Raw genomic sequence first — 46,224 nt, forward strand, 5'->3', positions numbered from 1 at the left:
TGTGGCTGAAGCCGCGCACTCGCTCCAAGGCGACTGAAGTCGCTAATCGGCTAGACCCCAGCCTTAAAAGGACGGGGCTTGCGCCTCGTTTTTCGGTCAAGCTTAATGGGGATCGAAACTACCACGCCAACCACCCTATCGCCCAGCAAGCATACCGAATCGGATTGCAGTATCTTTTTCTCCCCTAATTTCACAGCGCTAGAGCCTAAACTCAAGCCTTTTTGCTTTCCAGGGCCCAGCGAGCTAGCTCTGTCCGGTTATGCAGACCTGTTTTGCCCAGCATATTGCTAACGTGGCTCTCTATAGTGCGCTGGCTGACATTCATCACGTCTGCGATCTGGCGGTTTGCCATACCCTGCGCTAGCAACTGTACCACCTTTAACTCAGTGGGAGTCAATTCGACATTGCGGCGCGCCTTAATTTTCGGGCCGCTCTCTATACCTGGATTTGAGTGACGAATCAAGCGGGATGCTGCTTTCAGAGAAGATTCTACTTGGGCTACCAGTTCTTCGGGCTCAAAAGGCTTAACTATATAAACATCAGCTCCAGTGCTCAAGCCTTTTACTCGATCGGAACTTTGACCTTTGGCGGACAAGAAAAGAACCGGAATCCAGCTCGTGCGCGGGTCTTCTCTGATGTGTTTGACTAAAGTGTACCCGTCCATTTCTGGCATCATCACATCACAGATGATCAAATCGGGGACTTCTTGTTCGAGTTTTTCTAGAGCGTGTCTGCCGTTTTCTGCTGTGATGACGTTGTAGCCCCGAAACTCTAAGTAATCCTTGACTAGCAAGATCAAGTTCGGGTCGTCGTCAACCAGCATCAGCCGTTTTTGCTCTCCTGAATTATTGTCCTTCATGTTTCTTCCCGCTAGAGTATCCCGCACAATTCCTTGTTTTTCACTCCTGTTTTTTCCGTCAGTCCAGTGTCAGCCCGGGAAAGTTGGGGGTTGAGGACGGCGGTGGGGTGAAGGGATGGCGGTGAGGGGAAAGCGGGGCGGGTATTACCGCTTCCTCTCCCAGTGTTCGATGCCCGTTTGTGAATGTCTTGCGACCTGGAACGGAGCCAAAACCTGTAATGGACGATCGCCTGTCACGATCGGCCTTGATTGATGGAAGACTCACGCTCCCTAGCCCAAGTTAAATATTTAATCTCGATCGGTTCAATTGCAAGTTGATGCCCCGGTTTTAAATGATACTTCTGATATAGAGAAATTTAAGCAGGCTCCCTACTTACGTATTTAACTATTTCTAGTGTAGTTTGGCAAACTGCCGGATGTCTGCTACTGAGAAACTTTTCGGCAAACTCTCGCCAGAGGGCGATCGAACTGCTTCGATACACCTCTTAAAAAAACACACAGCGACAAGCAAGACTACCAGAAACAGGTAGGAGAGTACAGTTGTTCGATCGATCCGCAGGTGCGATCGCCCAACGCGCTCACGCTCTCTACTTTACCGTCTTAAACCTAACACCTTACTTATCCTGCTGTGCTTTTTCACCGCGCTATAGTTAAATATCTGCTTTCGCCTCAGCAGGCTCCGGCAAAGGATGAGTCAAAAAAGCGTATTCTTCAACCACCTGTGAGCCGATCAGATGTTCCTGAATAATTCTCTCCATGACGAGGGGAGTAACATCGCGATACCACACTCCGTCTGGGTAGACTACCATAATCGGGCCAGACGCGCACACTTGCAGGCAGTTAGCTTTAGTCCGAAAAATGCAGGTTTGCCGATCGGCTTTTGGCTTGTCCAACCCCAATTCTTGCAAGCGTTTTTTTAAGTAATTCCAAGCCACCAGACTGCTTTCTCGATCGCAACACTTGGGCACGGTTTGGTCGGCACAGATAAAAATATGCCGTTCAATTCGCTCTATTCCCAGGCTTTGGACGCAAGCGCTCAAGCCTTGGCTGCAAGATTCATCGTTGTTATTTTCAGATATTTTATTCATTCGTTAATAATAATTAATTAGCGATCGAAACTCATCACCACTCTCCCACTCTCCCACTCTCCCACTCTCCCACTCTCCCACTCTCCCACTCTCCCACTCTCCCACTCTCCCATTCCCCCACTCATCCTCGGTTCGGGAACCCGTACAGACAGATAAGTTGCGATCGCCCCTTACTAAAGCTAAATTAGCACTCAGGAGTCGAGAGTGCTAATATGTCAGTGTAAGCAGTCAGCCGTTGCTTTCATCGCGACCACTGACGGCTAACTGACTAGGATCTGTAATCTGGAGATTTATTTATGGCAGCAGTATCACTGAGTGTTTCTACCGTTAAACCGCTAGGCGAGCGCGTGTTCGTGAAAGTAAGCGCTAGCGAAGAAAAAACCGCCGGCGGCATCCTTCTACCCGACACAGCTAAGGAAAAGCCCCAAGTAGGCGAAGTCGCGGCCGTGGGCCCCGGCAAGCGCAACGACGACGGCAAGCGCGTTGAAATGGAAGTCAAAGTCGGCGACAAAGTTCTCTACTCGAAGTATGCCGGTACCGACATCAAACTCGGCACTGACGAATACGTCTTGTTGGCCGAAAAAGATATTCTGGCGATCGTCAACTAATTAATCATTAGTCATCAGTCATCAGTCATCAGTCATTAGTCATTAGTTTAAAGCGAACGCCGCCAAAAAACTAATGACACAAGACAAATGACTCGCCATCCATCCCCAATCTAAAATCTCAAACCCTCTCATCCCCAAAAACTATGGCTAAGCGTATAATCTACAACGAAAATGCACGTCGCGCCCTCGAACGCGGTATGGACATTCTCGCCGAAGCAGTCGCCGTTACCCTCGGCCCCAAAGGTCGTAACGTCGTTCTCGAAAAGAAATTCGGAGCTCCTCAAATCGTCAATGACGGCGTAACCATCGCCAAAGAAATCGAACTCGAAGACCACGTAGAAAATACAGGCGTTGCCTTGATCCGTCAAGCTGCTTCCAAAACCAACGACGCAGCAGGCGACGGCACCACAACTGCTACCGTTCTGGCTCACGCAATGGTCAAAGAAGGTCTGCGTAACGTAGCTGCTGGTGCAAATGCGATCGCCCTCAAGCGCGGTGTTGACAAAGCAACCGGCTTCTTGGTCGAAAAGATTGCCGAACACGCCAAACAAGTAGAAGATTCCAAATCCATCGCTCAAGTCGGCTCAATCTCTGCTGGTAACGACGATGAAGTCGGCCAAATGATTGCCAATGCAATGGACAAAGTGGGCAAGGAAGGCGTAATTTCCCTGGAAGAAGGGAAGTCTATGACCACCGAACTCGAAATCACCGAAGGGATGCGCTTCGACAAAGGCTACATTTCTCCCTACTTCGTCACCGACACCGAACGGATGGAAGCGATTCTAGAAGAACCCTTCATCTTGCTGACAGACAAGAAAATCGGCTTGGTACAAGACTTAGTACCAGTGCTCGAACAAGTAGCTCGTTCCGGCCGCCCGCTGTTGATCATTGCAGAAGACATTGAGAAAGAAGCTTTAGCTACTCTCGTTGTCAACAAACTGCGCGGTGTGTTGAATGTAACTGCTGTTAAAGCACCTGGTTTTGGCGATCGACGCAAAGCCATGTTAGAAGATATCGCCGTATTGACCGGCGGTCAACTAATCACCGAAGACGCCGGTTTGAAACTGGAAAACACCAAGCTGGACATGATCGGCAAAGCCCGCCGCATCACCATCACCAAAGACAGCACGACAATTGTTGCCGAAGGTAACGAAGTCGCAGTCAAATCTCGCTGCGAACAAATTCGCCGTCAAATGGACGAAACCGAATCTTCCTACGACAAAGAAAAGCTGCAAGAACGTTTGGCTAAATTGGCCGGCGGCGTCGCAGTCATCAAAGTCGGCGCTGCGACTGAAACCGAAATGAAGGATCGCAAACTGCGTCTTGAAGATGCGATCAACGCAACCAAAGCTGCTGTCGAAGAAGGCATCGTTCCTGGTGGCGGTACAACTTTGGCTCACCTAACTCCTCAATTGGAAGAGTGGGCGAATGCCAATCTGAAGGGCGAAGAGTTAACCGGTGCTTTGATTGTGGCACGGGCTCTGGCTGCTCCCCTGAAGCGGATTGCTGAAAATGCTGGTTTGAATGGCGCTGTCATCGCTGAGCGCGTCAAAGAAAAGCCGTTTAACGTTGGTTTCAATGCAGCGACAAATGAGTTTGTCGATATGTTTGAAGCTGGTATCGTTGACCCTGCGAAGGTAACTCGTTCTGCTCTGCAAAATGCCGCATCTATTGCCGGCATGGTGCTGACAACCGAGTGCATCGTCGTTGACAAGCCTGAACCCAAAGAAGGCGCTGCTTCTGGCGGCGGCGGCGGCATGGGCGGCGGCGACTTCGATTATTAATCGATAGTTTGAGAGGGCGGGCTTTCGGGTCCGCCTTTTTCATAGAAATAGCTGTCGCTCCCAGGGGACAGCTAAATTTTTGTATGGCCTGACTGATATACTAAGAATGATTGAGTATCCGTAAAGCGATCGCATCGCAAGAGGTCAGGCCAATGTCAGCCACTATTACAATTAGCCCCAGCGAAATTCGGCAGATATTTCAGCCGCGCACATCCAGCGCTTCAAGGTTTTGGGAACTGGCTCAAAAAGCAAACAATTTAGCTGTCATAATTGACGCTCGTTGGGAGCAGATTCCCCCTGAGACTAGAGAATTACTCAAAATTTTTGCCTATGCCTTAATTGAACCCCCTCAAGGAATTAAGGGAGTTTTTAGTGAATTTTTAGGGCGTTTTTATTTGGCTTTTTCTTTATTTTCAATTGCAATCAAAGGTGAGCAAGACGCTTTTATAGCTTACGGTGCAGCATTTCAACGTCTTCTTAATGCGATCTTGAGTGGAGTAGAACGGGAAGATATTGCTTATCAAAAAGCACTATCTGAAGCCCTGGAACAGACTTTTGAAGAGTTAGAAACTATCGAGGCGATGACAGCGGAGGAGGCCTGTGAACGAATCAGAGCAATTTCATATCAAGCTCTCGAAGAACTTTGATAAAACTCAGCAAAAACTAATCCGCGATCACTATCGTAAAAATCAGGTAGGATTAGTGAAATTTGTCGAATTAATCCAAAAATTCCTCAGAATTTTGAGTGTTGACCCCCGTCCCCGTCCACCGTTGGGACATTTAGAACCTTGGCCCAAAGGCTGTAGCCGTGAGGGGTTGGAATTTTGGAAGCTTGAGTTTAAAATGCCTCAGCTTCGGGGAGCCGCTGAACAGGGGCGACTTATCTATTTGTTAGATATTACAAAAAAAGAAGTTGTGTTAATTTGGATTTACACACACGCAGAATTTGAGAAACGACCACCGGATAAGAATTTAAAGCATTTATTGCTTGAAATTATGGATAATTATGAAGTTTCAGATGAAAGTAACAATTTAGCCGATAGTGGAGACGGTGAAACGGTCGAGGATAAACTTGGAGAAAATAAATCAAATGACAGCTAAGCAATATGAATTTATCATTTAAAGATTTAAGGTTTATTATAGAAGCGATCGAACATCAAATCAATGCCTATCAAGAACGTTTGCAGGTAATTGAAGATATAGAAGAGGATGAGGCTGCGGATCTAGGGAACGATATTAAATTTTTAGAGCTTCTACTCGCAGATATGAAGAAAAGTTTAGAGCATAATACTTCAGTCAAGCCTTTAAGTTCTGATGAGGTTTTTTCGCCAGATCGGAATGATAATTCTTCCGAATATGCAAAAGAAGAATTATCTTTTCAAGAATTAATGAAATTAACGCTTAATTTGTCACTTAGCGAGCGATTATTTCTAGTAGAGGCGATTACCTCGTCTGTGCGCCAGGAAGTCACTATCAATCAATAATCAGCCCATCAAGAGTGTGAGAACATTCTTAATTGCCCAAATCCTTGTCTTCAGAGACTGCCAAATTTTTAGTCATCAGAAAACGGTTATGACTTTGATAACCTACTCTGTGATAAAGACGCTGTGCATCGGGATTTTCAAAATCTACTTCCAGATGAAGAGCTTGGACTCCCAAAACTCGGCAGGTATCCTCTGCAAATGCTAAAGTCTGAGTTCCAATGCCTTGTCCGCGATAGTTGGGTCGGATATAAAACTCGTCAATAAAGGCATCCCTGCCTCGGTATTCTAAACTGTAACCCAGCGTCAAAATAATATAGCCGATCGCCTCATCTTCTTGCTGAATCAGCCACACTTGTCCCAAAGACGCATCAGCCAAAAGATTTGCTAAAACATCACGATCGACTTTTTCGTCGAATTCCAATTGTTCTTTTTTATGAAACTCTTTAACAAGTTCTAAAAGAAGCGTAATATCAGCGATCGCTGCAACTCGGTAGTTAACGGTCATAATACAGCCTCGAAACTTGACAAGCGATCAACCGCTGTGTGCTGTACCAGTTTAGCAGCGTAAGTTATCAAATGCTATCCAAGCTCGATCGCACTACAGGTAATGATGTCCGATTGTGCCAGAAGTACGATCGCCCCCTGTGCGTGTAAAATTGACTAAAATCTAAATATTTTCAGTAGCCCGATCGGCAACTCAATCCTCAAAAGCTGACTCTCTCAACAAACAGGCACAAAATTTATGAAACTTTACCATACTCCCATTTCCACCAACTCCAGCCGCGTGTGGGTTGCCCTCATCGAAAAAAACCTCGACTTTGAATTAATAACAATCTACTTGGACGGCGATCATTTAGAGCCTGAATTTGTCGCAATGAATCCTTTTCATCGCGTCCCTGTTTTGGTCGATGATGGTTTCACCGTCGTCGAGTCTCTGGCAATTCTTGACTATCTAGAAGCGAAGTATCCCGAACCGGCCATGCTACCCAAAGATGCGAAAGATTTGGCAATTGTGAAAATGGTACAATTGGTCACGATTAACGAACTTGGGCCGGCACTTTACCCCCTCAGCAGTGAAAAAATGGGCTGGGGAATTCCTGAAGCGCAGGTAATCGCAAAGGCTAAGGAAAAAGTCGATACTGTGCTGACATTTTTTGAAGGTTTGTTGGACGATCGCCCTTTTTTCGGTAGCAACACCTTAACATATGCTGAATGCGTTGCTGGTACGGTCGTCCCTCTGCTATCTTGGGTTGATGTATCCACAGACGGATATCCCAAAATTCAAGCTTGGTGCGATCGGCTAATGTCTCGTCCCTCATGGCAAAAAACCCGATTCACCGAGGCAGATTTGGCAGTTTACGCCTCTCGGAGACAAAAATTTCTCGAACAATCTCAAGCCTGATGAACCAATTCATTATCAAGGAATCGCTATTTGTTGAGGCTCAAGTTCAACTAGAAGTGAAGCAGGAGGTAGAAATTGGGTAGTGCTGCTTTCTTGAATGATGCAATTGATACAAGCCTTTCTCCATAACGATTGAGCGTGCGAAAAGCAGGCGCTTATGCACCACTACCCATACTTAGTTGATGAGAGGGAAATCTGCTTGCGTAAAAATAGCCGGCGCGGCTGGCCGAATAGCCAATAAGTCCAATGCCAATCCACTTGTTGCAAGCGGTAGCCTGCTTGATAGTACAATTGTCGCGCCCCGTGATTGTTTTCCAAAACGTGGAGGTAAATCTCCGAAAATCCCCATTCTCGGGCTGTATTCTCGCAGTTGTCGAGCAGTTGTTGAGCAATTCCCTGCCGCCGATACTCCGGGTGAACTGCTAAATTTGACAAGTAAGGATAGTCGGAATTCGGTATTTGCCAAGGGAATCGAGAACGCAGAGCCATTTCTATTGTTCCTGCTATAGACTGAGTTTGGTGCGATCGATAATTCTGCATTCCTGACTCCCGCGAGACTAGCTCAGCAACGAGACAAATATAGTGTTCTGCTTTAGAACGGAGTCGATTTTTTAAATCTTCGTAAATGCCTAAACGCAACACTGGATACACCCATTCTACAAACCCCTCGCGGGAGTGAAAGCTCATGGCCAAAATATCCGCTAGTTGCGTCAAGTCATTTGATGCAGCCACCCGGATCGAAAAGCCAGAAAGTCCGGGAGTTTGTTGTTGGTGAGAAGCTGAGGAAAAAAAGGAAGGATTCACAATTCCAGGTCACTATATTAATTTTTCTACGCGGGTTACCGATCTGCCCATCTGAGAAATTTCACTTCTGGTGATAATGTAATATCACTTTTAAAAAAAGAATGTAACTTTAGACCAACTCCCAATCATAATATTTGTCATCGAGAATCTTAAATTTAAGAGATTAAATTGTATGACTTATACTCAGAGTTTATGAATGCGATTCAGTCACATTCTTTTTGTACTTTCCTCTAACTATTATCTGATGTAAATTGGAGATATTCAGTATTTTAGACTAAATTTATTTCCAATGAAAACCCATCCCTTAATACTAGATTTGTGGGTAGCGGGAAAGTTATTAAAAACAATCAAAAAGGTTTTAACGTCTGGTTCCCGGAAGCGTACCGCTCTCTGCTTGCAGAAATACCCGATCGAATATAATTTATCCGTCTAGCGGTAATTGACAATATCAAGTATCTACTAGACTAATACCGGGCGCGATCGCAAGTCGGATGTTGGCTGCCTGTCCCAGAACCCGACAACCCAGCTTTCAGCAGTGCTGGGCAATCAGGAAGCCCGTCCCCTCGCGAACAGGCCTTACCTGTTGCGCCGGAGGGCTAGATATTGTCCAGCGATATTGTGCTGCGATACTGTGCTGCGGGCGATCGAGAGCTTCAAAACTTCGATCGAGCGGCTCGATCGGTTTCCACAGAGTACATCCCTAGCTAAGATTAACAGATGGATGCTCAAGATAGCGGTGTTTCGCCGCAGTAATTGCCTTGGGCGTTGGTCTGGACGAGGCATAAAAAATGCCGCGCTCTGCCCAAAAAGTGCCAGTCTCACTAAAATGGTACAGCAATTGCGTCACTCGCACTTCCCCGCCTGTGTTGTCTGTCTGTCTCCCCCCCCGAATATCAGTCAGGGACACAGGGGCCGGAGAGGAAAGCCATATCCTTGGCAGAATGTGAAAGTTGCTGTCACCTAGGCAGCAAAAACACAGGGGAAGATGTTGGTTGTCTATTGTATCCTGCTACAGACAGTTTTTACACACCAAATAAAACAGGAAGATGAGCGATAATAACACATAAAGAAAGGCAAATCCACTCACAATCAGGACGATTATTCCTATGTATTATGAGATATCCAGAGGGCAGTTAAAAGTTGCGGATTCCTATTTTCACGCTCAACATAGAGGTGAGGGGTTAAGGACACTTCCCGCAAGACGAGATTTTTGTGAATATCATTAAATAATAAAATTGGGGTGCACTACAGGCAACTGTGGCGATCGAAGAATTCGGAATTGAAAACCCATAAATTAAAAATCAAGGTTGATTCTTGCCTCGACCCACTCACAACAACTTCAGATTCACGAATTTGTGTGACACCAGTTTCAAAAAATAATGCAACTGCCGGCAAACTCCAAACCCTTATGTCATCAGTCATCAGTCATCAGTCATCAGTCATCAGTCATCAGTCATCAGTCATTAGTAGTAGGTAACAACTGTCAACTGTCAACTGTCAACTGTCAACTGTCGTATGACTCGTGCAATTGAAACCTGCGAATTCTTTTTTTCAACAGACTTATTAAATCGAACTGCCCCGGGGCACAGGAGAACGGTGCATGAATTCCCAATCAAATCCTAAGCTCAAACTTCTAATCGTCGATGACGAACCGGATAACCTCGATTTGCTTTACCGCACCTTCCATCGAGACTATAAAGTGCTCAGAGCCGAATCTGGCCCCGCCGCCCTCGAAATTTTGGCAAAAGAGGGAGAAGTTGCTGTGATTATTTCCGATCAGCGAATGCCAAAAATGAGCGGTACAGAGTTTCTCAGCCTGACTGCGGCTCAATATCCCGATGTGATCCGAATTATTTTAACTGGCTATACGGATGTTGAAGATTTAGTTGAAGCTATTAATGCTGGCAAAGTATTCAAATTCGTTACCAAGCCTTGGGATGCTGAAGAACTCAGAGCTCTTGTCAGTCAAGCTGTTGATACTCACAATGTCCTGAAAGCCCGCACGAATGAACTGCGTAGGGCTCTCTCGCAAGAATCGCTGCTTTATGCCGTTACCAATACTATTCGATCGGCTCCCAATTACCAGCAAATGCTGCAAAGAATTGTGGAAACTGTCGGGCAGATGTTTGAGGTGAGTTGCTGTTTGCTGCGGCCGTTCCAAGACGGCCGGGTGGCTGATGAGTGGTTCGTTTACCAGAAGGCCGAAAGTAAAGGGTTGCGGGGCGATTCTGAAGCTAGACGAGATGCTTCTAGCGCCCGACTTTCGCCGGATTTGCTGCCGGATTTGGTTTGGGAAACTCTGGATGTGGAGGTGATTCAAGATGCTCAAACTGACGATCGAGTTTTAAGCTGGGACAATGAGCAGCGATTGCAGGCTTACCAAGCTGCGAATATTCGATCGAGCTTAATCGTACCGCTGTTTTACCAAATGGAACTGATGGCAGTCTTGGCGCTGCACCAGTTCGATCGACCGCGCCAGTGGGAAGACCACGAGGTACAGTTAGTAATTACGGTGGCCGACCAAGCGGCTTTGGCCCTTTCTCAAGCCAGGGCTTACGAACAGGTACGGGCGCTGGCAAAGCGCGAGACCTTAGTCAATACTATTACTACGGCAATTCGATCGAGCCTCGACCCCCAAAATATTTTTGCAGCGATTACTCAACAACTCGGCCAAGCTTTGCAAGTTGACGGCTGCGCCCTATCTCTGTGGACAGAAGATGATGAATATGTCCAGTGCGTTGGTCTCTACGACACAAATAGGGATACCGTGGCTGTAAAACAGGGTTTTAACAATTCAGAGGTAGTTGCGAATCCTCCAAGCCCTCAAACTGCTGCTGAGAGTGCTGCTGCGAACCCTCCCGGCTGGGTTTTTGCCCATCCTTCCCTGCCGCAGTCTTTGGTGCCGATTCGCGGCAATCCGGTGTTGCTGCAAGTTATGGTATCAAAAGAGCCCGTGGCGATTGAAGACCTCAACGAACGCCCCGATTTAAATGTTACAGAACTGCAAGTGCGATCGCCAGCCCGCGCCCTGTTAGTCGTGCCCTTAATCTCCGAAGGCAAAATCATCGGCAGCATTTCGCTGCGCCAAAATTGCAGCACCCGCCGCTGGAACCTCTCAGACATTGACCTGGCTCAAATAGTGGCAACTCAAGCTGCTCTGGCGGTGCAGCAGTCGCGCCTCTACCAGACTACCAGACAGCAGGCAGAAAGGCTCCTGGAAGCCGATCGACTCAAAACCGAATTTTTCCAAAATATCTCCCACGAATTCCGCACCCCTCTCACCCTAACTATCGGCCCTCTAGAATCAGCTTGCGGCCGCAAAGAAGACTTACCCTACGAACAAGCCGTCATCGCCTTGCGTAATTCCCGCCGCCTCCTGCGGTTGGTAAATCAACTGCTGGACTTGCAGCGCCTCGATGCAGGACGGATGCAGCCGAGTTTTCGCCCGTGCGATTTAGTCGGTTTTTGTTACTCTACGGCAGAGTCTTTCCGCGCCTACTGCGACAAAAAAGGACTGCACTTAATTACCCAACTGCAAGACTGTCCTTTACTTTATTTAGATATTGAAAGATTTGACAAAGTTATTTACAACCTGCTATCAAATGCTGTCAAATTCACCCCAGAAGGGGGAACAATCACCCTGACAGTTGAACCAGCCGGCGCTCACTGTTTGTTGCAAGTAAAAGACACCGGCATCGGCATTCGCACCGAACAAATTCCCTATTTATTCGAGCGCTTTCACCAAGCCGAAGGTTCCGCCAGCCGTTCCTACGAAGGCAGCGGTTTAGGTTTGGCACTTGTCAAAGAATTAGTCGAACTCCACGGCGGTCAAATTTCCGTCGATTCTGTTTACGGCGAAGGTACTACTTTTACCGTTTGGCTGCACTTCGGTTCGACTCATTTGCCCCCAGAACGGGTACTGGAAATCCCCGCCGAGTTTCACGCATCCAAAGCTGCGGTGGAACTGGCAGATGTGGAAGCTGACTTGTCGGAAGATGAAGCAGAAAATCATAACTTTGAGGCTCTAGAACCGATAAATTCCGAAACAGTAGCTGGCACGGTTTTGGTGGTTGACGACAATCCAGATTTGCGCTTTTATGTGTCGGGAATTCTGCGAGAGTCTGGCTTTGCAGTTTTGCTCGCCCGCAACGGAGAAGAAGGATTTGCCGTGGCAAAAAACCGCCGTCCGGATTTAATTGTCACGGATTTGATGATGCCTGTGATCTCGGGTTTGGATTTGATTCGGATGATTCGACAGGATGAAGACTTGCGGGGAACTCCGGCAATTTTGCTAACTGCTAAAGCCGACGCAGATACTCGGATTGAAGGAGTAGAACGGGGTGCTGATGCTTATTTATCGAAGCCTTTTAACGATCGCGAATTGTTGGCAGAAGTGCGGAATTTAATCGCCCTCAAGCAAAACGAGCGGCGAGTGCAGCAGTTGAACAATTATTTAACTGAGTCGGTGCTGCGCCGATTTTTGCCGCCGTCGATGGTGAAAGCCGCTGCGGCTGGAGATTTGGCCTTGGATTTGCGCCCGGAACCGCGATTGATTACTATTTTGTTTAGCGATATTGTCGGTTTTACTCAAATGGCAAATACGCTGCGATCGCGCCGGGTAGCTGAGCTGTTGAATGAATATTTGGCGGCAATGACTAAGGCTATTTTTGACAGCGGCGGTACGGTGGACAAGTTTGTGGGAGATGCGGTAATGGCTCTCTTTGGCGCGCCGGAGGAACTAACGCCAAACGAGCAAGTGCGCCGCGCTATAGCTGCTGCAAGGCTTATGCTGCGAGCTCTGAAGCAACTTAACGAGCGCTGGTTGGAGCAGGGAATTGTGGGGGAAAATGGGGTGCCTCCGGTGCGGTTTCGCTGCGGTATTCACCAGGGTACTGCGGTGGTGGGGATGTTTGGCGGCCCCGATCGATCGGATTATACTGCGATCGGGCCGAGCGTGAATATTGCTGCTCGTTTGCAAGAGGTGGCGGAACCAAACTCTGTGCTGATTTCGGCTGCGGTTGCAGATTATGTTGAGGAGAATCGAATTGTTAAATATAAGCCGCTGCAACTCAAGGGAATTGATGAAACAGTGTTGACTTTTATGCTGAATTGTGATTAGTCATTGGTTGTTTGTTATTGGTTATTAGTTGTTTGTTATTAGTTATTGGTTATTTGTTGTTTGTTGTTTGCGACCAACGCTCAATATCTAATAGCCATCTCTAATAATTATTGTGGAACAGGCATCCTGCCTGTTCAATACGAGTCTCGATCGCTATGAATGAGTAGGGAATTGGCGATCGCAATTTGTAGAATCATCGAAGTGTTTGGTATTTGGTGTCAGGGGCGATTCACGAAGAGGGATAACTTCGCTTCACGCTCTTTTTTCGGTGGGGCGAATCCGGTCGAGATAGCTACGCCGCGCGTACATTTCAACCGAGGACGTTGCAAGTGCACTTGAACCAGAGTGCGATCGAGAATAACGGTGAAATTGAGCAGCGGCGCGAAATCTCAAAACGCAGACGAGAAGACTTGATACCGTCCGCGACTATGAGTTATTCGCACGAACAGCAAATACAGAATGGGAATTGTTTTGAGATATACTTTTATCTATGCGTAGGAGGTAAACTTTCCACTTTGAGTTTAGAGCCGAGTAGTTTAGATGATATCCGTCTAGAGATAGCTAAAATTGCTACCCTTTATGGAGTTTTTCAATGTGTTGAATGTAGTCAGGCAATCAAAGAGTTCTTGACAGTCAGAAAGGTGCATGGGAAGCAAATTAAGCTCGATTTAGGCAGGCAAGACCTACCTTGGTCAGTGATTTATGATTTACGACGAGGGCAGCAAATTGCTACTAATGGCTACCACATCGGAATATCAATTACAGTTGACGGAGAGGAAATTGTTTTTGACAATATAGATCGTAGTGGCGTAACTCGGCAGGAATGGCTACAAAATTTAACATCTCCTACTCTGGAACTGGGTATGGGAAGTTTTAAGATTATAGAAGAGGAATTTTGAGCGGCAAAGCTGACCAACTTTTGAAAAATATTGAGGTGGATAATGCACGATTTATATACGCTGATTCACAAAATCAAGAAAGCTCCTTCAATGTACTTGGGAAGACACTCAATTATTTGCCTTCAGGCTTTTTTATCGGGTTACAGCGTTGCTAAACATGAGTTGGGAGAACAGCCAACAAAACAAGACAGCGATTTTATGTCGTTTCCTGAATGGATACGAAAAAGATTCAACGTGCAGACTAGCCAATCTTGGGCTAACATCATTCTTTTTTATTCTGAAGACGAAAGTAAAGCACTCGATCAATTTTTTGAACTGTTAGATGAATTTATCGATCGGAATTCTTCTACTGACACTTTACGCGAAGGCGAATTGGATATAGGGGAGAAGTTGCCAGCGCATCATTAGTTCAGAGAAAGTGCGATCGCTCTTGTTTGAAAAAAATAAGGACGATCGCTGCTGTTTCAAAATAATTTATAAGGGAGATCGCTGCCTTCTTTATGACCACAATCATCGTTTTTTTATTTGAGACATTACTATCGTAGGGCTGGGGAAGGCGATATCGACTCTACTGTTTTTTCTTCGGGTTGACTGGTAAGATAGAGGGTATCCGGACTAAAATCTTGCTCGTGGGGCCATTGAATGCTGCCAAAAGTAAGTTTGACTTGCTGAAAATATTCGATATTTTGAAGTTCGGTGAATATTCCTTTGTCGAGATAGGGAGTGACATTAAAGAGACGAATTTCGCCATTACTAAAGGTGAGGCGAAGTCGATAGTTTTCTAAGGGTTCGACCTTGATGACTTTGGGAGACATATAATTACTCCGAATCACTGGAGGGGGTTGATTTTGAAGACTTGTTGCCCATTGACTGCGAGTTGCCAATCCGCCATCAGTTCATCTTGATGGATTTCGATCCAGGCTTGAACCAGCTTGAGTTTAGATCTTTGTAGTTGCCCCTCAAGGATATCGCCATTAGGGATGGCAAATACGGCTTCATCGTCTTGATAGCTGACGTGGATGTGCGGGCATTGATGTTTTTGGTTATCAAAGTAGTACATTCTGACGATGACACCATAAAACATTGAAATTACAGGCATGGCGACTGATTTTGGGCGTTGATTATACTTTCTATTGTAAGCGATCGCGCTAAATCTTGCGATATTTGTGGGGTTTGGGCGATCTCGTTCTTGACGCTCGGTGGGGATCTCGCTCCGGGTTGAACAATAATAAGGGCCAGCGCTCTTTCATTTTCAACTATAGCTCATCAGAAACAAGAAAGGGCGATCGATCTGGGAAAACGGCAATTTACCACCAGGAGTTCATTTTTGCGATCGATCATCACCAAAGTCACATTAAACGCCGATGAATGTTAGGCTGAGAGAGGAAACTCAACTGACGGGAGAGGGGCGATGCCACTATATTTCCGTAGTAAAGCGTCGAATAAAGTTTTCCAAATTTCTCTTAGAGATGAGCCCTTTAACCATTTTCTTTGCAAAATTTTCTAGCTCATGTATTGAAACCCTAACATTATCAACATAAAGCTTTTTAGCTCTATATCCTATCATTCCAGCACAAATTACATAGCACAGCGTTTGTAGAACAACTCCAGCAGCATAGCCAGCAGCAGTTCCAAAACCCAGCGATACAGTAGTTCCAGAAAATCCCGCTACAAGTTTTGATATGCCAGTTCCCCATTTAATAAATTCAAATTTCCAGCCGAATTCTTGATGAAACTCACTATAAAAATTTTTTGCTTGCAATTCAGCGTCTTCAATATCTTCTTTAGTCAAGTTGCTGATAGATTTGCAAGCTAGAATTATTTTGTGGATCATTTGTATAATTTCTTCATCAAACTTCGGTATTTCATGGATTGGAATTCCTGAAGCTGCAAGAGAAGTTACTTTTATCATTGTTTCACGAATAACACTTGCACAGTCTTTTGATTTACTTCTAAGAATTAGATTGAACAAAAAAGCTTTCTGAGAATCTTCAAGTCCTCTGGCAATAGCCTCTTTTAATTCTTCAATTCCAATTTCTTGTGCCACCAGACTGCAAATTCCTAAAATTTTTGGAGAGGAATGACCTAAATCTCTTTCGATTTGATGCTTTATCTTTAACCAGTCCTCTCTTGGGGGAACTGTGTCTATTTTAGAGATGGCTATAACGATGTGAGAGGCATATATTTGTTTTAATATAAAAAAATCTGTCTTATTACTCGCAGTCCAGCCAGATGCAGCATTAACGAAATAAACAACTAAATCTGCTCCCCTGTAGAAACTTACATCTGTTCCTGGTGCTCTCAGTCCAGGCGTATCAATAATTTTCACAGCTTTAGACAATGTGGGTACTTCGTATGGATCATCAGTTACTGTAGATCCCGTGATGATAGATACCTCTGCAACTTCTTCGCCCCGAATAGCATTGACTGTAGAAGACTTGCCACTATTAACTTCTCCAACAAAAGCTATTTTTAACCCCTCTCTTAACTTTTTAATCAATTGCTTTGTGGATTCCGTATTTCTAAAATTTTGCATATGTCGAAGATTGCGTTTGTAGGTGTGTTGGCTGTTAAGGAAATTGAGCGCTATACGTCCTATGCTTACTCGGGCCACTTTGTGTATTGCAAGTTATACAAATCCGATGAGCTTACCCTGGATTTTTCAGCTTTTCTTGACTCCGGTTGGGAATCCGTTTGAGGCGATTTCACTTGTCATGAGGCATCAGTAGATTTAGCAAATAGCCAGAAACACCTTGATAATTTCCTCATTATTCCTTAGAAATAACGAATTTGCCTATCCAAAAAATGTTCTATTTTGCCGCCATTATTTTACCTACTTTCACTTTATTTAATCTGGTTTTATACGAAACTGTATGAAAATGTACCAAAAAGCTGGAAATGTGAGCTACAATACATAAAACATCACACTCCGTGACCAGATGGATCTTAAAGAAGTGTTAAAACTCGCAGATGATATAGTATTTGCTAAAACGGGTCAGCACCTTGACGATTTACAAGCAGCAGTATTGCAAGGAACTCTACAACGTGAGACATACAAGCAAATAGCGAAGGATTTTGACTGTTCTGAAAGTCGCATCAGGGAAATCGGATCGGAATTATGGCAGATACTTTCAGAAGACTTAGGGGAAGATGTTAATAAAAAGAATTTTCGATCGGCAATGGAGAGGTGGCAAGTTTCAAATGTCTCCAATTTTGCAAAAGATGTTGTAGGGATTGGTATCTTTAACATTTGTGGAGAAGCTAGACACCCGCCAAACATACCAAACTCACACCCACAAAATCAAGAAACATCGCATCAAGAGTTAAGCGAGATGCCGGAATTAGGTGCTTTCTACGATCGCACTTCCGAACTCAAAACCCTCACAACCTCGATTCTACAACAAAACAGTCGCCTCATAACCATCACCGGCGGACTCGGCATCGGCAAAACATCCCTAGCAATACAACTCGTACAACAAATAAAAGACGAATTTGAATACGTCATTTGGTGCAATCTCGACACATCCCCCACCCTCGGTGAATTTGAAGCCAACTTAATCCAGTTTTTATCGCAGTCCCAAAAGCAAGAATCACCCACAACCAACCAGAAAGCATTACCCCTAATTAAATATTTACAAAAACATCGGTGTTTAATAGTCTTAGATGACATTCACAACCTGTTCAGCAGCAGCGAATTAGCAGGAAAATATAAACCGGGATACGAAGAATATCGCTCTTTATTTAAACAAATAGAAAAATTATCCCATCAAAGTTGCTTCCTGCTAATCGGTTGGGAACCACCCAAAGAAGTTCCTCAACTCACCAGCGAAAATACTCCCATTCGTATTTTACAACTCACAGGCTTAGACAGTGCGGCCGCGCGGGAAATACTCCGAGATAAAGGATTAACAGAAATCGAGAACTGGGAAACACTCATTCATTGCTACCAAGGCAATCCGTTATGGTTAAAAAGCGTGGCGACTCTGATGCAAGAGTTAGGAATTGGCGCGGCAGAGTTATTATTAAATGATACCGTATTGTTGCCCGAAGATTTGAAAGATGTTTTACACCAGCAGTTTAGTCGCTTATCGGAAATAGAAAAACAAGTCCTCTGTTTGTTTTGTCGGGAAAGTGAACCAGTTAACCTGGCAAAATTACTCGAATATGGCACTGTGCGATCGCCAGATTTGCTCAATGCGCTGCAATCTTTATCGCGGCGTTGCTTCATTGACAAAACAGGAAGTTTTTATACTTTGCCACCTGTCTTGAGGCAGTATGTCCAAGAATTATGATTTAACTGTTAAAAATTGCCTGATCTGGTGTTGACTTTTCTCGGTCTTTTACTGTACTATGAGAATGTATATAGAATAATGGAAATAGTGAGTTTTTTATTTTTAATGCGCCAATTCCCATTATAAATAAAGTATATGTCAATTCGCCAGAATTTGCAATACTAAAACAATACTTTTTTCCCGCCGATCGCACTTAAGCACCAATCAATGAAATATTCTGCATCCAGCCCCAGAAACAACAGCCAAACATCTCGCTTTGACGGATTATCTTTGGACGATCGCAATCCCGACTTCATAAAACTAATGCTGCCACTCTGGGAATGGCTGTACCGCTACTATTTTCGCGTACAAAGCGACGGCTGGCACCACGTCCCCGCACGCGGAAAAATGCTCGTTGTCGGCTCTCACAACGGGGGAATCGCCGCTCCTGATATGTTTATGTTCCTATACGAATGGTTCCACAGATACGGTACGGAACGCTTGGCCTACGGATTGATGCACCCGACGGTTTGGGAAGTTTCTGCTGATATTGCTAGCATGGCGGTGCGGTGTGGCGCGATCAAAGCGCATCCAAAAATGGCGATCGCAGCTTTGCGAAAAAATGCCCCGGTTCTCGTCTATCCTGGTGGTGCCGAAGATACTTTTCGTCCCTATCACTTACGCAATAAAATCTACTTTGCCGGACGCAAGGGATTTATTAAGTTAGCATTGCGAGAAGAAGTGCCAATTGTACCAATTATATCCCACGGTGCCCACGATACTTTGATAGTTTTGGCAGATTTGTACGAAGAAGTTAAGCAATTGCATGAATTGGGGATGCCGTGGTTGTTGGGCATCGATCCGGTAGTATTTCCGGTGTATTTGGGATTGCCTTGGGGGTTGAGTATTGGGCCTTTGCCAAATCTGCCTTTTCCCGTGCAAATTCGGACTCGCGTGTGCGAACCGATCGTATTTGAGAGGTACGGTAAGGAAGCTGCGGGCGATCGCGATTATGTCGATGCTTGTTTCGATCTAGTTACAACTCAAATGCAACGGGAATTAGATTGTTTGGTTTGTAGTAAGGACTTCAGTCCTTAAAGCCCAATGTTTAAGTGCTAAAATTATGACTGCAAAAAACTTTGGCAATTGCTATCATAATTTATACCCACTCCTGGACGCATCAGCCCAAAGAAACCGGGTTTTTTGGCGAATCTGCGGACTACAACGAAAGATTTTCGTAAAACAAACCCGGTTTTTGACCACTCCGTGCGATCGCGAACTAATACCAATTCAACCAACTATTGCTACATTTTTAAATTGCATACAAATTATTTTTCATTCGCCGAAGCCACCGCCAGACACGGCAATGCCGTCTCCCTACTTCTAAAATCTAAAATTCTATAATTGCCTTTAACGCAATCCCGGGATGAGAAAGTACCGCCTGCGACTCAATCATGTGCAGAAATTCCCAAAAAGCTTGACAAACCTTCCTATCCCCGACAAGCACTTTTAACACCAGATCCATCTAATCAATTGTCAGCCGCGTAGCGAGATTTGGTTTCGCACCTGTAGATATTGTGAATCTGTCTCAAAGATTGTTCATAAAAGCCATCCCTACAAGTGTTTCGTTGCGTTAAAAAAATCTACTTCACAAACCAAACAAAACTGACATAGCACAATTATCCCTCAATCAACAGCAGGCCGCAGACATATCTATACACTTCCGACTGTAGGGGGATGTTTTAGCTCGTCAATAAGGCGATGCTTGCCTTTAGGGGTACGAGACTAAAACTATACATTAGCCGATCGCGCGCACCCACCCTTTAACGAGGAATATACTATGTATCAAAATTTGCCAATAAATCCACAACTGTATAACATCGGGTTCTGGCTGGCCCAAGTGCCTGTAGAACAGACTACAACAACAACAAGCAGAGTAGAAGATGCAGCACTCCTTTATTCCGGGCCGCAATTTTTTATTGCATTAATATCTGGAGTCGTGCTCGCCTGCGCTTTCCAACTCTTGCTGACAAATTTATCAGTAGCCGCAGGCCTTTCCTACATCGGACAATCCCACGACGATGGACACAAATCTGATAGCAGTAGTCCCGTCCGCCACATCGGCCGCAAAGTCGGTACTTGGACTCTAATCACCGTCACTGTCGCCCTATTCTTCGCTTGCTTGCTAGCAGTTAAGCTTAGTTTGATTAGCAGTCCTGGTTTAGGTGCGATCGTCGGTTTAGTCGTGTGGGCGGCCTATTTCTCACTCCTCGTCTGGGTGAGCTCCACCACCGTCGGTTCCCTGATCGGTTCCGTGGTTAACACCGCAACATCTGGCGTTCAAGCTATTTTCGGCACCGCAGCCGCAGCCCTCGGCGCCAAAGCAGCTAGCAATCAAGTAGTCGCCACGGCGAAAGCAGCAGCAGCAGCGGTGGGCCACGAACTCGGTAGCGCGATCGACCCTACAAGCTTGCGGGAAAACGTCGAAGACTACATCCAAGCCCTCAAACCGCCGGAATTAGACATCAAAGCGATGCGTAGCGAGTTTGAAAAATTGCTCAACGATCCGCAACTCAAAAGCATTGCGGGCGAAAATTTGCCGAATCTCGATCGACAAACTCTCGTAGATTTAGTCAGTTCGCGATCGTCCTGGTCAAAACGCGATGTCAACCGGATTGTAGACCAACTCCAAGATGCTTGGAAACAAGTAGGAAAACCAGACCAAAAATCAGACGGCATCGCCCAATTGATAGATTATCTCAAATCAGCAAAATCGGGAGATTTGCTCTCAGATACGCTGACAAGTAGGGTAGAAAAAGTTCTCGGCAATCTGGGCGGGCAAAATTCTGGACAAAACTCCACAATGATGTCCCAAGCAACGTCAATGGCAGTTAATGCTTTAATGGGAGTAGTTTTGGGTCGCACGGATATTTCCGACTTAGATGTCGAAAAAGTAATGGGTCAGCTTAAAACAGCTAAGGACAAAGTTAGCCAACAAGCTGATAAAATTACCGCTCAAGTCAAAGGCGAACCAGAAACTTACAGCCCAATTCGTGCTGACGTAGAAAACTACTTGCTCAACACTTATTCGTGGCAGATGAACCCTACCGCGATCGAGCGCGAATTTCGTGACGTGCTCTACGATCCAACGGCAGATCCGGGAACTGTGCGCCACGAATTGGAAAAACTAAATCAGTCCAAGTTTGCGGAAATCCTGGCAAGTCGAGGCGTTTTTACCCAAGACAAAATTAAAGAAATTTCCCAGGAATTAGAAGGAATCAGACAGCGAGTTTTACAAACTGCGATCTTTGCCGAGGAGCAAGAAAAAGCTCGCGATTTGCAGTGGCGCGTGGAAACTTATTTGAAGCTGACGCCGAAAGCAGAACTGACAGCAGCAGGTATCGGGAGCGATTTTAAGAAAATCTTAGAGGATTCTGATGTTACTTACGAACAGTTGCGCGATCGGCTTTCTCCTTTCACCAGCGATAGTTTCGTGCAAATTCTCAGAGGCCGCGAAAACTTCGGCTTCCAGGAAGTAGACCAGATTGTTAAAGAGTTGGAAAGGACGCGAGATGTAGTTTTAGCAGATGCTAAAGGTCTGCAAGAAGCAGCGCAAGTCCGACTAGACAATCAGTGGCAAAAAGTACAAGAATACTTGAAGTCTACGGGCAAAGAAGAACTCAATCCCGAAGGGCTCAAGCGCGATTTCAAAACGCTGCTGGACAACCCGGAAGCGGGAATGTGGGCGCTCAGAGCTAGAGCTTCTCGGTTCGATCGCGAAACTTTGGTAAAATTGCTATCTCAGCGCAAAGACCTCAGCGAAGACCAAGTAAACCAGCTTCTCGACAGTGCCGAAGAAACTTGGCACAGCGCGCTGGAAGCACCGCAAAAGTTGGCTGAAAAAGCCAAGGATCAGTACGACCAAACTACTACCGCCCTGGCAGATTACCTGCGGAAGACTGGCAAGGAAGAACTCAATCCTGAAGGGATTAAGCGGGATTTGACCAAATTGATGGAAAATCCCAAGGAAGGGGCTTTAGCGCTGCGCGGAAGGCTATCTCAGGTCGATCGCGATACTTTGGTCAAGCTGCTTTCTCAGAGAGAAGATTTGACCGAGGAACAAGTCAATCAAATTATCGACCAAGTGCAGGAAACTCTAGGATCGATCGTGAAAGCGCCGCGCCGTTTGGCGAAGCGGGTGCAAACTCAAGTCCAGGATTTTCAGAGCATTTTAGAGGATTATTTGCGAAATACGGGCAAGGATGAATTAAATCCCGAAGCCATCAAGCGGGACTTGCAACTGCTGCTACACGATCCAAAAGTCGGCGCTTACAGCTTGGGCGAACGACTGTCGCATATCGATCGAGCGACTATGATTTCTCTGCTGTCTCAGCGCCCGGATATTTCGGAAGCAGAAGCTGCTCGGATTGTCGATCAAATTTTGTCGGTGCGCGACCAATTCGCACTGCAAATCCAGAAAATTCAGGAGGGCATTCAATCGGTAATTGACGGAATTCTCGGAAAAGTTCGGGATTACCTCAATTCGCTCGATCGCCCGGAACTCAATTATGAAGGTATCACGCGGGATGTGCGGAAGTTATTTGACGATCCGCAAGCCGGATTTGATGCTTTGCGCGATCGCCTCGGTCATTTCAACCGCGATACTTTAGTGGCTTTAATTAGTTCGCGCGAGGACATTTCTGAAGCAGATGCGAACCGTTTGATCGACCAAATCGAAAGAAGCCGCAACAGCGTCTTGCAAAGAGCAGAACGCTTGCAGCAAGAAGCGCAGCTTCGCCTCGAAAACATCAGATTGCAAGCTGAAAAACAAGCTGAAGAAACTCGGAAAGCAGCGGAAGTTGCCTCTTGGTGGCTGTTTTTCACGGCTCTTACCTCGGCGGCTGCGGCTGCGGGTGCTGGTGCTTTAGCTGTTATCCGATAAACAAGAGTCAATTTGTGCGCTCGGATTTCTAATAGTGCCTGATGTTAGTAGAAACTCACATCAGGCACTATTTTTATCGACCTTCTTAAAAGCGGTGAGGTATTTCTGCTTAAGAGCATTTCGCCTCGATTCACCATTGTAAAACAGGTTCGTAGTGAGGACTTTAGTCCGCATTCAAGAAGGACTAAAGTCCTCACTACGAACCGTAAAGCAAATCGATTCACCATTGTAAAACAGGTTTGTAGTGAGGACTTTAGTCCGCATTTAGGAAGGACTAAAGTCCTCACTACGAACCGTAAAGCAAAACAAAATTGTTATCAGGATTCTCAAGGGCGGTGAGGTGTTTCTGGTAAGTTCGTGTCGCCTCGATTCACTATTATACAACTGGTTCGATCGTTCGGAATGCAAGTCCTCCAGAAGAAGGACTTGCATTCCGAACGATCGAACCGTAAAGCAAAACAGAATTGCGATCGGGCGAATCAAAAGCGGTTCTCAATCCAGCACGCCTGTTGTGTCAACCGCCACCGGCACCCCGCCCTGGGCGGGGCGAGTATCAAACGCGAAGTTTTTTCGTGGCGCGATCGCCCGTTTCTTTTGAAAATCGCGGTTAGCTCATGACTCGCAGGCGATCGGTTGTGCATAATGAAGGGAACTAAAGATGTGAAAATACTACACTGACTGTGGGGGGCTAGATACCCGATACCTTGGAAATACCGAGGGCTTTTGCAAATGAGCCCACAACAGTCAAAACACGCAGGCCAGGCTCGATCGCCAATGCTAAACAACCTACGTCTCCAACCTCCCCAGGCTACTTGCTTAGTAACACCGTGAGGAGGCCGACGCCATGCAACTCCGAAAAAAAACACTATTAATTATCGGTGCAGCTCTGATCAGCCTGATTGTGGTTCTCTATGCCACTGCATCAACCATTTTGCTGCACGATTTTAACAACCTGGAGGCACAGTACGTCCGCCAGGATGTCGCGCGGGCTTTGGATGCCTTAGATGATGACTTGTCGAATTTAGACACCAGCGCTCAAGATTACGCCGAGTGGGATGATACGTACTCTTTTGTCGATACACGGAACCAAGAATTTGTCAAGTCAAATTTTGTAAATTCGACATTTGTTTACTTGAGATTAAACTTATTGGTGCTGCTGGACTCCGACGGTAAGACCATCTTCAGCAAAGGTTTTGACCTGAAATCCAAAACCGAAATCCCAATTCCGGCAAGCTTGCAACAGCACTTGACCGAGGCGCTGATCGAGTCCCAGACAAGTTCTGAGGAGGGGTACCCCGCCAAAACAGGCGTCGTCACCCTGCCAGAAGCCACGCTGCTGATAGCCTCAAAACCGATCGTCAACAGCAACGCTCAAGGCCCGCCGCGGGGGACGCTGATCCTGGCACGCTACCTCGACAACACCGAAATTGGTTTGCTTTCGGAACTGACTCACCTGTCAGTGGATTTTAGATTGCCGAGTTTAGATTTTAAAGTGGGAGCCACGAACTACTCCGGACAAGGTGCTAAGGTGCTGGCTCGCTCCAGGCAGGATTTGGACAATCTCAAACTCAAAATTTCCAACCTCAAATCAGTAGAAATTTTAATCGAGCCGCTCAGCGACAGCGTAGTCGCAGGATACGCCCTGATTCGGGACATCCGGGGCAAGCTAGCGCTGCTGCTGCGAGTAGAAGTAGACCGAGTAATCTCTAGGCAAGGTCAGGCTACCCTAGAACTCTTTACTTTCTCGATATTGGCAGTAGGTTTAATATTTAGCGCGATCGCCATGCTGTTGTTAGAAAACTTAGTCTTGGCGAGATTGGCCGACTTGAGCACTAGCGTCAGCAACATCGCAGCCAACGGCGATCCAGACTTGCGCGTTCAAATAATGCCAGGAGGCGATGAACTCGCCAGCTTGGCCGACACCATCAACCAAATGTTAGAAGCATTGGGCAATTCTCAAGTCGAACGCAAGGAGAGCGAATACCGCTATCGGTTGATCGCCGAAAACTCAACCGACATGATTACCAGACACGACCCCAAAGGCGTGTTTATCTACGTCTCGCCCGCCAGCCACGCTTTGCTGGGATACGAACCTTCGGAACTGATTGGGCGCCTTCCCAACGATTATTTTCACCCGGACGATTTAGAAACCGTCGCCAAAGCTCACTCGAAAGTCCTGGCGCTGCCAGTTACTTACACCGTCAGCTACCGCATCCGCCACAAAGACGGCAAATACATTTGGTTTGAAACCACCAGCCGCACGATCCGCGATCCCGAAACGGGCTCGGTGCAAGAAATTATCGGCGTTTCGCGCGACATTAGCGTACGCAAGCAAACAGAACAAGAACTGCGAGAAAGCGAAGCTGCAATTAAAGCTTTGTACCAAGTGACTTCTGCTCCCCGTACAGACCCGCAGGGCCGCCTTTCTACCTTTGATTTGCGCCTCGAAGAACTGCTGGCAATGGGATGCCGGCATTTAGGCCTTTCCGTGGGAATTTTGTCGCACATTCAAGGCGACAACTATCAAATAATTGCTGTTGAATGTCCCGATGAGTCGATCGTCAAATCACAAATCTACGATCTGGAAAAAACCTTTTGCGTAGCTACAGCAATGGCAAAAGAACCGATGTACTTTGAGTCGGTGAGGTTTTCGGGTTTGTGTTTCAATACTCCCAATCCTGCCTTCAACATCGAAGCTTACATGGGCACTGCCGTCACGGTGGCAGGTGAAGTTTACGGCACTCTATGCTTCTTTGCTCCGACTCCTCTGACAGAACCGTTCCGAGCTGTAGATAGAGAGTTGGTGAAACTGATGGCTCAGTGGGTGGGCAGCGAACTAGAACGCCAGCAAACAGGCGTAGATTTGGCAAAAGCTCGCGACGAAGCACTGGCAGCTACGAAAGCCAAAAGCGAATTTTTAGCCACCATGAGCCACGAAATTCGCACTCCGATGAATGGAGTCATCGGCATGACAGGTTTGCTGCTGGATACCCACTTAAGTCGGGAACAGCGCGATTTTGTAGAAACTATCCGCAGCAGTGGCGATGCTTTGCTGACGCTGATCAACGATATTCTGGATTTCTCGAAAATTGAGTCGGGCAAATTGGACTTGGAGGAACATCCGTTTGACATCCGCACTTGCATTGAGGAATCTCTCGATTTGGTAGCTGCTAAGGCGGCACAAAAAAAACTGGAATTGGGTTACTTGATCGATCGCTCCGTACCACCAACGGCGATCGGTGACAGTGCCCGCTTGAGGCAAATTTTAATCAACTTGCTCAGCAATGCTGTTAAATTTACTGAAAGGGGAGAAGTGGTGGTTTCGGTGACTGCCAAAAAGCTTGCAGTGTCCACGATCGGCGCTCAAGAACTGCCAGCAATTAATGGCGAACCACGAGCAATTCACAAAGTATACGAAATACAATTTGCGGTTAAAGATACTGGTATCGGCATTCCGTGCGATCGCATGGATCGGTTGTTTAAATCTTTCAGCCAGGTTGATTCTTCAACGAGCAGGCAGTACGGCGGTACGGGATTGGGCTTAGCAATTAGCAAGCGTTTAGCCGAAATGATGGGCGGCAGGATGTGGGTGCAAAGTATGGGTTGTCTGGCTGGCAATCCTCCGGGAGATTTTAAAGTGGCAGTTTTTGAGATCGCAGGTGAAGAATCTTGCGAAATTGCCGAAAAATATGGCTCTAGCAAATCTTTACTCAGCAGCGAGCCGATCGACCAAAATCCCAAATCCGCAGGCTCTACTTTTTATTTCAGCACGATCGTTTCAGGCTGCAACAGTTCCTTACCAGTTAATTTGAGCACTACTCAACCTGAATTAACTGGGAAGCGAGTCTTAATTGTCGATGACAATGCAACCAACCGCCAAATTTTGACTCTCCAAGCTCAGTCTTGGGGAATGGTGCCTAGGGCTTCAGCTTCGGCTCGTTTGGCTTTAGATTGGATCGCGGCTAAAGAGGTGTTTGACTTGGCAATTTTGGATATGCAAATGCCACAAATGGACGGGTTGGCTTTAGCTGCGGAAATTCGCCTGTATCCCGAGTGCCAAAAGTTGCCGTTAGTGATGCTAACTTCGATCGGCAGACAAGAAATTAACACCCCTACGATTGAGGTGGATTTTGCTGCTTTTTTGAACAAGCCGATCAAACAATCTCAGCTTTACAATGTTTTAATCAATATTTTTGGGAAACAGACTGCTGAAATTAGAGTGCAGCGAACCAGCGGGCCTTTATTGCAAAGCATACCCGTGCTGGCCGAGAATTTGCCGCTGCGGATTCTGTTGGCTGACGATCATTTGGTGAATCAGAAGGTGGCTTTGCAAATTTTGCAGCGGATGGGGTATCGGGCGGATGTGGCAGGAAATGGTATCGAAGTGCTCGAAGCTTTGCACCGCCAGCCTTACGATGTTGTGCTGATGGACGTGCAAATGCCGGAAATGGACGGTTTGGAAGCTACCCGTCGCATCCGGGAGGGATTTTCAGCGGCTTTGAACTTAGAAAATGCCAGGGAAGAATCAGAAGTTTCAATAAGTGAGGAGGAATTTAACAATGGAAAATCCCAAATCGAAAATCCCGAATTTAGTGATGAGCAATCTAACAATCCAAAATCCAAAATCCCCAATCCCGAATTTAGTGATGAGCAATCTAACAATCCAAAATCCAAAATGCAAAATCTAAAATGGACGAGGCCTTGGATTGTGGCGATGACGGCAAATGCGATGCAGGGCGATCGCGAAGAGTGCATGGCTGCGGGGATGGACGACTATTTGAGTAAGCCGATCGCCATTGAGGAGTTGGTGCGAGCTTTGAGCGCGTGTAAATCTCGCTCAAATGGGGAATTCGATTGCCCGCAGCCGATTTTTTGTGTGAGCTCGCAGATTGAACCGACAGTAGGAACAAGTGAATTAGAAGTGCGATCCTCTTCGAGGGCTGCGCTAACGAATGCTGCTGTTGGGGAAAATCAACAAGTGACTATGCCCAATTCGTCCTCCGCCGTCAGGTGGGGTGCATCAAATGTCGATCGGGCTTTGTCACAAAACGGCGATTGTCTGAGTGCCAAGATTATAGAGGGACTGCGAGATGTCGAAGCTTTGGAAGAGGCGATCGACCTTTACCTCGAAACAGCCCCCGAACTGCTGCAAGGCATCTCCGTGGCTCTGTGCAACGCCGATCCGCTAGCTTTGCGGCGAACTGCTCACTCCTTGAAATCAATTAGCGGTACTCTCGGTGCTTTTCACTTGTTTGAGTTGTGCGAGGAACTCGAAATCATGGGCCGGATGGGGACAGAGGCAAATAAGCCTTTATCTGGGATGGAATCCGGGCTTTTAGAACAGGTTGAGGCCGAGTATCAAAGAGTCGAAACGGCCTTGAAAATAGAACGGGAATACAGCTAGACAGTCACAGAATAATAATTAACCTGAATCGGGCAAATCCACGCGATAAACATGATGAGGTACGTTGTTGTGCTTCAGCCCTCTTATACCATTTTTTAAAAGTTATGACAGACTTTAGCAAAAAGGGAAAGTCGATAAATTGCAATCTTTTGTCGTCCTCGAACTCTATCGGATATTTGAAAAATGCTATTATACAAGCTGTCAGTCATACCTCATCTCTTTGAGAAAAGCTATAATTGCTTTGACGGTAAAGTTCGATGGAATAACCTTGAACTATGGCTGTTTCTACGATGTCTAGTTTGTGAAATAAGGTTTTTCGATTAGCAATGGCAACTCTATATTTCCACACACTAATCCTGCACAATTCCACTGCCGCAGATACTCACAAACTTCAGAAATAATCGCATTTGCTGCATCTAAATCTTGTGCTTGAGAAGCATGATAGTGCGCTCTGATTAAGGGCTGAATATCCTCGATATCTTGCCATTCCGATTCCGGCTTGAGGGGAATGCTGATATAATAATTATAAGCTTGGCTGTGCGCTGTACGGACATTTTCGGAATTTTGATTTAAGAGATGCTCGCCCTTTTCTTGAATTAGCGGATGCAACTGATAGGATTTGAGATGGCGATCGTAATATAGCAATTGCCTGCGTTTGAGTGCTTGAATAATATTTTCTTTAAGTTCATATTTGCTAACTTCTGGCATTTGAGCGCTAATTCCTGCAAAAGATAGCGGATATTCTGAGGTTTGATAGACGGAAATTCGGCTGAGACAAGTTTGTTCGCCGTCGCCCAGACGCGCTATCATTTCATCGATCGCACTTTCAATATCTCGAATCAGCAACCAGTCTCTATTGTGTAAAAAATGCCCGACATTTCCTTGAAACTCCGTATCATCTCGAATTAAGGCTGCGACGAGTTGTAAGGCTTTGGGATGTCCAGAATAGCGATCGCCCATTTCCGCTAATTCCTCTGCATTTGCTGTCAGATTAAAAGATTGCAATAGGGAAATTGCCGCATCTCGATCCAATCCGTTGAGCTGGATTTCGCGGGTGACTGTGGGCGACAATTCGGCTAAGCTTTCGCGACTGGTAAATATAATTTTGCTTTGATGTTCTGTTTCTAATAGTTGTTTGAATAACCAAGCATATTCTGCACAATCTTCGGCGAAATAACCAGCCGCTTTTGCCTCTCCTGCTTTCAAAAGTGTGTCGGCGCGATCGAATACGAGCAAGCAAGGTTTTTCTCTGAGGATTTTGAGCAGATTTTCGGTTTTTTTGCCGCAGTCATTTTCAGCGTTGGTGGTGGCGGTAATCTCGCCGTTGGAGAGGGTGAATAGCAGGGAGTCAATTGTGCGATCGCAGGGGGGTGCTTTGCCTGTTGCGGATTGCAAGGATTGCCAAGCGGCGCAGGTGAAGGGGGTATTTTCTGTGTGGAGTTGGCGAATTAGTTGGCTGATGAGGGTGGTTTTTCCGATTCCCGGTAATCCGACTATTGAGATGGCGGTGATATCTGAGTTAACGATAGTAGTTTTTAAGATTTCGAGTTCTTTGGTGCGCTGTACCCAATTTCTGACGGGGGGTAAGTTTTCGGGGAGGGGGAAAGTGCGATCGGTTTGGTTGTCTAGGGGGATATCTGCGATCGCGGCTGCTAAAAGTAATTCTGTTTGTTTTATATCATTGCGCTCAATAATATCTTCCCAGTTATTGATTCCTACAGCTTTGCAAATATCGATAAATGTTTCGCGTCGAATTCGGTTTTGCGCCCAAAATCTCCTTAAAGTAGCTTTGGAAGTTAAAGCGGCTTTGCACCAGGTATCCTCACTTTTATTCCATCCGAGATTGCGTCTTACCATGTCAATGATTTTTAGCCCTTCTTCAGATGCTCTGAGCAATCCTGCCATTGGTACTCCTCTACGGAAACTCTGCCTTAGTCAAGAATGTTACACGATTTGGTGAGCCGAGAAGTGAGCCAAATGAGCTAAATGAGCTAAATGAGCCTTTTTTGCTGAGCCAAATGGTGAGCCGTTTAGCCTTTGCAGATTCAGGATTGTGGAGTAATCTGAAATGATGTGCTTGGCTATCAGCTAGGTTTGATGGTGCATCGGTTGGGCGATCGGGGATACAGCTTATCTGCGATCGGGAGCAATGTAAAGTTTTGTTACAAAAACAGGGTGATCGGCATAAAAAGCAGAGGAAGGCCCTGATAAGTATTTAGGAAAGCTTGCTAGGCGGGCTTTGCTGGTTTTTACGCAACTATATTTTTGAGGAGATCGGATTATGACGAATATTAGCTTAGGGCAGACGATTAATGGAAGTTTGAGCAGCACTGATGATGTAAATCCTAAAAGATCGGGTGGCTTCTTGGATCAATATACATTGGATGGGCTGTCTGATTGGCAGCAAGTTCAGGTTAGCTTGGATTCGACTGCTATTGACAGTTACCTACAACTGATAAATGCTTCAACAGGTAGACAAATTATTTTCGATGACAACTCAGGCGGTAATCTGAATTCCAAGCTAAGTTTTACCAAGATTCCAGGAGTTAATTATATTCTTTGGGCTACCAGTGCTAACTCCGAGCAAACAGGAAACTATACCTTCAAAACTAGCTCTTTGGGGACTGCATCATCTTTAGTTGTTACGAGAAATGGACAAGAAGCCGGAACAGTCGATCCATTAGGTAGATTTGTATCAATAGGAAGTTTTGTTGAAGCCGGAAGTAACTCAAGATTCGTTGACATCGCTTTCTCAAATGACAACAAGCTTTTGGGTATTAAGAGTGATTCATTTCCTACCCAGTTGTACAAAATTAATCCTGAAACAGGTTCCTCCTCAGTGATTGGCAACTTTCCTTCAGGGGTGGAAATGATTGCTCTGGAATCTTCTCCTAGCAACATACTTTATGGAGCTAGTCGCTCTAATGGCTCTAATAAGTCTAAACTATACACCATTAATCCCCAAACCGGCGCTGCATCATCAATAGCAAACTTTCCTTGGGACGAAGGTTTGACTGGCGACATCATATTTGATCCGGTCAATAACCGATTTTTGTTTGCGAAAGGAAGTGATTCTAACTCTAGCTTATTTTCAGTTTCTTTAACTGGTCAATCCACTAAAATTGGTGATATTGGCTTTGGTGATGTATATGGTTTGTCTTTTGAGGGAAACACTCTTGTTGGTTTCACAAATGATAATAAGCGACTTATTATTAATCCAGCAACAGGAAAAGGGACTTTCGATAGAAATATCACAGGTCTTACCGAGGGCTATACGATTAGTGGTGCAGGGTCTATCCCATCTGCGACTCGGACTCAAGCGCCGACTGTTCCAACTCCCGTTCAGGAAAAGCTACCAAATACAGTCACGGCTGATTTTGTTGACTCAGACACAGATAAAATTTTAAAGAATGGTCTAGCCAATTTCATTGCTAGCGATAATGCCGCCCCCTTGACTGTTCAGTATGGTTCAGATCTATTGGGCTTAGATTCAAGTATTCGCGAACTTAACAACCTCAAGGATTTCAAATATGGAGAGTGGCAGCAAGGCATTAAAGATGACCTAGAAAAAAATATACGCAAAGTAGAAATTAGACAACTTAGCGAATCACCTCAACCCCAAAATACATGGGTACTTATTCATGGGTGGAATGATACTTCTGATAGGTTTCCAGACTTAGAAAAGGCACTGAAAGCAGCGAAACCTAACGATCGAGTTTTGTTACTAGACTGGAGTGATGCTGCTAGCAACGGCATATTACCAAAGGACAATGAAGACGCTACACGTGCTACATTTCGCTTAGGTAACTACTTTGCAGCTAAGTGGGCTAGCCCTGTTGCTGAATGGGCAGTTAAAAAGCTAGAACAGGACTATGGAATTGATGGTAAAGCAGCTCGTGAAAACCTAAAAATAGTAGGTCATAGCCTTGGCTCACTCGTCAGTAGTGAAATGGGAAGGATTTACACATTAGGCACTAATAGAAAAGGTGAAAATGTCATACCCAATGCAACTGGACTTAACACGATAATAGCGCTCGATCCTCCTTCACAATTGAATATAGATCTGTATTCAGGTTACACAGCAAGCTACGATTTAGATGGAACAACAGCAAAAGCAGACCGCCCAGAATTCTTCCAGGATATCGCCCGTAATTCCCTAGCCTTTGTTGGTGCGAATAGTCTTGCAGGAAATCAACGCTTGGCTGCGGGAGCCCTAAATTCATTCCAAATGGATTTTGGCAGCGATATCAAGGATTTAAAGCAGGTTAGTGCTGAGCATTTTGACGTTGTTAATACATTTACGGAGTTAATCAAGGAAAAAGGCGAAATAGGAAACCGCATCGTTAACAACCAAACCTTTAACGCAAAGCAGAATACCTTCATTTATGATGATGGAGATGCACAGAATGGATTGGCACATGAAGGGGTTCTTTTTGTTGAACAACGCAACCAGCCAACTGACCTTATGGTCAGAAACGCGAAAACGTCAGATAAGAATGACTCTATATTTTACGGAACTCCCAAAAATGACAGGCTGATTGGTGGATTTTACAAAGATAATATTTTCGCAGATGCAGGAAACGATACCCTTTATGGACTCACGGGAGACGATACCCTTTACGGCCAGCAAGGCAACAACACCATCCGCGCAGGGAAAAATAATGACATTCTTTTGGGGGGTGAAGTTGATGACTTTCTGTTTGGTGATAATGGCGATGATACATTGATTGGTGGGAAAGGTAAAGACAATCTAACAGGAGGTTTTGGTAACGATACATTTGTATTTTCATCGGGTGATGGTGCTTCTCGTATAGATGATGCTGATATCATTACCGATTTTGGTACTGTTGTTAATGGCTTTTTGAGCTTTTTCGGTGTTGGTGGTGCTGATAAGATTGGGTTAGCAGGTGAGTTGAAAACCAATATGATTGATTTTGAGTTACTTAACGGTGGCGCACAGACTGCATTGAAGGTTAACGTTAACGGAACTAATCAATATCTGGCTGTGCTGAATGGAAATTTCAATAAGAATAATTTGCAGTTTCAAGAAAACTTCGTTATTCCAACAATTTCTTGAATAATCAGATACCTCACCTGTTAGACATTCCAAAAGCTTAATCGCCCTTTCCCCCATCCGCGTCCATCAGCGTGCATCTGCGGTTCAAAAGCGCGATCGCCCTTACGACAAAAAGTGCGATCGCCATTTGAAACAATCCCCAATACCAAGACTACCCCACAACCACCTTCCTTAAATCCCAACCCTCTCATAGAGCTTGAATGATGGTTAAACTGAAATTCAAAATATTAGCAACACTAGCCCTAATCAGTGCAATTGGCATAGATTGTACCAGTCTAGTAAAACCAGCCACCGCACAAACCGCCGCATCTCTAGCCTATCATCTCAAACAAGCAGGCGCTAAGCTGTATGGCGCTTCTTGGTGTCCTTACACTCGAAGACAGGCGCAATTGTTCGGAGATTCCTTCAGCCAAGTTCAATACATTGAATGCTACCCCAATGGTAGAAATGGTGAATTTAATTCGCAGTGCCAGAGAGCCAGAGTTTTTACCTATCCTACATGGGTAATTGGTGCTCGCACGAATGATAGTATGATGTCTATTCAAGAACTAGCCAACTTTTCTAATTATGGTACACCTTCAAATACCAACGACAAAGTAAAAATATGTGACTATAAAGCCGACCTGATTTTCTATGAAAGAAATCCTCAAATGTTGGGTCGAAAAATTTCTAGTTTTCAATCTAGTTTAGCTAGTGAATGGTCAGGAATTAGAAGGAATATTCGCGGATGTCAGTAACGCACTAAATCCCTAGAATAAGTAGTGCAGGACTGATGTGCTCCGACAAAGAAACCGGGTTTTTACCGAATCTGTTGGCTGCGGCGAAGTATTTTCGCAAAAACCCGGTTTCTGGGCCCCATGCGTAAGTCATAAATACAGATAAATTGCGTTTTTATCTATCCGCATCCATTCCGTTTATCTGTGATTGCTAAAAAGCGCGATCGCCCTTAATCCATGATAGGGTTAAATCAAAGCAGTGAAAGCTAATTCATATAAATGACGGACGAAACTCGACGAGAAATAGCAAGACGACTAGCTAGAGAACTAGCATCAAGGACAGTCATCTCACCCATAACAGCCGGACAAGGCTTTCAAACATTTGGTGAATTTAAAAGAACGATGGGGGTGGCAGGATCGGGGTTAGCGTGGCATCATATAGTTGGGCAAACAACATCAAATTTACAGAGATTCGGGGCTCAAGCAATACACAATACAGGCAATCTCGTCCGGTTAGAACACGGTACGGGGTCAATTCATCAGGAAATTACCAATTTCTACAACTCCCTCCAACCTGAACTCACAGGTACGATCACTCTAACCGTGAGAGGATGGCTCAGCACTCAATCTTTTGCAGAACAACAAGACTTTGGCATTAAAGTTATTATAGCTTTCGGAGGAACAGTTTAATGCTGACTCTAGATATCCAATCAATTCTCAATTCTATTCCCAATGAAATTAGCTGGCAAGATATCGTACAGTTTGAAAAACTAGACGATCGCGTTAGCATTGCTAATGACCTTTGTGCTAACATTATTGGTGTCAATGAAAGTACGATCGAATGGTGTCCTAATGAAGATTCTGCCGATCGTTTAGAACAACTGGTTTGGTGGTGGGTTGTGCGTCCCGATTTAGGAGCGGCGATTGCCAAAGAAGCTCCTCAAGAACTCAAAAATATTATCAGTCAATACATTCTGCAATCTTGACAAAAACCAGCGCTCGTCTGTGGTTCAAAAAAATGCGATCGCCCTTAACGACAAAAAGTGCGATCGCCCTTTCGACAAAAAGCCTTAGAATAAGTAATAGCTCCTCCACTTTGAGGGTTTTACCAGTGACAACCATCACCATTGAAGTTCCCGACGATCTCTCAGAGCAACTCGCACTCTTGGGCGAACAACTGCCAGAACTCTTGCGCCTGTGCGTCGAGCAACCAGTATTGCCCTCCCGCACCTACCGCTATATTTTAAACTTTCTTGCCAGCGCGCCCACAGCAGAAGAAATCGCAGCCTTCCGCCCCACTCCTGAGATGCAAGAACGCCTGCGGATATTGGTAACACGCAGCAAAGCCGGTGAACTGACTTCCCCAGAACAACTAGAACTAGATGAATACGAGCGGATTGAACATCTAGTAATCATGCTCAAAATGGGCAACCTACCTTATCTCACTCGCCAATCTTGATTTGTGACTTATATTTCTGCCACCCTTCGCCGATATATTGAAGAACGCGCTTCCTACCGCTGCGAGTATTGTCTGCTGGGAATTTCTTTGAGTTTCTTCCCTCACGAAATTGACCACATAATTGCAGTGAAGCACGGAGGTACAACTGATGCGGATAATCTCGCCTTGGCTTGCTGGCGGTGCAACCGATATAAAGGGACAGATCTCGGTTCTTTCGATCCCCAGACTAGCGCTTTTAGTTTCCTCTTCAACCCCCGGACGCAGAACTGGCCCGAACACTTTACATTGGATGATGATGCCCTGATTATTGGGTTAACTCCAGAAGGGCGCACAACTGTCAATTTGCTACAGCTTAACAGCGATGAGCGACTGGCCGAACGCAGGCGATTCCCTTCGGGATAGCTTCGCTTCACGCTCTCTAGTTCATAATAGGGCGATCGATACGCACTACGACTAAAGAAACCGGGTTTTTACCGAATCTGTTGGCTGCGGCGAAGTATTTTCGCAAAAACCCGGTTTCTGGGCCCTATGTGTTAGTTAGTAAATAAACTCGGCTCTACATGAAACAAACTACCCAGAATCAACGCCTGCTCTTTGCTGAAATATCCCTCACCGTTAACCAATTGATATACTCCTTCTTCAGAGCCAATAATTCCCACTAAATCCGCAGGTTTTAGCGATCGCTGTTCCATCAAAAACAACAACAGTGAACGACGTGTAGCCGTTGCTCCCGGTGCGTAGTATTCTTGCTCAAATTTTTCAATCAATGCAATCAACAATTCATATAACTCATCTTCTTCAGGAGTGCGATCGCGACGGTGCATCAACTCTTCCACCATCACCAAAGCTTTTTCATTTTCAGCTTCATTTCTAATTATTTTGGGCTGAAACTGAGACAATAACTCTTTGTATTTATCTGGATTAAAAATAAGGGTCATTTTTCCATTTTTCCTTATCATATTCAGCATGAGTAAGAATGTATTTGATATAAATTAACTGGCTTTCATAATCGATACTAACTATCAATCGGTAGTTGTTCCCTTTGATATTGAAAACCGTAAAACCTCCCACGGCTTCAGCTTTAGGGAAAACAGATTGCACTTCAACTAAATTTGACCATTTAGCTTTGCTAGCAATTTTAAACCAGTTATCCAGGGCTTCCAGACAATCAGCATGACTTTCGCTATATTCACGCATCTGCCGGTAGCTGATTATGTGCATATGTTATAGGCAATTTCAACTAAACTTTATCTTAACTAAGCTGATTTATTTTGTCAAGTATGCGCGAAATGAGGTAGCTTATTCCCATTGTTCCAGTTCCTCGAATGGTAGCGGTTCAAAAAAAGCATCACCGAGTTTTCCCGTCAGTAAACCAGGGGTGCGCGGCTGTGGCTGTTCTCGTCCTAATCCGAGGCGAAAAGAGTGAATCAAGTCATAGATTTCTGCGAGTTTGTCTTCGGGGATGTCTTGTAATTCTTGAACGATCTTCTCAATTAGCATAAATCAAACACTCCAATAGTTGCTGGTTAATCGATCGCACTACAAGAGTTGCGGTCTTGTCTATTATGGCTCATCGTATAATGACACAAGTTGGCTACGGGCTACGGCGATCGCCCTTTACGACAAAAAGTGCGATCGCCCGCCAATAAATCTGCCACAAATTCACCGAATCAAACTTCTCCAATTTCCGGTGCGATTTCTGCATCTACCTCTTCAAAATTCACCTTATTATAGATATCTGCCACAGAAATTTCAAAGGATACTGAAGCAAGCGCGATCGACTCATCCGATTCATTGTACTCAGCAAACGACCATCGCTTATTATCCGTCTTAGAAAAATGTTCGATATATTTCCGATTTTGATCCAGCAACAAATATTCCTCAACCGTGGGAATCGTGCGGTATCCCTCAAACTTTTTGCCGCGATCGTATCCTTTAGTTGACTCTGACAAAACCTCAATAATCACTCTGGGATTAGTAATCATATCCGTGCGGTTATTATAATATTCCGGCTTGCCACATACTACCATCACATCGGGATAGGTATAGATGCGCCTCTTGGGCATCCACAAGCGGACATCACTCATGAAAACTTCATAATCTTCAGTCTTGAAAGCAAAATTTAACGCCGCGTAGAAATTGCCAGCAATCCGATTGTGATTTGTAGAGCCACCGGCTATAGGAAATATTTCACCGTCAATATATTCGCTTTTGCACTCAGCAGCCTCCTCTAGTGCTAGATATTCCTCGGTCGAGTAGTATCGCTGTTCGGTAAGTTGCATAGTTCGATCGCAGATCATTTAACTAATACTTTTGTTTAGTATAACATTTTTCTGGAAACTCTACTACTTCTAAAATATTTTCAAAAATGAACATTCCATTCCTCTAAAAGGCGATCGATATTTTTTTTCGGGCGAAGCGGGTTAATGATTCCTGTTCACCAAAATCCTGTAGGGGCGGGTTCACCAACCAAATTTAAAATTGACAGACTATCTCTATAAACCCGCCCTAAACAGACGAATAATCTTCATTAACCGAGAGCGGAATTAGCGCATTTAAATCGCAGAAAAATGATGTCGATCGAGGTTATTTGTTGGGCAGGGCTGGTTTATTGTTTTTGTCTGTTAGCGGCACAGATGGTTGGTGAGCTCGCCCCTACAATAATTGTGGAAAATCAAATAAAAATGATGTCGGTCGAGGTTATTTGTCGGGCGGGGCGGGTTTATTTATTCTATCAATTAATGGTACATATGGTTGGTGAAACCCGCTCCTACGGTATCTTTTGGCAACACGATCGCTTATTTTTTAGTTACTAAAATCCAATCATCGGCTGTTTTGACAACCTCAGCATTCTTCAAATCTAGATGTTTTAAAACAGGTTTCTCTAACAAAAAATAAGGTTGAGGAAGAGTTTGCCATTTCTGTTGTAGCGTCGGGCTGTCGGCGACAATAACTTGTCTCTCGCTATAAAAATTCAGCGACGGACGAGGTAATTTATGAGATGTAAAGACTTGCTGGCCGGCTGGGGTTCCTTGGCGGACAATTTCGGCGATCGGCTTCACTGGATAATCCTCCGCGAGTTCCCAAACCCAGTTATCGGAAGCGACAAATACTAACAGCGTAACGTAAGTTCCCCAAATTAAAACTAACAGAAACTGTCGGTCTTTGCGGTGGAGCAATACGGCGGCTTGCGCCATTGTCAAAGCTACAAACATCAGCATTAACTGCAAATCGCCCTGGGGGGACACAATTTGTCCGCCCAGCCGTATCCAGCCACTGAAGTACGCGCAGCCGACGACACCAACTACGGCTATTACTACCAAAATTGCCGGATGAGGCAACAAAGATATAGCATTAAAATATTCTTCTGTTTCATCTTTTGCGGATTCTTCCGGGACTGACATTTGTTCCCAAACTTCAGCGAGATAGCTACCAACTGCCAAAGCAAAAGCTGGATAAACTGGCAAAACATACCAAGGTAATTTGGTATTCATCACAGAAATAGCCAGCAGATATACTCCCGTCCAAACTAATACTAATTTTGCACCGGGAAAATTGCGATTTTCCCAACTCAAGCGCAGCCCTTGCAGCCAAAATAACTGCCACGGCCATGCTGATTCTAAAATTTCTAACAGATAATACCAGGGCGGGCCTTTGTGATTGCCTACGGGTTCCCAAATGCGCCGGAAAGATTGGTTAAATAAATTAGCGTTGATGAAATCTTGGCCGTAGTGCAGCCATTGGGCAAAATACCAAGCCGCTACTGGCAAAGTTCCGATCGCCAATCCGCCCCAAAGATACCCAGAAGTTAGCAGTCGCGGGGTATCCCAAACCAGGAAAACAAAGCCGATCGCGCACAGTAGCAGCCCCAACATCACGCCTTTAGTCAAGCAAATGAGTCCGAAGCCAATCCCCGCGCCCAAAGCGTAGCGCAAGTCGCGGCGCGATCGCAGCAAACACCACATCGATGCCAGCAAAAAACACAAAACTGCTCCGTCTAACATCGCCAAACGTCCGTGCCGCAGTACCGGGAGCAGCGTCAGATAAACGAGAGCCGAAAAAATGGCGATCGACCTTCTGGGAAACAACTCGCGCCCAATGGCGTAAAGAAGCGGCACTGAAGAAGCTGTCAGCATGGCGGGTACCAACCTCGCCGTCAATTCGCTGACACCACCGACGCGAAAACACAGCCCGATCAGCCAGTGTACCAGCGGCGGCTTGTTTAAATAAGGCATAGAGCCGATCGTCGGATACAGCCAATTTAAATTACCGCGCCAAATTTCGCGGCTTACCTGGGCTGCAATCCCTTCATCCCAATCCCGCAACGCCACGCCGCCCAGATTCAGCGCGAAAATCAGCACCGCAGCCAACAGAAAAGCCAGCATCCACAGTTTGTCTGTCAAGCTGTCATTGAAGCGAGTTTTCGGTTTGCGGCTTAGGAATCGAAAGATTTCTGACATAACTTAAGAGAGTTTTTAGCGTCCCAAAGAGAAGGTAAACTTATACAGCAGTTATTTGCGATCGGGGAAATACCATGAACTTACCTGTAATCATAGATATTATAATTGGCTTAGTGTTTATCTACCTGACTTTAAGCTTGCTAGCTTCCGAAATTCAGGAACTGATTGCTACTGTTTTGCAGTGGCGGGCGGAACATTTAAAGAAGTCGATCGAAGTGCTGATTTCTGGAGGCAGCGAAGGCACCAAAGATCCGCTGCAATTGCAGCGAGTCGGACTGTTGGCAAATTCAATTTATGCCAATCCGATTATCAAGGATTTGAATCAAGGAGCGAAAGGTCTTCTATCACAGGGATTTCGTTCGTTTACCCACCGCATGGGAGATTTATACCGCCGAATGACTGGTACTAAGAATGTTTTTGGCAATAAATCAACAGGGCCGTCTTATATTCCAGCCGATAGTTTTGCTGCGAGTCTTTTGGATACTTTAAAAATTTCTCCTTTGGTGGAATCGCTGTCTAAAAGCAGACTGGAAAGATTTAAAGATTTACAGTTGGCACAAATTCAAGTGATTGGAGAGGGTCTGAATCTGCCGGAGTCTACTAAACCAATTATTGAGCAAGAATTTGGCTGGCTGACTGCGGAGTTCAATCGAGTTGTTGAAGATTATAAAAACGATTTGGGAAGTTTGAACAACAGTTTGGATCGAATGTCGGAAAAATTGGGATTTTATATTAATGATTCTCAGGTTTATCTGCCGGAAACCGAGCAGGGAGGAAGAGAATTTCAGAGACAGATGGCTTTTATTAAGGCGAGTTTTGATAGCGAGTTTGAGCGGGCAGCGTTGCGGGCGCAACTGCAACCGAGTTTGAGCAATTTGTTAAATACGGTGAGGAAAGTTAGGAAAAGTCAGGATACGGTAGCACAAATTATGGATGAGAAAGAGGAGAGTCCGATTTACAAACAAATTCAAGAAACCTTGGACAGTATGCCAGAATCTTTGAAACGCAGTCTTTATATTTTGGCGCAGCGCGCTGAAACAGGCGGTGGAGATACTCAAGAGCAGTTGCAGCGGTTTCAGAAAGAAATTGAAGGTTGGTTCGATCGATCGATGGAGCGTGCTTCGGGGGTTTACAAGCGGAATTCTAGAGGGGTGGCGATTTTGCTCGGAACTACGATCGCCCTGGCTGCTAACGCTGATAGCATTAATATTGTTAATCGGTTGTCGAAGGATTCGATGTTGCGATCGACTGTTAATTTGTACGCTAAGCAGTTGGTTGAAAAAAATGCTAACACAAAATTGGATAATTTAACCAATCTCACAAAAGTTCAAAATCAGGTCGATCGAGCTTTGGATAATGTAGCTCTACCTTTTGGCTGGAGCGAACCGAACAGGTTAGAACTAGACGCCCAGGGGAATGTATTGTTGCCGGCTTTGATGGCAAAATTGTTTGGTTGGATGTTGAGTGGCGTAGCGATTTCTATGGGAGCTGGTTTTTGGTTCGAGGCGCTCAACAAGATTATTAACATCCGGAATGCTGGGAAGAAACCGCCCTCTACTACAGACTCGTGAACGGTGGTGTTGTCGGGCCGGAGGCAACTTTGACATTAAATATAAGGTACTTCATAAGGTACGTAGTTGCGCTTGGGCGCTCTTATATATTGAAAGAGCGCTGAAGCGCAACTACGTAATTAAGGTATGTAGTTGCGCTTGGGCGCTCTTATATATTGAAAGAGCGCTGAAGCGCAACTACGTACCTAACTTGCGAGCGAGCATTTGAGGTTTGAGATGTTAGATGGGGTCGATCGATCGGAATCGGGGGGTTTGGAGGACTCTTTGTTGAAGCGGTCACCTACAGGATACTCGATTAGATCGGTAATTACTGACCGATCGCCAATTGGGGAAAATACAGAAAATATAAATTCCGTGCGATCGCGGATGGCAGCACCAGAGAAATAGGCGAAACTGATAGATGAGTGCAATAGCCGCGAGCCAAACCAACCTAGTTCCTGCCTGTTTCCAACGCTCTGACTCCAAGGGTACATCTACCAGCCAACACCCTTTTGGAGGAAGGAATATGTTCACTTCTTTGACGGAAACCAATCCCGCCTCGGAATACCAAAATCCCGGATCCAGAAGTTTTGCATTTAATGACTCCAGCATCATTGACGGCGGATATTTTGTCTCTGGGATTTTCGCGACGCTTGCAGTAATTTTAGTCAAGTCTATGTCTGACGGGATCCAGCAAGTTATCTCGGCACTTCAAAAATATGCCTCTATCCTGATTAGAGAGATTGACAAAGTTTGCACAATTTTTGGCGGCAGTTCAGATTGCCTCGAACCAGATGACAGCCAATTGCTAAAATGGCACAGTTCCCTGAGTGACAAAAACGGACTGGGTTCGTGTTATGCCGATCGAGATAGCGACACACTCAGCAACGGCCGCGCGCGCGATCGGTTGTTTGCTAAGGAGAGTAATGTAATTGAGGCTGTGGAGCGTAAAACACGGTGATTGGCCACAATGGAATTGTCATTAACCGCCTGACGGGGCGCGAGGATGCGATCTGACTGAATCTGCGATCGATCGTATCAACTCCCGTTGAATAATTCTCATAGCCTTTGTAGTGTAGTGACGGCCCAACTCCGCAAAGTTCCTGTGCCCGCGCGCAAACAACTTAAGTGCGATCGATTAATCGGCACTTAATGTCAGACTGTTTTGATGCTTAGTAAATGCCACCAAACCTACTTGGTATCAGTATTCTGGTGTCTCAAAAATCTAGCCAGCCACGCAGCCTATCTCATACAATTTTAGATTTTCAAAGTGGGGATGACTGAGGTCGCTCTTCAGTTGACAGTTGACAGTTGACAGTTGACAGTTGACAGCTTGCCCGAAAAGCCGGTCGTTGGGTTGAGGGCGACCTCTACCGGGAAGTCCGAGGATTGGAGTAATGAATAGTCTTCTTTTAATTACTCCCGGGACTCCGGCTTTCAACCAATTCTTTCTGGTAATTTCGATCGCGCCTAAAGTTGCATTCTTTGTTTTAATTGGCTGAATTATTCAAAATGTATTATATAATTCATTTTAAAATTTGACCTAATACAGGTATGGACACGACTAAACCGTGTCTATCTACGCAAATTATCTGAGTAAAATCAACAATAGTAAATCTAATTTAGAGGGGTTACTCAGTAAGTAATTACCGTTGCACCCATTTTTTAATGCCTATAATTATCGGTATTTGCAGCCAATAATGCTGAAAAAGTCCGGCTTCAAAAAAGCTGAATTTTTTTGAATATGCGCCACATATTTGTTAGATATTTCAACAATCCTCACCAAAAAATTGAGTAACTACAAGCGGAAGTAAGTACAATCCGGAAAATAAAACATTTAAATAATTGATTAGTAAATGTTGCACTATTTTCAAAATAGGTGTTAATATGAATTCAAATAAGACTGATAAGAACACTCCTGGGCTGTATCTACCAATAACGCCCTTAATGGAGTATCACAAATGAGTTCTACATTCGCTCAAACCAACTCACAATCTTCTTTGGAGAAATTGCACCCACGTTCCTTAGTATTCATTGATTCCGGGGTGGAAGATTACGAGTCAATTGCAGCGGGAGTGCTACCTGGGCAGCAGGTAGTAATCCTCGATAGCACCAAAAATGGCATCCAACAAATTACGTCTGAAATTGAAAACTACGCCTCTACCAACGGGGCGATCGACTCGGTACACATTATTTCTCACGGCAGTTCTGGCAGCCTGCAACTCGGTAATACCGCTCTGGGTTCAGATAACATCGATCAATACAAAAGCCAGTTGGAAAAGTGGCAGACTTCACTAGCTCCAGAAGCCGACATCATGCTGTACGGCTGCGATGTAGCAGCAGGTACAGGCGCTAATTTCGTTGACAAGTTAAGCCAATTAACGGGGGCTGACGTTGCCGCATCCACCAACATTACTGGTAAAGACGGCGACTGGAATTTAGAATTTTCTAAGGGTCAAATTGAATCGGACTTAGCCTTGAACTCCGATGTGATGGCAAATTACCAAGGTGATTTAGCTACTATCGTCGTCACGAGTAATAGCGATAGCGGAGCAGGTTCCTTGAGAGCTGCGATCGCCTCCGCTGTTGCCGGGGACACAATTACCTTCGCTCCTGGTCTAGCTGGTCAAACCATCGCCCTTACCAGCGGTCAAATCGATATTCCCGTTGGCAAAAACCTCACCATTGACGGCGCCGGTGCAGCGGGTTTAACCATCAGCGGTAACAACTCATCCCGTGCCTTTTTTGTCAATGCAAACGTTGTGACTGCGACGAATTTTGCGGTCAAAAATCTCACTCTTGCCAACGGTAAAACGACTGGGACAGGTGGGGCGATCGGCACAACGGACGAAGTAAGGCTCACAGTAGACAACGTTCAGTTTAATAACAACGTTGCCGATAAAGGTGGTGGGGCAATTTTCGGCAATTTCAACAATACCCTGACTGTATCGAACAGTAAATTCACTGGCAACATCGCTACGGCGGGTAATGACGAACGCGGTGCAGGTGCGATCGGCTTTTTGAGCTCCAAAGCTTTTACTGTCACCAACAGCGACTTCACCAACAACAAGGGAATTAACGGTGGGGCAATTAACAGCCTTCAGGGCAAGTTAACAATTGACAATTCGCGATTCATCGGCAACGACACCAGCGCAGCCTCTTACGCAACAGGTCAAGGTAATCCTGGTTTAAGGGGTAACGGTGGCGCTATTTACACAGACAGAGCCAGCGGTCTAAATGAAGCTTCCGGCACAATCAAGATTACCAATAGCGTATTTCAGAACAATAAAGGTCGAGGTGAAGGAGGTGCAGCTTATCTGTTCACGGGCAGCCAAGACAATGTAATTTTGGAAAACACCACCTTCCAAAATAACGAAGTTATGGCGCTAACAGGCAGTCCCGGCGGTGGAAATCCTGGAAACGGTGGTGCGGTAACGGTTTTGAGCGACAGCACCAACCAGGGATTGACTATTACCAACACTAGCTTTGCTGGCAACAAAGCCAACAATCAAGGTGGTGGCCTGTGGATGCGAAATGCCCCTGCTACGATTACTAACAGCACGTTTTCTGGCAACTCCACCGCGTTTGCTGCTGGTGATTTCAACAAACTGGGCGGTGCCATGACTCTTGGTGCACGCACAACTATTGTCAACACGACGATCGCCGATAATAGTGCCGGTTGGGTTGGTGGAGGTATCTTCGCCGATGCCAATAATGTCACCCTCAAAAACACGGTTCTTTCCAACAATACAGCGGCTAACGGAGGAAACCCTTGGGGAATTCAGCAACACGTCACCGCCCAATATAGCGATCAAGGAGGGAATTTTCAGTGGCCGCCCAAAAACCCCAATGACGGCAGCGATGTCAATGCTACGGCAAGTGTGACTCTCGCAGATCCCAAACTCGGCCCCCTGCAAAACATCAACGGCGCTTTCGTAAGGCCTCTGCTATTAGGAAGTCCAGCAATTGATAAAGGGGTTGCAAGTGGCGCACCGGCTTTGGATCAACGCGGCGTGACTCGCCCTCAAGATGGCGATACTATTCCAGGGGCGATCGTTGACAGCGGCTCTTTTGAATACACCAATGGAGTCGTGCCAACTCCAACTCCCACACCAACTCCGGCGCCGACACCAACACCCGCGCCAACTCCAACTCCCACACCAACTCCGGCGCCGACACCAACGCCCGCGCCAACTCCAACTCCCACACCAACTCCGGCGCCGACACCAACACCCGCGCCAACTCCAACTCCCACACCAACTCCGGCGCCGACACCAACACCCGCGCCGACTCCCACT

General features: G+C 45.6%; 39 protein-coding genes. 24 read left to right on the forward strand and 15 right to left on the reverse strand.

What is annotated here, in order from left to right:
- The coding region (locus tag JGK07_RS10900; protein ID WP_293233552.1) for a hypothetical protein at positions 1-188 on the forward strand (188 nt) is incomplete at its 5' end.
- Between the two features lie 23 nt (positions 189-211).
- Here JGK07_RS10900 and JGK07_RS10905 read toward each other — a convergent pair.
- On the reverse strand, positions 212-859 hold the full coding sequence (locus JGK07_RS10905; RefSeq protein WP_293125294.1) for a response regulator transcription factor: 648 nt from the start codon (positions 857-859) through the stop codon (positions 212-214).
- Between the two features lie 650 nt (positions 860-1,509).
- A complete protein-coding gene (locus JGK07_RS10910) occupies positions 1,510-1,947 on the reverse strand; it encodes a ferredoxin (protein ID WP_293178992.1) in 438 nt (145 codons plus the stop codon).
- A gap of 296 nt (positions 1,948-2,243) precedes the next feature.
- Here JGK07_RS10910 and groES point away from each other — a divergent pair, with 296 nt between their 5' ends.
- The 5 genes from groES (at position 2,244) to JGK07_RS10935 (ending at position 5,823) form a co-directional block, all read left to right on the forward strand.
- A complete protein-coding gene (gene groES, locus JGK07_RS10915) occupies positions 2,244-2,555 on the forward strand; it encodes a co-chaperone GroES (RefSeq protein ID WP_194008182.1) in 312 nt (103 codons plus the stop codon).
- A gap of 143 nt (positions 2,556-2,698) precedes the next feature.
- On the forward strand, positions 2,699-4,339 hold the full coding sequence (gene groL, locus JGK07_RS10920; RefSeq protein ID WP_293178995.1) for a chaperonin GroEL: 1,641 nt from the start codon (positions 2,699-2,701) through the stop codon (positions 4,337-4,339).
- 152 nt (positions 4,340-4,491) lie between these two features.
- On the forward strand, positions 4,492-4,986 hold the full coding sequence (locus JGK07_RS10925; RefSeq protein WP_293178998.1) for a hypothetical protein: 495 nt from the start codon (positions 4,492-4,494) through the stop codon (positions 4,984-4,986).
- Positions 4,940-5,440, forward strand: a complete 501-nt coding sequence (locus JGK07_RS10930) for a hypothetical protein (protein WP_293179001.1) — start codon at positions 4,940-4,942, stop codon at positions 5,438-5,440. The genes JGK07_RS10925 and JGK07_RS10930 overlap by 47 nt, the downstream gene beginning before the upstream one ends.
- A gap of 5 nt (positions 5,441-5,445) precedes the next feature.
- Positions 5,446-5,823, forward strand: coding sequence for a hypothetical protein (locus JGK07_RS10935; RefSeq protein ID WP_293179004.1), 378 nt, complete (start codon positions 5,446-5,448; stop codon positions 5,821-5,823).
- A 28-nt stretch (positions 5,824-5,851) separates the two neighbouring features.
- Here the strand turns inward: JGK07_RS10935 and JGK07_RS10940 are convergent, their stop codons facing one another.
- Positions 5,852-6,328: an N-acetyltransferase gene (locus JGK07_RS10940; protein WP_293179007.1), complete on the reverse strand. Its 477-nt coding sequence runs from the start codon at positions 6,326-6,328 to the stop codon at positions 5,852-5,854.
- A 237-nt stretch (positions 6,329-6,565) separates the two neighbouring features.
- On the opposite strand from JGK07_RS10940, the gene JGK07_RS10945 reads away from it, so the two are divergent.
- Positions 6,566-7,225, forward strand: coding sequence for a glutathione S-transferase family protein (locus tag JGK07_RS10945; protein ID WP_293179010.1), 660 nt, complete (start codon positions 6,566-6,568; stop codon positions 7,223-7,225).
- 165 nt (positions 7,226-7,390) lie between these two features.
- Here the strand turns inward: JGK07_RS10945 and JGK07_RS10950 are convergent, their stop codons facing one another.
- The gene (locus JGK07_RS10950) at positions 7,391-8,029 is read right to left on the reverse strand and encodes a GNAT family N-acetyltransferase (protein ID WP_293179013.1); all 639 of its coding nucleotides are present in this window, start codon (positions 8,027-8,029) and stop codon (positions 7,391-7,393) included.
- Between the two features lie 576 nt (positions 8,030-8,605).
- Positions 8,606-8,812, reverse strand: a complete 207-nt coding sequence (locus tag JGK07_RS10955) for a hypothetical protein (RefSeq protein ID WP_293179016.1) — start codon at positions 8,810-8,812, stop codon at positions 8,606-8,608.
- Between the two features lie 817 nt (positions 8,813-9,629).
- Between JGK07_RS10955 and JGK07_RS10960 the strand changes: the two genes are divergently transcribed.
- From JGK07_RS10960 to JGK07_RS10970, 3 genes are all read left to right on the forward strand, one after another.
- Positions 9,630-13,148: a response regulator gene (locus tag JGK07_RS10960; protein ID WP_293179019.1), complete on the forward strand. Its 3,519-nt coding sequence runs from the start codon at positions 9,630-9,632 to the stop codon at positions 13,146-13,148.
- 329 nt (positions 13,149-13,477) lie between these two features.
- Positions 13,478-14,047, forward strand: coding sequence for a papain fold toxin domain-containing protein (locus JGK07_RS10965; RefSeq protein ID WP_293196923.1), 570 nt, complete (start codon positions 13,478-13,480; stop codon positions 14,045-14,047).
- A 42-nt stretch (positions 14,048-14,089) separates the two neighbouring features.
- Positions 14,090-14,455 carry a hypothetical protein gene (locus JGK07_RS10970; protein WP_293196922.1) on the forward strand — a complete coding sequence of 122 codons (366 nt, stop codon included), beginning with the start codon at positions 14,090-14,092 and terminating at the stop codon, positions 14,453-14,455.
- Between the two features lie 128 nt (positions 14,456-14,583).
- Here JGK07_RS10970 and JGK07_RS10975 read toward each other — a convergent pair whose 3' ends face one another.
- The 3 genes from JGK07_RS10975 to JGK07_RS10985 form a co-directional block, all read right to left on the reverse strand.
- Positions 14,584-14,862 carry a DUF2442 domain-containing protein gene (locus JGK07_RS10975; protein ID WP_293196921.1) on the reverse strand — a complete coding sequence of 93 codons (279 nt, stop codon included), beginning with the start codon at positions 14,860-14,862 and terminating at the stop codon, positions 14,584-14,586.
- Positions 14,863-14,876: 14 nt separating this feature from the next.
- The gene (locus tag JGK07_RS10980; protein ID WP_293196920.1) at positions 14,877-15,146 is read right to left on the reverse strand and encodes a DUF4160 domain-containing protein; all 270 of its coding nucleotides are present in this window, start codon (positions 15,144-15,146) and stop codon (positions 14,877-14,879) included.
- A gap of 318 nt (positions 15,147-15,464) precedes the next feature.
- Positions 15,465-16,583: a GTPase domain-containing protein gene (locus tag JGK07_RS10985; protein ID WP_293196919.1), complete on the reverse strand. Its 1,119-nt coding sequence runs from the start codon at positions 16,581-16,583 to the stop codon at positions 15,465-15,467.
- 403 nt (positions 16,584-16,986) lie between these two features.
- Here JGK07_RS10985 and JGK07_RS10990 point away from each other — a divergent pair, with 403 nt between their 5' ends.
- From JGK07_RS10990 to JGK07_RS11005, 4 genes are all read left to right on the forward strand, one after another.
- Positions 16,987-18,339, forward strand: coding sequence for an NB-ARC domain-containing protein (locus JGK07_RS10990; RefSeq protein ID WP_293224545.1), 1,353 nt, complete (start codon positions 16,987-16,989; stop codon positions 18,337-18,339).
- A gap of 207 nt (positions 18,340-18,546) precedes the next feature.
- Complete coding sequence (locus tag JGK07_RS10995; protein ID WP_293179055.1) at positions 18,547-19,416, forward strand: glycerol acyltransferase; 870 nt, start codon at positions 18,547-18,549, stop codon at positions 19,414-19,416.
- A 742-nt stretch (positions 19,417-20,158) separates the two neighbouring features.
- Positions 20,159-23,260, forward strand: coding sequence for an MFS transporter (locus tag JGK07_RS11000; RefSeq protein ID WP_293179058.1), 3,102 nt, complete (start codon positions 20,159-20,161; stop codon positions 23,258-23,260).
- Between the two features lie 844 nt (positions 23,261-24,104).
- Positions 24,105-28,664, forward strand: a complete 4,560-nt coding sequence (locus tag JGK07_RS11005) for a response regulator (RefSeq protein WP_293224547.1) — start codon at positions 24,105-24,107, stop codon at positions 28,662-28,664.
- Between the two features lie 294 nt (positions 28,665-28,958).
- Here JGK07_RS11005 and JGK07_RS11010 read toward each other — a convergent pair whose 3' ends face one another.
- Positions 28,959-30,569, reverse strand: coding sequence for an NB-ARC domain-containing protein (locus JGK07_RS11010; RefSeq protein ID WP_293224549.1), 1,611 nt, complete (start codon positions 30,567-30,569; stop codon positions 28,959-28,961).
- Positions 30,570-30,945: 376 nt separating this feature from the next.
- Here JGK07_RS11010 and JGK07_RS11015 point away from each other — a divergent pair, with 376 nt between their 5' ends.
- Entirely contained in the window at positions 30,946-33,741 is a 2,796-nt protein-coding gene (locus tag JGK07_RS11015) for a hypothetical protein (RefSeq protein WP_293224551.1), read from the forward strand.
- A gap of 20 nt (positions 33,742-33,761) precedes the next feature.
- Here the strand turns inward: JGK07_RS11015 and JGK07_RS11020 are convergent, their stop codons facing one another.
- A complete protein-coding gene (locus tag JGK07_RS11020; protein ID WP_293224553.1) occupies positions 33,762-33,932 on the reverse strand; it encodes a hypothetical protein in 171 nt (56 codons plus the stop codon).
- A 9-nt stretch (positions 33,933-33,941) separates the two neighbouring features.
- Between JGK07_RS11020 and JGK07_RS11025 the strand changes: the two genes are divergently transcribed.
- The 5 genes from JGK07_RS11025 (at position 33,942) to JGK07_RS11045 (ending at position 36,318) form a co-directional block, all read left to right on the forward strand.
- On the forward strand, positions 33,942-34,478 hold the full coding sequence (locus JGK07_RS11025) for a hypothetical protein (RefSeq protein WP_293224555.1): 537 nt from the start codon (positions 33,942-33,944) through the stop codon (positions 34,476-34,478).
- A gap of 258 nt (positions 34,479-34,736) precedes the next feature.
- A complete protein-coding gene (locus JGK07_RS11030) occupies positions 34,737-35,147 on the forward strand; it encodes a hypothetical protein (RefSeq protein WP_293217303.1) in 411 nt (136 codons plus the stop codon).
- Complete coding sequence (locus JGK07_RS11035; RefSeq protein ID WP_293179073.1) at positions 35,147-35,443, forward strand: hypothetical protein; 297 nt, start codon at positions 35,147-35,149, stop codon at positions 35,441-35,443. Before JGK07_RS11030 ends, JGK07_RS11035 begins: the two co-directional genes overlap by 1 nt.
- Positions 35,440-35,916 carry a hypothetical protein gene (locus JGK07_RS11040; RefSeq protein WP_293179076.1) on the forward strand — a complete coding sequence of 159 codons (477 nt, stop codon included), beginning with the start codon at positions 35,440-35,442 and terminating at the stop codon, positions 35,914-35,916. The genes JGK07_RS11035 and JGK07_RS11040 overlap by 4 nt, the downstream gene beginning before the upstream one ends.
- Before the next feature lie 3 nt (positions 35,917-35,919).
- Positions 35,920-36,318, forward strand: a complete 399-nt coding sequence (locus JGK07_RS11045) for an HNH endonuclease signature motif containing protein (protein WP_293179079.1) — start codon at positions 35,920-35,922, stop codon at positions 36,316-36,318.
- Positions 36,319-36,449: 131 nt separating this feature from the next.
- Here the strand turns inward: JGK07_RS11045 and JGK07_RS11050 are convergent, their stop codons facing one another.
- The 5 genes from JGK07_RS11050 to JGK07_RS11070 form a co-directional block, all read right to left on the reverse strand.
- Positions 36,450-36,854: a transcriptional regulator gene (locus JGK07_RS11050; protein ID WP_293224557.1), complete on the reverse strand. Its 405-nt coding sequence runs from the start codon at positions 36,852-36,854 to the stop codon at positions 36,450-36,452.
- Positions 36,838-37,113, reverse strand: a complete 276-nt coding sequence (locus JGK07_RS11055; RefSeq protein WP_293203431.1) for a type II toxin-antitoxin system HigB family toxin — start codon at positions 37,111-37,113, stop codon at positions 36,838-36,840. Before JGK07_RS11055 ends, JGK07_RS11050 begins: the two co-directional genes overlap by 17 nt.
- Positions 37,114-37,215: 102 nt before the next feature.
- Positions 37,216-37,416, reverse strand: coding sequence for a hypothetical protein (locus tag JGK07_RS11060; RefSeq protein WP_293224559.1), 201 nt, complete (start codon positions 37,414-37,416; stop codon positions 37,216-37,218).
- Between the two features lie 170 nt (positions 37,417-37,586).
- The gene (locus JGK07_RS11065) at positions 37,587-38,198 is read right to left on the reverse strand and encodes a Uma2 family endonuclease (RefSeq protein ID WP_293179094.1); all 612 of its coding nucleotides are present in this window, start codon (positions 38,196-38,198) and stop codon (positions 37,587-37,589) included.
- A gap of 516 nt (positions 38,199-38,714) precedes the next feature.
- A complete protein-coding gene (locus JGK07_RS11070; protein ID WP_293224560.1) occupies positions 38,715-40,376 on the reverse strand; it encodes a glycosyltransferase family 39 protein in 1,662 nt (553 codons plus the stop codon).
- A 74-nt stretch (positions 40,377-40,450) separates the two neighbouring features.
- Between JGK07_RS11070 and JGK07_RS11075 the strand changes: the two genes are divergently transcribed.
- The 4 genes from JGK07_RS11075 to JGK07_RS11090 all read left to right on the forward strand — a co-directional run.
- A complete protein-coding gene (locus tag JGK07_RS11075; RefSeq protein ID WP_293224562.1) occupies positions 40,451-41,947 on the forward strand; it encodes a hypothetical protein in 1,497 nt (498 codons plus the stop codon).
- A gap of 216 nt (positions 41,948-42,163) precedes the next feature.
- The gene (locus tag JGK07_RS11080) at positions 42,164-42,334 is read left to right on the forward strand and encodes a hypothetical protein (protein WP_293179102.1); all 171 of its coding nucleotides are present in this window, start codon (positions 42,164-42,166) and stop codon (positions 42,332-42,334) included.
- A gap of 13 nt (positions 42,335-42,347) precedes the next feature.
- Entirely contained in the window at positions 42,348-42,887 is a 540-nt protein-coding gene (locus JGK07_RS11085) for a hypothetical protein (protein ID WP_293190475.1), read from the forward strand.
- 1,000 nt (positions 42,888-43,887) lie between these two features.
- The coding region (locus JGK07_RS11090) for a DUF4347 domain-containing protein (protein WP_293290870.1) at positions 43,888-46,224 on the forward strand (2,337 nt) is incomplete at its 3' end.

This window comes from Microcoleus sp. PH2017_24_DOB_U_A, assembly GCF_020738205.1.
Lineage (GTDB): Bacteria > Cyanobacteriota > Cyanobacteriia > Cyanobacteriales > Microcoleaceae > Microcoleus.

Excerpts from the sequence above, each read along its gene's own strand:
- JGK07_RS10905 (WP_293125294.1), bottom strand. The coding sequence starts at position 859 with ATGAAGGACAATAATTCAGGAGAGCAAAAACGGCTGATGCTGGTTGAC.
- JGK07_RS10910 (WP_293178992.1), bottom strand. The coding sequence starts at position 1,947 with ATGAATAAAATATCTGAAAATAACAACGATGAATCTTGCAGCCAAGGC.
- groES (WP_194008182.1), top strand. The coding sequence starts at position 2,244 with ATGGCAGCAGTATCACTGAGTGTTTCTACCGTTAAACCGCTAGGCGAG.
- groL (WP_293178995.1), top strand. The coding sequence starts at position 2,699 with ATGGCTAAGCGTATAATCTACAACGAAAATGCACGTCGCGCCCTCGAA.
- JGK07_RS10925 (WP_293178998.1), top strand. The coding sequence starts at position 4,492 with ATGTCAGCCACTATTACAATTAGCCCCAGCGAAATTCGGCAGATATTT.
- JGK07_RS10935 (WP_293179004.1), top strand. The coding sequence starts at position 5,446 with ATGAATTTATCATTTAAAGATTTAAGGTTTATTATAGAAGCGATCGAA.
- JGK07_RS10940 (WP_293179007.1), bottom strand. The coding sequence starts at position 6,328 with ATGACCGTTAACTACCGAGTTGCAGCGATCGCTGATATTACGCTTCTT.
- JGK07_RS10945 (WP_293179010.1), top strand. The coding sequence starts at position 6,566 with ATGAAACTTTACCATACTCCCATTTCCACCAACTCCAGCCGCGTGTGG.
- JGK07_RS10955 (WP_293179016.1), bottom strand. The coding sequence starts at position 8,812 with ATGCCTCGTCCAGACCAACGCCCAAGGCAATTACTGCGGCGAAACACC.
- JGK07_RS10960 (WP_293179019.1), top strand. The coding sequence starts at position 9,630 with ATGAATTCCCAATCAAATCCTAAGCTCAAACTTCTAATCGTCGATGAC.
- JGK07_RS10970 (WP_293196922.1), top strand. The coding sequence starts at position 14,090 with ATGCACGATTTATATACGCTGATTCACAAAATCAAGAAAGCTCCTTCA.
- JGK07_RS10975 (WP_293196921.1), bottom strand. The coding sequence starts at position 14,862 with ATGTCTCCCAAAGTCATCAAGGTCGAACCCTTAGAAAACTATCGACTT.
- JGK07_RS10980 (WP_293196920.1), bottom strand. The coding sequence starts at position 15,146 with ATGCCTGTAATTTCAATGTTTTATGGTGTCATCGTCAGAATGTACTAC.
- JGK07_RS10985 (WP_293196919.1), bottom strand. The coding sequence starts at position 16,583 with ATGCAAAATTTTAGAAATACGGAATCCACAAAGCAATTGATTAAAAAG.
- JGK07_RS10990 (WP_293224545.1), top strand. The coding sequence starts at position 16,987 with ATGGATCTTAAAGAAGTGTTAAAACTCGCAGATGATATAGTATTTGCT.
- JGK07_RS10995 (WP_293179055.1), top strand. The coding sequence starts at position 18,547 with ATGAAATATTCTGCATCCAGCCCCAGAAACAACAGCCAAACATCTCGC.
- JGK07_RS11000 (WP_293179058.1), top strand. The coding sequence starts at position 20,159 with ATGTATCAAAATTTGCCAATAAATCCACAACTGTATAACATCGGGTTC.
- JGK07_RS11005 (WP_293224547.1), top strand. The coding sequence starts at position 24,105 with ATGCAACTCCGAAAAAAAACACTATTAATTATCGGTGCAGCTCTGATC.
- JGK07_RS11010 (WP_293224549.1), bottom strand. The coding sequence starts at position 30,569 with ATGGCAGGATTGCTCAGAGCATCTGAAGAAGGGCTAAAAATCATTGAC.
- JGK07_RS11015 (WP_293224551.1), top strand. The coding sequence starts at position 30,946 with ATGACGAATATTAGCTTAGGGCAGACGATTAATGGAAGTTTGAGCAGC.
- JGK07_RS11020 (WP_293224553.1), bottom strand. The coding sequence starts at position 33,932 with ATGAGAGGGTTGGGATTTAAGGAAGGTGGTTGTGGGGTAGTCTTGGTA.
- JGK07_RS11025 (WP_293224555.1), top strand. The coding sequence starts at position 33,942 with ATGATGGTTAAACTGAAATTCAAAATATTAGCAACACTAGCCCTAATC.
- JGK07_RS11030 (WP_293217303.1), top strand. The coding sequence starts at position 34,737 with ATGACGGACGAAACTCGACGAGAAATAGCAAGACGACTAGCTAGAGAA.
- JGK07_RS11035 (WP_293179073.1), top strand. The coding sequence starts at position 35,147 with ATGCTGACTCTAGATATCCAATCAATTCTCAATTCTATTCCCAATGAA.
- JGK07_RS11050 (WP_293224557.1), bottom strand. The coding sequence starts at position 36,854 with ATGACCCTTATTTTTAATCCAGATAAATACAAAGAGTTATTGTCTCAG.
- JGK07_RS11055 (WP_293203431.1), bottom strand. The coding sequence starts at position 37,113 with ATGCGTGAATATAGCGAAAGTCATGCTGATTGTCTGGAAGCCCTGGAT.
- JGK07_RS11060 (WP_293224559.1), bottom strand. The coding sequence starts at position 37,416 with ATGCTAATTGAGAAGATCGTTCAAGAATTACAAGACATCCCCGAAGAC.
- JGK07_RS11065 (WP_293179094.1), bottom strand. The coding sequence starts at position 38,198 with ATGCAACTTACCGAACAGCGATACTACTCGACCGAGGAATATCTAGCA.
- JGK07_RS11070 (WP_293224560.1), bottom strand. The coding sequence starts at position 40,376 with ATGTCAGAAATCTTTCGATTCCTAAGCCGCAAACCGAAAACTCGCTTC.
- JGK07_RS11075 (WP_293224562.1), top strand. The coding sequence starts at position 40,451 with ATGAACTTACCTGTAATCATAGATATTATAATTGGCTTAGTGTTTATC.
- JGK07_RS11080 (WP_293179102.1), top strand. The coding sequence starts at position 42,164 with ATGTTAGATGGGGTCGATCGATCGGAATCGGGGGGTTTGGAGGACTCT.
- JGK07_RS11085 (WP_293190475.1), top strand. The coding sequence starts at position 42,348 with ATGAGTGCAATAGCCGCGAGCCAAACCAACCTAGTTCCTGCCTGTTTC.